This is a genomic window from Pseudomonas sp. E1MeOHC2 (assembly GCF_058745025.1).
In genome coordinates this window covers 2,520,001-2,577,671 of the sequence record NZ_CP196675.1, presented here as the reverse complement: position 1 = coordinate 2,577,671, position 57,671 = coordinate 2,520,001, and the positions used below count along the sequence as shown (strand labels likewise).

Annotated in this window: 16 protein-coding genes, 2 tRNA genes and 6 rRNA genes (2 of these 24 only partly in view); 8 read left to right on the top strand and 16 right to left on the bottom strand. The window is 59.0% G+C overall.

Going from position 1 to position 57,671, the window contains the following annotated elements; genetic code table 11:
- A protein-coding gene (locus ACSSU5_RS11435) for a WCX domain-containing protein (RefSeq protein WP_264310811.1) crosses the window boundary here: on the top strand, window positions 1–218 show its 3' end. The gene continues 343 nt to the left of window position 1, outside the view; the window shows 218 of its 561 coding nt (coding positions 344–561); its start codon lies off the left edge, out of view; the stop codon is at window positions 216–218.
- 117 nt (window positions 219–335) lie between these two features.
- On the opposite strand, the gene ACSSU5_RS11430 is transcribed toward ACSSU5_RS11435, so the two are convergent.
- The 6 genes from ACSSU5_RS11430 to ACSSU5_RS11405 all read right to left on the bottom strand — a co-directional run bounded on the left by ACSSU5_RS11430 (window position 336) and on the right by ACSSU5_RS11405 (window position 35,743).
- On the bottom strand, window positions 336–1,199 hold the full coding sequence (locus ACSSU5_RS11430) for an ABC transporter permease (protein WP_027595109.1): 864 nt from the start codon (window positions 1,197–1,199) through the stop codon (window positions 336–338).
- 14 nt (window positions 1,200–1,213) lie between these two features.
- Entirely contained in the window at window positions 1,214–2,074 is an 861-nt protein-coding gene (locus ACSSU5_RS11425) for an ABC transporter ATP-binding protein (protein ID WP_492561170.1), read from the bottom strand.
- Between the two features lie 6 nt (window positions 2,075–2,080).
- On the bottom strand, window positions 2,081–3,100 hold the full coding sequence (locus tag ACSSU5_RS11420) for an ABC transporter substrate-binding protein (protein ID WP_492561169.1): 1,020 nt from the start codon (window positions 3,098–3,100) through the stop codon (window positions 2,081–2,083).
- Between the two features lie 18 nt (window positions 3,101–3,118).
- Window positions 3,119–4,018 carry a TauD/TfdA dioxygenase family protein gene (locus ACSSU5_RS11415; protein ID WP_264310814.1) on the bottom strand — a complete coding sequence of 300 codons (900 nt, stop codon included), beginning with the start codon at window positions 4,016–4,018 and terminating at the stop codon, window positions 3,119–3,121.
- Between the two features lie 200 nt (window positions 4,019–4,218).
- Window positions 4,219–4,560, bottom strand: coding sequence for a tryptophan synthase subunit beta (locus ACSSU5_RS11410; RefSeq protein ID WP_264313991.1), 342 nt, complete (start codon window positions 4,558–4,560; stop codon window positions 4,219–4,221).
- A 163-nt stretch (window positions 4,561–4,723) separates the two neighbouring features.
- A complete protein-coding gene (locus ACSSU5_RS11405) occupies window positions 4,724–35,743 on the bottom strand; it encodes an immunoglobulin-like domain-containing protein (protein ID WP_492561168.1) in 31,020 nt (10,339 codons plus the stop codon).
- 347 nt (window positions 35,744–36,090) lie between these two features.
- Between ACSSU5_RS11405 and ACSSU5_RS11400 the strand changes: the two genes are divergently transcribed.
- The 3 genes from ACSSU5_RS11400 to ACSSU5_RS11390 are packed head-to-tail and all read left to right on the top strand — an operon-like array spanning window position 36,091 to window position 40,995.
- Entirely contained in the window at window positions 36,091–37,428 is a 1,338-nt protein-coding gene (locus tag ACSSU5_RS11400) for a TolC family outer membrane protein (RefSeq protein WP_264310816.1), read from the top strand.
- Window positions 37,429–37,472: 44 nt separating this feature from the next.
- Entirely contained in the window at window positions 37,473–39,629 is a 2,157-nt protein-coding gene (locus tag ACSSU5_RS11395) for a type I secretion system permease/ATPase (RefSeq protein WP_264310817.1), read from the top strand.
- 7 nt (window positions 39,630–39,636) lie between these two features.
- Window positions 39,637–40,995 carry an HlyD family type I secretion periplasmic adaptor subunit gene (locus ACSSU5_RS11390; RefSeq protein ID WP_264310818.1) on the top strand — a complete coding sequence of 453 codons (1,359 nt, stop codon included), beginning with the start codon at window positions 39,637–39,639 and terminating at the stop codon, window positions 40,993–40,995.
- A gap of 73 nt (window positions 40,996–41,068) precedes the next feature.
- Here ACSSU5_RS11390 and lapD read toward each other — a convergent pair whose 3' ends face one another.
- Both lapD and lapG read right to left on the bottom strand, forming a co-directional pair.
- Complete coding sequence (gene lapD, locus ACSSU5_RS11385) at window positions 41,069–43,015, bottom strand: cyclic di-GMP receptor LapD (RefSeq protein ID WP_264310819.1); 1,947 nt, start codon at window positions 43,013–43,015, stop codon at window positions 41,069–41,071.
- 10 nt (window positions 43,016–43,025) lie between these two features.
- Complete coding sequence (gene lapG / locus ACSSU5_RS11380; protein WP_492561167.1) at window positions 43,026–43,787, bottom strand: cysteine protease LapG; 762 nt, start codon at window positions 43,785–43,787, stop codon at window positions 43,026–43,028.
- A gap of 202 nt (window positions 43,788–43,989) precedes the next feature.
- Here lapG and ACSSU5_RS11375 point away from each other — a divergent pair, with 202 nt between their 5' ends.
- The 4 genes from ACSSU5_RS11375 to ACSSU5_RS11360 all read left to right on the top strand — a co-directional run bounded on the left by ACSSU5_RS11375 (window position 43,990) and on the right by ACSSU5_RS11360 (window position 48,856).
- A complete protein-coding gene (locus ACSSU5_RS11375) occupies window positions 43,990–44,679 on the top strand; it encodes a GntR family transcriptional regulator (RefSeq protein WP_264310821.1) in 690 nt (229 codons plus the stop codon).
- Between the two features lie 125 nt (window positions 44,680–44,804).
- Window positions 44,805–45,308, top strand: coding sequence for a sigma-70 family RNA polymerase sigma factor (locus ACSSU5_RS11370; protein WP_264310822.1), 504 nt, complete (start codon window positions 44,805–44,807; stop codon window positions 45,306–45,308).
- Window positions 45,305–46,273 carry a FecR domain-containing protein gene (locus ACSSU5_RS11365; protein WP_492561166.1) on the top strand — a complete coding sequence of 323 codons (969 nt, stop codon included), beginning with the start codon at window positions 45,305–45,307 and terminating at the stop codon, window positions 46,271–46,273. Before ACSSU5_RS11370 ends, ACSSU5_RS11365 begins: the two co-directional genes overlap by 4 nt.
- Before the next feature lie 168 nt (window positions 46,274–46,441).
- Entirely contained in the window at window positions 46,442–48,856 is a 2,415-nt protein-coding gene (locus tag ACSSU5_RS11360) for a TonB-dependent siderophore receptor (RefSeq protein ID WP_492561313.1), read from the top strand.
- 53 nt (window positions 48,857–48,909) lie between these two features.
- Here the strand turns inward: ACSSU5_RS11360 and rrf (ACSSU5_RS11355) are convergent.
- The 8 genes from rrf (ACSSU5_RS11355) to ACSSU5_RS11320 all read right to left on the bottom strand — a co-directional run.
- Window positions 48,910–49,025 (bottom strand): 5S ribosomal RNA (gene rrf / locus ACSSU5_RS11355).
- 109 nt (window positions 49,026–49,134) lie between these two features.
- Window positions 49,135–49,250: ribosomal RNA gene (rrf, locus tag ACSSU5_RS11350) — 5S ribosomal RNA — on the bottom strand.
- Between the two features lie 135 nt (window positions 49,251–49,385).
- Window positions 49,386–52,278: ribosomal RNA gene (locus tag ACSSU5_RS11345) — 23S ribosomal RNA — on the bottom strand.
- Window positions 52,279–52,515: 237 nt separating this feature from the next.
- Window positions 52,516–52,591: transfer RNA gene (locus ACSSU5_RS11340), tRNA-Ala, on the bottom strand.
- Between the two features lie 24 nt (window positions 52,592–52,615).
- A tRNA-Ile gene (locus tag ACSSU5_RS11335) sits at window positions 52,616–52,692 on the bottom strand.
- Between the two features lie 87 nt (window positions 52,693–52,779).
- Window positions 52,780–54,316: ribosomal RNA gene (locus tag ACSSU5_RS11330) — 16S ribosomal RNA — on the bottom strand.
- A gap of 450 nt (window positions 54,317–54,766) precedes the next feature.
- Window positions 54,767–54,882 (bottom strand): 5S ribosomal RNA (gene rrf / locus ACSSU5_RS11325).
- A gap of 135 nt (window positions 54,883–55,017) precedes the next feature.
- Window positions 55,018–57,671 (bottom strand): 23S ribosomal RNA (locus ACSSU5_RS11320); it runs 239 nt beyond the window's last position.
- The 16S, 23S and 5S rRNA genes sit together here with 2 tRNA genes alongside, the layout of an rRNA operon.

Below are 57,671 nucleotides of genomic sequence, written 5' to 3'. Positions count from 1 at the left end.
TGGCGCGGCAGTTGCGCCAGACGCCATTGAGCACCGACATGCAGCTGACAGCGCTGAAACATGGGCATCGGCTGCGTGCCACGGTGAGCGATGGCTGGCCGTTGCGCTGGTGGCTGTTGAGCCAGGGGGATGGGGTGGTGGTGGAGCAACCGGAAGGGTTGCGCGAAGAAATTGGCAAGATGTTGAGCAATGCGGCGGCTCAATACCAGAATCCATGACCTGTACCGGCCTCTTCGCGGGCAAGCCCGCTCCCACAAGGTCATCACCAACCTTGAAAGTGGTGCGAAACCTGTGGGAGCGGGCTTGCCCGCGAAGAGGCCGGGGCAGGCTACCGGTTAGCGCTGCATCCCCCACCGCCGCACGGTCAGCCGCTCCAGGGTATTGAACACCAACCCCTCGACCAGTAAACCAATCAAAATCACTACCGCCAACCCGGCAAACACCTTGTCGGTGTACAACTCGTTGCGGTTCTGGAAGATGTACCAACCCAGCCCGCCCTTGCCGCTGCTGGCGCCAAACACCAGTTCGGCGGCGATCAAGGTGCGCCAGGCAAACGCCCAGCCGATCTTCAACCCCGACAGAATCGACGGCAAAGCCGCTGGTACCAGGATGTGCAGCACCAGGCGCAAGCCCTTCAGGCCATAGTTGCGGCCGGCCATGCGCAGGGTCTCGGACACACCAAGAAAGCCCGCATAGGTGTTCAGCGCCAGCGCCCACAGCACCGAGTGCACCAGCACGAAGATCAGGCTGTTGTCGCCCAGCCCGAACCACAGCAGCGCCAGCGGCAACAAGGCGATCGCCGGTAGCGGGTTGAACATCGAGGTCAAGGTGCCCAGCAGGTCACGACCGAGCTGGGTAGAGACCGCCAGGCTGGTCAAACCAAAGGCCAGCACAATGCCCAGCACGTAGCCCTTGAGCAAGATCACCAGCGACACGCCGACCTTGGCGGGCAGCTCGCCACTGAGCAGGCCGTCCCACAGCGCAGCGGAGGTTTGCAGAAAGCTCGGCAGCAGCAGGTCATTGCCCTGATAGCGGGCCACGGCCTCCCACAGCGCGGCGATCACCACCAGGATGACAGCCTTGCGCAGCCAGCCTTGTTGCCACAAACGCTGGGCGAGTGGCAGTTGGCGTTCCAGAGGCACACTGAGCAGTGGCTCCAGCTGCACCTCGTATTCCTGACGTACAGGGGTAGTGGTCATGGCGCAAGCTCCTGTCAGTAGGCGATACGGATATCGTTGAAGCCAAGGTCGTCGGCCTGCTCGGGCTCTGCCTCATCGAACAGCAAACGATGAATGCGCCGGGCACTGGCCTGGAAATCGGCGGCGCCCAGGCTGCCCAGATCGTACTGATGGCTGTGCACCTCGGCCCGCACTCGCCCTGGGTGGGGCGACAGCAGGAGGATGCGGTTACCGACCACCAGTGCCTCTTCGATGGAGTGGGTCACAAACAGCAAGGTGAAGCGCACCTCTTCCCACAGCAGCAGGAGTTCTTCCTGCATCTTGCGCCGGGTCAGCGCGTCCAGCGCGGCGAATGGCTCGTCCATCAGCAGGATCTTCGGCTGGGTAGCCAAGGCCCGGGCAATCGCCACGCGCGCCTTCATGCCACCCGACAGGGTGTGCGGATAGGCATCGGCAAACGCTGCTAGGCCGACCTTGTCCAAGTAGTGCAGCGCCCGTTCTTCGGCCTCGGCACGCTTGAGCTGGCCAGAAACCAGCAGCGGGAACATGACGTTCTGCTTCACCGTCTTCCACGGTGGTAACTGGTCGAACTCCTGGAACACCACGATGCGGTCAGGGCCTGGGCCTTTGACGGGCTGGCCCTGCAGCAGGATCTGCCCTTCCTGGGGGGTGATGAACCCGGCCACGGCCTTGAGCAAGGTGGACTTGCCGCAGCCCGAAGGCCCCAGCAAGACGAAACGGTCGGCGCGATCGACTTCGAAGCTGACCTGGTGGGTGGCCCGCACCACGCGTTGTGCGGTGCGGTATTCGAGGCTGAGGTTGTCCACCTTGAGTAACGGTGGCGTGGCGACACGGCTCAGGTTGCTGGCCGCGTGGCCTGGCAATGGGGCGGTCATGATCGATCAGCTCCCCTGCAGCGGGCGTTCATCCTGGAAGAAATAATCCTTCCACGACGCCGGCTTGTGCTTGATGGCGCCAACCCGATACAGGAAATCCGCCAGCTTGTAGGTGTTTTTCGGCGTTACGGTGAACTCGTACTGCGGGTTGTCGATCAGCTTGATCAGCGTGTCGCGGTCGATCTTGGCCTTGGTCACGCGGATGTAGGTATCGGCGGCGGCAGCCTTGTCCTTCTGCGCGAAATCCGCAGCCTCGGCCAGGGCGTCGACAAAGGCCTTGTAGGTCTTGGGGTTGTCCTTGCGGAATTTTTCGGTGGCAAACAGCAGGGTCGGCGAGTTAGGGCCCAGCAGGTCGTAGCTGTTGAGCACTACATGCACGTCTTTGTTGGCCAACGCCTGGTCCTGGAACGGCGGGTTGGAGAAGTGCCCGTTGAGCTCGGTGCCGCCGGCTATCAGCGCAGCCGTAGCATCGGGGTGCGGTACGGCCAGGGTGTACTTGTCGAGGCGGTTGTATTCCTTGTCGCCCCACTGCTGGGCAGCGGCGTACTGCAGGAACCGCGACTGCACAGAGACGCCGACTGCCGGTACGGCGATGCGGTCCTTCTCGGAAATATCAGCGATGGTCTTCACGTTGGGGTTGCTGCTGACCAGGTAGTACGGGAAGTTGCCAAGCGAGGCGACAGCCTTGACGTTCTGCCGGCCCTTGGTGCGGTCCCAGACGGTCAACAGTGGGCCAACGCCAGCACCGGCGATGTCCACCGAGCCAGACAGCAGCGCGTCATTGATGGCCGCACCGCCAGAAAGCTGAGCCCAATCGACTTTGATGTCGATGCCCTGCTCCTTGCCGTGTTTCTCGATCAGGTGCTGGTCACGTACCACGTTCAGCAACAGATAAACGATGCCGAACTGCTCGGCGATACGGATCTCGCCTTCGGCCTGGGCCACTGCAGGGGCTGCCAGGCTGCCGACGACCAGGCTCGCGCCCAGGCCGATGCTTGCCGCCAGGCGGCTGATGGATTTGCGCATGATGTGTTTCCTCAGTCGTCAGAACGGGGCATCGCCCTGGATGGTGGTGCGATAGAGCTTGCGCCGCAGGTGCGCGGGGCAGCCGGTGGCCAGGTGGATCAGCGAACGGTTGTCCCAGAACACCAGGTCGTGGGGCTGCCACTGATGGCGGTAGATGTTCTGCTCAAGCACGCTCAGGGCATACAGCTGTTGCAGCACATCGCGGCTTTCATCGTCCGGCAGGCCGACGATACGGGTGGTGAAACCTTCACTGACGAACAGCGCCTTGCGGCCGTTTTCCGGGTGGGTGCGTACCACCGGGTGGATGACTTCCTGCACCTGGGCCAACTGCTCGGCGCTGAGGGTCGGGCGCCAGTTGCCTTCGAACTTGGTTTCGGCGTAACGGGCCGTGTAGGAGTGAGCCGCGTCCCGGCCCTCAACCACCTTGCGCAGGGCTTCGGGTACGGCGTCCCAGGCTTTGTGCATGTCGGCAAACAGGGTGTCGCCGCCCTCGCTGGGCAGCTCCTGGGCATGGAGCATCGAACCCAGGCTGGGGAGTGCTTTGTACGACAGGTCCGAATGCCAGAACTTGCCCGCATCCCCAAGGCCGACGTTGCGGCCGTCTTCGACGATGTTGGATACGATCAAAATCTCGGGGTGCCCGGTCAGCAGAAACTGTTTGAGCACATGGATCTGCAGCTCGCCAAATCGGCGGCTGAAGCTGATCTGTTGATCTGGGGTGATGCGCTGGTCGCGGAACACCAGTACATGGTGATCGAGGTGGGCGCGGTGAATACGGGTGAAATCCTCGGCGTTGACCGGCTTGGTCAGGTCCAGGCCGATGATCTCGGCGCCGACGGCACCAGAGAATGGGCGGATTTCAAAGCTTTGCGGCTGGGCGCTGTCGATGGACGACAAGGCGTTCGAGGCGGCGGACATGGTTCACTCCCACGCAGTGCGCGACGTCAAAGGCGCGCAACGATCAGAAACGCACGGGGATTTCCCGTGTGGGTTCAAGTCGTGCGGCGCATCGATTGGTCGACGGGTACGCAGTGGGAATGACTATAAAGTCATAAGCAGGATATTTTAAATACCTTTAAAGAATAACCATATCACCGTGGAACGGGGCTGATCCGCCGTCAGATCAACCCACCCTGCTCTTCTTCATCAATCAGGTTGTTCAGGCTGCCCAGCGCCCTGCGCGCCTTGGAACGGTTAAGCAGCTTGGCCTGTGCCCCGGCAGGCAGGTCGGTGATGCTGAAGACGCCCTTGGCGGTCAGCACATCGATCAAGTCCTCAAGCACACGGATCATGTCCAGATCGCTTTGCTTGAGCTGCTTGAGGCTGTTTTCCACCTCGTCATCGCCAAACCATTCCTGGATTTCGGCGTTGTCGGCGGGGAGTATTTCGCTGAACCCCTCATATGAAGCTGCTTCTACCCGCAGCAACTGGCCGGTGGCGTCGCGTTGCACGTAGAACATGGCGGTGTCCCTCGTCACGTTGGTTCCTTGTTGGTAGACAGCAGCATAGGCAAAGATTTCCGGGCACGCAGGCCCGGCGCAGGAGTATGCGCTGTCACGGGAAGGCAGGAAAGAGCCGGCCCCCACCCGTACGGTCATTTCGACCGCACGGGTGGGGTGGGCATCAGCTGTCTTTGTTATCGATACGGATGGTCGGGTCGCCACCGCTGATCAACGAGTTGATCGAGGTATTGGACCAGTTGACCCCTTCCAGCTTGATCGTCACATCGGCGTTGGCCAGGCCACCTGTGGCGTTGAGCTTGCCCTCGCTGCTGACCTGCAGCGTCGAGGAGCCGTCCACCGTGGTGATCTTCAGGTAGTTGTCGATGGTGCTGCCCTTCTCGAACTGAAGCAGATCCTTCAGGTCGATACGGTCACCTTCGGCCACCTTGAAGTCCTTGATCACGTCGTTGCCGACATCGCCCGACTTCCACACGAAGGTGTCGGCACCGCTACCGCCGATCAGGATGTCGTCGCCCTGGCCACCGATAAGGATGTCCTTGCCGCTACCGCCCAGCAGGATGTCGTTACCTTTGCCACCATCGAGGGTGTCATCGCCACCTTGGCCGAAGAGGATGTCGTTGCCATTGCCGCCCGACAAGAAGTCCTTGCCGTCGTTGGCACCGGAGATATCGAACTCGGTGTAGTGCTCGGTGATGTACTGGTGGACATTGCTGGTGGTGACCGCACTGGCCTCGACGCCGCTCTTCTGCGCAACGTACGCCTGCAGGGCCTGGTAGCCCTCGCTGACGACACCGTTGAGGGAGATCAGGTCACCGAAGATGATGTCGTTGCCATTGCCGCCATCGACCTTGTCGGCGCCTGGCAGGGTCGCCTCGGAGTGCCCGAGGATCGCGCTGGCCAGGTTGGATGGGTCGATATTGGCCTGCGGTTTGCCGGCACTGTCGTATGGCTTCAGGTCAGTCAGGCTGACATCGCTATTCAAACCAATTGCCTGGACCTTGCTTACGCCATTAGGCCCGCCCAACAGGGCGAAGCTGGCAGACGTGTTGTTCGCCGAATCCGCGTAGTTCCAGGAATCGGCATAACCGGTACCGCCCAGGCCGGAGAACTCGTAGGTGCCATCCCCTTGCGCATGAATCGTCCCGATAGTGCGGGTGGAATCAAGCACCAGGTTGCCCCAACGGTTTTCTGAGTAGGTCAGCACTTTGAGGGTGCCTTCGCTATTGATTTCAACTTTGTGCGTTGCGTCGGCCCAGACACTGAAGGTGTCACCCACCTTGTAGTTGTTGACGTTGACCACGTCATCCAGGTACTTGCCGCCGCTCCACAGGCGGTAGTTGGTCGTCTCATTGGCCTGGTAATAGGTCGGCTTACCGTCGGTGATGAAGTAGGTCAGGTTGTCCGCGCCGCTGTTACCGGTAGCCATGGTGCTCTTGAAGAAGTTGGCCGTGGTCTTGAACACATCCTCATAGTTGGTACCACCGCCGTAGCTTGAGCCACCCACCATCGAGTCCAGCACCGCCTGAAGCTTGGTCAGTGCGTCGGAATCGGCAAGATTGACCGCCACGTTCTTTTTTACCTGGGTGTCGAAGTCGGCGATGAAGATATTCACCGTCCCCGAGGTATCGGAACCCAGGCTGGCTTTCAGCGTCTGGAACACCGAAGCCAACTGGGCCTTGGCCGCCGCGACGGACTGGGTGCTCATACTGCCCGAGCTGTCGACCATGAAGGCAATGTTGTAGTTCTTGCCCGCAACCACGTTCAGGCCAGCCACGTCGGCGACGATGATGTCGTTGCCTTCGCTGCCATTGATGGTGTCATCGCCCGAGGTACCCACTGTTGCCTTGTAGTTGGCGGCGTAGACAGTGACCGGAATCTTGCCGGTGATGCTGTCCGAGCCGCCGAGGCTTTCGGTGGCGGTCGAGGTAACGGTGATGTCGAACGAGCCTTTGTAGTAGGCAGGCGGCGTCAGTGTCAGGCCGCTGAGTTTCCAGCCTGTCACATCAACCGGCGTACCGCCGACAGTCACGGTGTGGCCCGCACCATCGCTCAGCACAGTCCCTTTCGGAATGCCGCTGAGGGTCACGTTCAAGGTTTCGGAACCATCGGTGTCGGTCAGGCCGGTGCTGATACCGACCAGCTTGACCGAACCACCTTCTGGCCCTTCGTTGAGCTTGTAGCCGTCGTAGTAACTCTGGCCGTTGACGGTGTGCAGATCGGACACGCCCAGGCCAGCGTTGGCCATCTCGGTCACGTTCTGGTACATCGGGATGTTGCTGCTGCTCAGGTCGGTGGCCGCACCGGAGCCCACCTGGATGTTCAGGTCATAGCTACCTGGGCCAGACTGGTTGGCGTGGTAGACCTCGATCGGGTAGTAGCCGCTGGACGTTGGGGTGAAGGTGCCGGAAATCTGGCCACCTGCGCCCCAGGTCGCCGTGACCACGGTCTTGCCACCAATGGTGACCACCATGCTGTCATCGGCGATGCCGCTGAAGGTGTAGGTTTTGCCGGCTTCCAGGAAGAGCAGGCCCGAGGTTTTCGAACCGCTGCCAGCGGTAACGCTGCCATCGGACTGCACGTTGGTAGTGGTGGCGCTGGAGGTGGCATTGCCGGAGTTGGCAAAGACAGTCTTCAGCTCTTCGCCAGTAATGCCATTACCACCGGTACCCAGGTTTTTCAGGGTGCTCCAGACTTCCTTGGTCAGGCCTTTGGACTCGACGTCGGTGCTGCCGATCGTCAGGGTCGGTTTGTCGGCCACTGGGCTGATGTCGACCTTCATGGTCACTTCGCTGCCCAGGTTGGTGCCATCGTTCGGCTTGTACTTGAACTGCGCGTAGTCAGCCTGCTTGTTGCCGACACCGGAACCGCCATAGCCATCGGTACCCGACTCGTTCGCCTTCGGTACGAACTTGAGGTAGTTGCTGGTGATGTCGGCCTGGCTGACGACCTGCCCCGCGTTCACATCGACCCACGCGGTGCCGTTGTAGAACTTCAGGCTACCGTCGACCGGCAGGGACGTGATGGTCACGAACAAGCCGGTGTTGCCATCGGCATCGGTGACCTTGAAGTCATTCCAGGTGAACAGGTAGTCGGTGTCTTCCACGCCTTTGACCGCACCGCCCGTCGAGACCGGCAGGTGGTCGTTGTCGAGGATGTTGGTAGTAACGCTCGACTTGCTGCTATCGACCTGCAGGTTCTCGAAGTTACCACCGGTGGCGGTGCCGATCGTCACGGTGAAGTTTTCGGTATCTTCAACCAGCTTGTCGTCGATGGTCTTGATATCGAAGGTGAAACTGCTGCTGTTGGCCGGGATCTTCACGGTGGTGACTGCGGTGTAATCCTGGCCGTTGGCGGTGCCGCTGTAGGTCAGAGTTACGGTGACTTCCGCCTTCGACGGGTTGCTCAGGGTCAGGGTGTATTTCCCGGTTTCACCTTCGGTCAACGAGGTGGTGCCGGTGATACCGATTGTGGTGACATCGCCCTGGTTGCCAGTGCCTGGGGTGCCGACACCCGGCTCGTCGTTGACCGTGGTGGTGGCCGGGGTCTTGTCGAGGGTCAGGTTCTCGAACTTGCTGGCACCTGCACCGCCTACCGATTGCAGGGTCTGGCTGACCGAAGTCTGGCCGATGTAGACGTTATCCGGCGCAGCGACGGTGGCCGTACCGACGGTGCCGTTGGCCGGCACGTTGATGACGGTCTTGCCATCGCTCAGCGTGAAGGTCAGCGCGCCGTGGTTGTTGACCGGCAGGCCATCTTTGCTGGTCAGGGTCACGGTGTAGACAATCGAGCCGCCTTCGGTAACCGACTCGGTTGCCGTCAGCTTGGCGATGACTTCGTTCGAGGTGTCCTTGATGTCCACCGAGGCCGAAGGCTTGGTGACCACCAGGTTTTCGAACTGACGGCCATCCGGCACGCTGGTGCCGGTGATGCTGACCGTCAGCGAACCGGCATCGACGTACACGTCTTCGCCTTGGGCGTCGTGGGTGAAGATGGCCGAGGTTTCGCCCTTCTTGATCACTACCGACTTGCCTTCGCTCAGCTGCACGGTCAGGTCCTGGTCCAGGGCCTGTTTGATGCTGACGGTGAAGGTCGGTTTCTCGTTCTCGAAGACCGAAGTCTGGTTGGCAACGATGCTCAGTTCGACCTTGTCGCCCTGGTTGTTGGTGCCTGGGGTCCCTACGCCTGGCTCGTCGGTCACAGCAGTGCTGACCGGGGTCTTGTCCAGGACCAGGTTTTCGAACTTGCCGACATCGGTGCCGTCGACGGTGGCGATCGACTTGATCACTGGATCGTTGGTGCCGGTGTAGACGTTGTCCGGAGCCGTCACGGTGGTGAAACCGGTAGTGCTATTGGCCGGCACAGTGATGACAGTGGTGCCGTCGCTCAGCGTGAAGGTCAGTGCCGAGTGTTTATCAATCGGCAGACCGTCTTTGTTGGTCAGGGTGATGGTGTAAGTGATCACACCACCTTCGGTGACCGAAGGGGTGGCGGTCAGCTTGGCCACCACGTCGTCGGTGGTGTCGGTGACTTTGACCGACGCCGCATCGCCCAACTGCAGGTTCTCGAAGGCACGGCCGTCAACATCGACGGCGGACTTGATGCCCAGCTCGATTTCACCGGCGTCTTTGTAGACGTCGTCGCCCTGCGCGTCGTGGGTGTACGGCGCGCTGCTGGTTTCGCCAGCTTTGATCGTCACAACCGCGTTGTTGCTCAGGGTCACAACCAGATCGTGAGCCAGAGCGGTGTTGATGTGAACGGTGAAGGTCGGTTTGACGTTCTCGGCCACCGAGACCTGATCAGCGGTGATGGTGACCTTGACCAGATCGCCTTCGTTGCCAGTCCCTGGAGTGCCCGAGCCAGGCTCGTCGGTCACTGCGGTGCTGACCGGGGTCTTGTCCAGAACCAGGTTTTCGAACTTGCCGACATCGGGGCCGTCGACGGTGGCGATCGATTTGATCACTGGGTCGTTGGTGCCGGTGTAGACGTTGTCCGGGGCAGTCACCGTAGTGAAACCGGTGGTGCTGTTGGCCGGCACGGTGATGACAGTGGTGCCATCACTCAAGGTGAAGGTCAGCGCCGAATGCTTGTCGATCGGCAAGCCATCTTTGTTGGTCAGGGTGATGGTGTAAGTGATCACACCGCCTTCGGTGACCGAAGGGGTGGCGGTCAGCTTGGCCACCACGTCGTCGGTGGTGTCGGTGACTTTGACCGACGCCGCATCGCCCAACTGCAGGTTCTCGAAGGCACGGCCGTCAACATCGACGGCGGACTTGATGCCCAGCTCGATTTCACCGGCGTCTTTGTAGACGTCGTCGCCCTGCGCGTCGTGGGTGTACGGCGCGCTGCTGGTTTCGCCAGCTTTGATCGTCACAACCGCGTTGTTGCTCAGGGTCACAACCAGATCGTGAGCCAGAGCGGTGTTGATGTGAACGGTGAAGGTCGGTTTGACGTTCTCGGCCACCGAGACCTGATCAGCGGTGATGGTGACCTTGACCAGATCGCCTTCGTTGCCAGTCCCTGGAGTGCCCGAGCCAGGCTCGTCGGTCACTGCGGTGCTGACCGGGGTCTTGTCCAGAACCAGGTTTTCGAACTTGCCGACATCGGGGCCGTCGACGGTGGCGATCGATTTGATCACTGGGTCGTTGGTGCCGGTGTAGACGTTGTCCGGGGCAGTCACCGTAGTGAAACCGGTGGTGCTGTTGGCCGGCACGGTGATGACAGTGGTGCCATCACTCAAGGTGAAGGTCAGCGCCGAATGCTTGTCGATCGGCAAGCCATCTTTGTTGGTCAGGGTGATGGTGTAAGTGATCACACCGCCTTCGGTGACCGAAGGGGTGGCGGTCAGCTTGGCCACCACGTCGTCGGTGGTGTCGGTGACTTTGACCGACGCCGCGTCGCCCAGCTGCAGGTTCTCGAAGGCACGGCCGTCAACATCGACGGCGGACTTGATACCCAGCTCGATTTCGCCAGCGTCTTTGTAGACGTCGTCGCCCTGCGCGTCGTGGGTATACGGTGCGCTAGTTTCACCGGCCTTGATGGTGACGGTGGCGTTGTTGCTCAGGGTCACGACCAGGTCGTGGGCCAGAGCAGTGTTGATGTGGACGGTGAAGGTCGGTTTGACGTTTTCAGCCACCGACACCTGGTCAGCCGTGATGGTGACCTTGACCAGATCACCTTCGTTGCCCGTGCCCGGAGTACCCGAACCAGGCTCATCGGTCACAGCAGTGCTGACCGGCGTCTTGTCCAGGACCAGGTTTTCGAACTTGCCAACATCGGCGCCGTCAACGGTGGCGATCGATTTGATCACCGGGTCGTTGGTGCCGGTGTAGACGTTGTCCGGGGCAGTCACCGTAGTGAAACCGCTGGTGCTGTTGGCCGGGACGGTGATGACGGTGGTGCCGTCGCTCAAAGTGAAGGTCAGCGCCGAATGCTTGTCGATCGGCAGACCATCTTTGTTGGTCAGGGTGATGGTGTAAGTGATCACACCGCCTTCAGTGACCGAAGGTGTAGCGGTCAGCTTGGCCACCACATCATCGGTGGTATCGGTGACTTTGACCGACGCCGCGTCGCCCAGCTGCAGGTTCTCGAAGGCACGGCCATCCACATCGACGGCGGACTTGATACCCAGCTCGATTTCGCCAGCGTCTTTGTAGACGTCGTCGCCCTGCGCGTCGTGGGTATACGGTGCGCTAGTTTCACCGGCCTTGATGGTGACGGTGGCGTTGTTGCTCAGGGTCACGACCAGGTCGTGGGCCAGAGCGGTGTTGATGTGGACGGTGAACGTTGGTTTGACGTTCTCAGCCACCGACACTTGGTCAGCGGTGATGGTGACCTTGACCAGATCGCCTTCGTTGCCAGTCCCTGGAGTGCCCGAGCCAGGCTCGTCGGTCACAGCAGTGCTGACCGGGGTCTTGTCCAGAACCAGGTTTTCGAACTTGCCAACATCGGCGCCGTCAACGGTGGCGATCGATTTGATCACCGGGTCGTTGGTGCCGGTGTAGACGTTGTCCGGAGCCGTCACGGTGGTGAAACCGGTAGTGCTGTTAGCCGGCACGGTAATGACGGTGGTGCCGTCGCTCAGGGTGAAGGTCAGCGCCGAGTGTTTATCAATCGGCAGACCGTCTTTGTTGGTCAGGGTGATGGTGTAAGTGATCACACCGCCTTCAGTGACCGAAGGTGTAGCGGTCAGCTTGGCCACCACATCATCGGTGGTATCGGTGACTTTGACCGACGCCGCGTCGCCCAGCTGCAGGTTCTCGAAGGCACGGCCATCCACATCGACGGCGGACTTGATACCCAGCTCGATTTCACCGGCATCTTTGTAGACGTCATCGCCCTGCGCGTCATGGGTGTATGGCGCGCTGGTTTCGCCAGCTTTGATGGTGACGGTAGCGTTGTTGCTCAGGGTCACGACCAAGTCGTGGGCCAGAGCAGTGTTGATGTGGACGGTGAACGTCGGTTTGACGTTCTCAGCCACCGACACTTGGTCAGCCGTGATGGTGACCTTGACCAGATCGCCTTCGTTGCCAGTCCCTGGAGTGCCCGAGCCAGGCTCGTCGGTCACTGCGGTGCTGACCGGGGTCTTGTCCAGAACCAGGTTCTCGAACTTGCCAACATCGGCGCCGTCGACGGTGGCGATCGACTTGATCACTGGATCGTTGGTGCCGGTGTAGACGTTGTCCGGAGCCGTCACGGTGGTGAAACCGGTAGTGCTGTTAGCCGGCACGGTGATGACGGTGGTGCCGTCGCTCAGGGTGAAGGTCAGCGCCGAGTGTTTATCAATCGGCAGACCGTCTTTGTTGGTCAGGGTGATGGTGTAAGTGATCACACCGCCTTCAGTGACCGAAGGTGTAGCGGTCAGCTTGGCCACCACATCATCGGTGGTATCGGTGACTTTGACCGACGCCGCGTCACCCAGCTGCAAGTTCTCGAAGGCACGGCCGTCGATGTCTGCTGCCGACTTAATGCCCAGCTCGATTTCGCCAGCGTCTTTGTAGACGTCGTCGCCCTGCGCGTCATGGGTGTATGGCGCGCTGGTTTCACCGGCCTTGATGGTGACAGTGGCGTTGTTGCTCAGGGTCACCACCAGGTCGTGGGCCAGAGCAGTGTTGATGTGGACGGTGAAGGTCGGTTTGACGTTTTCAGCCACCGACACTTGGTCAGCGGTGATGGTGACCTTGACCAGATCACCTTCGTTGCCCGTGCCCGGAGTACCCGAACCAGGCTCGTCGGTCACTGCGGTGCTGACCGGGGTCTTGTCCAGAACCAGGTTCTCGAACTTGCCAACATCGGCGCCGTCGACGGTGGCGATCGATTTGATCACTGGGTCGTTGGTGCCGGTGTAGACGTTGTCCGGGGCAGTCACCGTAGTGAAACCGGTGGTGCTGTTGGCCGGCACGGTGATGACAGTGGTGCCGTCGCTCAGCGTGAAGGTCAGTGCCGAGTGCTTGTCGATCGGCAGACCATCTTTGTTGGTCAGGGTGATGGTGTAAGTGATCACACCACCTTCGGTAACCGAAGGCGTCGCGGTCAGCTTGGCCACCACGTCGTCGGTGGTGTCGGTGACTTTGACCGACGCCGCATCGCCCAACTGCAGGTTCTCGAAGGCACGGCCATCCACATCGACGGCGGACTTGATACCCAGCTCGATTTCGCCAGCGTCTTTGTAGACGTCATCGCCCTGCGCGTCGTGGGTGTATGGCGCGCTGGTTTCACCGGCCTTGATGGTCACAACCGCGTTGTTGCTCAGGGTCACGACCAAGTCGTGGGCCAGAGCAGTGTTGATGTGGACGGTGAACGTCGGTTTGACGTTCTCAGCCACCGACACTTGGTCAGCCGTGATGGTGACCTTGACCAGATCGCCTTCGTTGCCAGTCCCTGGAGTGCCCGAGCCAGGCTCGTCGGTCACTGCGGTGCTGACCGGGGTCTTGTCCAGAACCAGGTTCTCGAACTTGCCAACATCGGCGCCGTCGACGGTGGCGATCGACTTGATCACTGGATCGTTGGTGCCGGTGTAGACGTTGTCCGGAGCCGTCACGGTGGTGAAACCGGTAGTGCTGTTAGCCGGCACGGTGATGACGGTGGTGCCGTCGCTCAGGGTGAAGGTCAGCGCCGAGTGTTTATCAATCGGCAGACCGTCTTTGTTGGTCAGGGTGATGGTGTAAGTGATCACACCGCCTTCAGTGACCGAAGGTGTAGCGGTCAGCTTGGCCACCACATCATCGGTGGTATCGGTGACTTTGACCGACGCCGCGTCACCCAGCTGCAAGTTCTCGAAGGCACGGCCGTCGATGTCTGCTGCCGACTTAATGCCCAGCTCGATTTCGCCAGCGTCTTTGTAGACGTCGTCGCCCTGCGCGTCATGGGTGTATGGCGCGCTGGTTTCACCGGCCTTGATGGTGACAGTGGCGTTGTTGCTCAGGGTCACCACCAGGTCGTGGGCCAGAGCAGTGTTGATGTGGACGGTGAAGGTCGGTTTGACGTTTTCAGCCACCGACACTTGGTCAGCGGTGATGGTGACCTTGACCAGATCACCTTCGTTGCCCGTGCCCGGAGTACCCGAACCAGGCTCGTCGGTCACTGCGGTGCTGACCGGGGTCTTGTCCAGAACCAGGTTCTCGAACTTGCCAACATCGGCGCCGTCGACGGTGGCGATCGATTTGATCACTGGGTCGTTGGTGCCGGTGTAGACGTTGTCCGGGGCAGTCACCGTAGTGAAACCGGTGGTGCTGTTGGCCGGCACGGTGATGACAGTGGTGCCGTCGCTCAGCGTGAAGGTCAGTGCCGAGTGCTTGTCGATCGGCAGACCATCTTTGTTGGTCAGGGTGATGGTGTAAGTGATCACACCACCTTCGGTAACCGAAGGCGTCGCGGTCAGCTTGGCCACCACGTCGTCGGTGGTGTCGGTGACTTTGACCGACGCCGCATCGCCCAACTGCAGGTTCTCGAAGGCACGGCCATCCACATCGACGGCGGACTTGATACCCAGCTCGATTTCGCCAGCGTCTTTGTAGACGTCGTCGCCCTGCGCGTCGTGGGTATACGGTGCGCTAGTTTCACCGGCCTTGATGGTGACGGTGGCGTTGTTGCTCAGGGTCACGACCAGGTCGTGAGCCAGAGCGGTGTTGATGTGGACGGTGAACGTTGGTTTGACGTTCTCAGCCACCGACACTTGGTCAGCGGTGATGGTGACCTTGACCAGATCGCCTTCGTTGCCAGTCCCTGGAGTGCCCGAGCCAGGCTCGTCGGTCACAGCGGTGCTGACCGGGGTCTTGTCCAGAACCAGGTTCTCGAACTTACCGACATCAGCGCCATCAACGGTGGCGATCGACTTGATCACCGGGTCGTTGGTGCCGGTGTAGACGTTGTCCGGGGCCGTCACGGTGATGAAACCGCTGGTGCTGTTGGCCGGGACGGTGATGACGGTGGTGCCGTCGCTCAAAGTGAAGGTCAGCGCCGAATGCTTGTCGATCGGCAGACCATCTTTGTTGGTCAGGGTGATGGTGTAGGTGATCACACCCCCTTCGGTAACCGAAGGCGTAGCGGTCAGCTTGGCCACCACGTCATCGGTGGTATCGGTGACTTTGACCGACGCCGCATCGCCGAGCTGCAGGTTTTCGAAGGCACGGCCATCCACATCGACGGCGGACTTGATACCCAGCTCGATTTCACCGGCGTCTTTGTAAACGTCATCGCCCTGTGCGTCATGGGTGTACGGCGCGCTAGTTTCGCCAGCTTTGATCGTCACAACCGCGTTGTTGCTCAAGGTCACGACCAGGTCGTGAGCCAGGGCAGTGTTGATGTGAACGGTGAAGGTCGGTTTGACGTTTTCCGCGACCGACACTTGGTCAGCCGTGATGGTGACCTTAACCAGATCGCCTTCGTTGCCCGGAGTACCCGGTTCGTCGGTCACAGCGGTGCTGACCGGGGTCTTATCCAGAACCAGGTTTTCGAACTTCCACGCGTCAGCGCCGCTGACATCGGCGATCGACTTGACCACAGGGTCGTTGGCACCGACGTAGACGTTGTCCGGGGCAGTCACCGTGGTGAAACCGGTAGTGCTGTTGGCCGGGACAGTGATGACGGTGGTGCCGTCACTCAGGGTGAAATACAACGGCGCGTGGTTGTCGATCGGCAGACCATCTTTGTTGGTCAGCGTAATGGTGTAGGTGATCTCACCGCCTTCGGTGACCGAAGGGGTCGCGGTCAGCTTGGCGATCACGTCGTCGGTGGTGTCGGTGACTTTGACCGACGCCGCATCGCCCAGCTGCAGGTTCTCGAAGGCACGACCGTCAACATCGACGGCGGACTTGATACCCAGCTCGATTTCACCGGCGTCTTTGTAGACGTCGTCACCTTGCGCGTCGTGGATGTACGGTGCGCTGCTGGTTTCGCCAGCTTTGATCGTCACAACCGCGTTGTTGCTCAGGGTTACGACCAAGTCGTGAGCCAAGGCAGTATTGATGTGAACGGTGAAGGTCGGTTTGACGTTTTCCGCGACCGACACTTGGTCAGCCGTGATGGTGACTTTGACCAGATCGCCTTCGTTGCCTGGAGTACCTGGCTCGTCGGTCACAGCGGTGCTGACCGGGGTCTTGTCCAGGACCAGGTTTTCGAACTTCCACGCGTCAGCGCCGCTGACATCGGCGATCGACTTGACCACAGGGTCGTTGGCACCGACGTAAACGTTGTCCGGAGCCGTCACGGTGGTGAAACCAGTGGTGCTATTGGCCGGCACCGTGATGACGGTGGTGCCGTCACTCAGGGTGAAATACAACGGCGCGTGGTTGTCGATCGGCAAGCCGTCTTTGTTGGTCAAGGTGATGGTGTAAGTGATCTCACCGCCTTCGGTGACCGAAGGTGTAGCAGTCAGCTTGGCCACCACGTCGTCGGTGGTGTCAGTGACTTTGACCGAGGCTTCATGACCCAACTGCAGGTTTTCGAAGGCACGGCCGTCGATGTCTGCTGCCGACTTGATGCCCAGGGTGATTTCACCGGCATCTTGGTAAACGTCGTCGCCTTGTGCGTCGTGAGTGTACGGTTCGCTGCTGGTTTCACCGGCTTTGATGGTCACAACCGCGTTGTTGCTCAGGGTCACGACCAGGTCGTGGGCCAGCGCGGTGTTGATGTGGACGGTGAAGGTCGGTTTGACGTTCTCGGCAACCGAAACCTGGTCAGCGGTAATGGTGACTTTGACCACGTCGCCTTCGTTGCCCGGAGTGCCTGGCTCGTCGGTCACAGCGGTGCTGACCGGGGTCTTGTCCAGGACCAGGTTTTCGAACTTCCACGCGTCAGCGCCGCTGACATCGGCGATCGACTTGACCACAGGGTCGTTGGCACCGACGTAAACGTTGTCCGGGGCAGTCACGGTGGTGAAACCAGTGGTGCTATTGGCCGGCACCGTGATGACGGTGGTGCCGTCACTCAGGGTGAAATACAACGGCGCGTGGTTGTCGATCGGCAAGCCGTCTTTGTTGGTCAGGGTGATGGTGTAGGTGATCTCGCCGCCTTCGGTGACCGAAGGTGTCGCGGTCAGCTTGGCGATCACGTCGTCGGTGGTATCGGTGACTTTGACCGACGCCGCGTCGCCTAACTGCAGGTTCTCGAAGGCACGGCCGTCAACATCGACGGCGGACTTGATGCCCAGCTCGATTTCACCGGCGTCTTTGTAGACGTCATCGCCCTGCGCGTCATGGGTGTACGGCGCGCTGCTGGTTTCGCCAGCTTTGATCGTCACAACCGCGTTGTTGCTCAGGGTCACAACCAGGTCGTGAGCCAAGGCAGTATTGATGTGAACGGTGAAGGTCGGTTTGACGTTCTCGGCGACCGAAACCTGGTCGGCCGTGATGGTGACCTTGACCAGATCGCCTTCGTTGCCCGGAGTACCCGGTTCGTCGGTCACAGCAGTGCTGACCGGCGTTTTGTCCAGAACCAGGTTCTCGAACTTGCCGACATCGGCCCCGTCGACGGTGGCGATCGATTTGATCACCGGGTCGTTGGTGCCGGTGTAGACGTTGTCCGGCGCAGTCACGGTAGTGAAACCAGTGGTGCTGTTAGCCGGGACGGTGATGACGGTGGTGCCGTCGCTCAGCGTGAACGTCAGTGCCGAGTGCTTATCGATCGGCAGACCGTCTTTGTTGGTCAAGGTGATGGTGTACGTGATCGCACCACCTTCGGTGACCGAAGGGGTGGCGGTCAGCTTGGCCACCACGTCGTCGGTAGTGTCGGTGACTTTGACCGACGCCGCATCGCCCAACTGCAGGTTCTCGAAGGCACGGCCGTCAACATCGACGGCGGACTTGATACCCAGCTCGATTTCGCCAGCGTCTTTGTAGACGTCGTCGCCCTGCGCGTCGTGGGTGTACGGTGCGCTGGTTTCACCGGCCTTGATGGTGACGGTGGCGTTGTTGCTCAGGGTCACGACCAAGTCGTGGGCCAGAGCAGTGTTGATGTGGACGGTGAACGTCGGTTTGACGTTCTCAGCCACCGACACTTGGTCAGCCGTGATGGTGACCTTGACCAGATCGCCTTCGTTGCCAGTCCCTGGAGTGCCCGAACCAGGCTCATCGGTCACAGCAGTGCTGACCGGCGTCTTGTCCAGAACCAGGTTCTCGAACTTGCCGACATCGGCGCCATCGACGGTGGCGATCGACTTGATCACTGGGTCGTTGGTGCCGGTGTAGACGTTGTCCGGGGCAGTCACGGTGGTGAAACCGGTAGTGCTGTTAGCCGGGACAGTGATGACGGTGGTGCCGTCGCTCAAGGTGAAGGTCAGCGCCGAATGCTTGTCGATCGGCAGACCGTCTTTGTTAGTCAGGGTGATGGTGTAAGTGATCACACCACCTTCGGTGACCGAAGGGGTGGCGGTCAGCTTGGCCACCACGTCGTCGGTAGTGTCGGTGACTTTGACCGAGGCGGCATCGCCGAGCTGCAGGTTTTCGAAGGCACGACCGTCAACATCGACGGCGGACTTGATACCCAGCTCGATTTCGCCAGCGTCTTTGTAGACGTCGTCGCCCTGCGCGTCGTGGGTGTACGGTGCGCTGGTTTCACCAGCTTTGATGGTGACGGTGGCGTTGTTGCTCAGGGTCACGACCAGGTCGTGGGCCAGAGCGGTATTGATGTGAACGGTGAAGGTCGGTTTGACGTTCTCAGCGACCGACACTTGGTCAGCGGTGATGGTGACTTTGACCAGATCACCTTCGTTGCCCGGAGTGCCTGGCTCGTCGGTTACAGCAGTGCTGACCGGGGTCTTGTCCAGAACCAGATTCTCGAACTTGCCGACATCGGCGCCGTCAACGGTGGCGATCGACTTGATCACTGGGTCGTTGGTGCCGGCGTAGACGTTGTCCGGGGCAGCCACGGTGATGAAGCCAGTGGTGCTATTGGCCGGGACGGTGATGACGGTGGTGCCGTCGCTCAGGGTGAAGGTCAGCGCCGAATGCTTGTCGATCGGCAAGCCATCTTTGTTGGTCAGGGTGATGGTGTAAGTGATCACCCCGCCTTCGGTGACCGAAGGTGTAGCGGTCAGCTTGGCCACCACGTCGTCAGTGGTATCGGTGACTTTGACCGACGCGGCATCGCCCAACTGCAGGTTTTCGAAGGCGCGGCCATCCACATCGACGGCGGACTTGATACCCAGCTCGATTTCGCCAGCATCTTTGTAGACGTCGTCGCCCTGCGCGTCGTGGGTGTACGGTGCGCTGGTTTCACCGGCCTTGATGGTGACGGTGGCGTTGTTGCTCAGGGTCACCACAAGGTCGTGGGCCAGAGCGGTATTGATGTGAACGGTGAAGGTCGGTTTGACGTTTTCCGCGACCGACACTTGGTCAGCCGTGATGGTGACTTTGACCAGATCGCCTTCGTTGCCTGGAGAACCTGGCTCGTCGGTCACAGCGGTGCTGACCGGGGTCTTGTCCAGGACCAGGTTTTCGAACTTCCACGCGTCAGCGCCGCTGACATCGGCGATCGATTTGACCACAGGGTCGTTGGCACCGACGTAAACGTTGTCCGGAGCCGTCACGGTGGTGAAACCGGTGGTGCTATTGGCCGGCACGGTGATGACCGTTTTGCCATCACTCAGGGTGAAGTACAACGGCGCGTGGTTGTCGATCGGCAAGCCGTCTTTGTTGGTCAAGGTGATGGTGTAGGTGATCTCGCCGCCTTCGGTGACCGAAGGTGTAGCAGTCAGCTTGGCCACCACGTCGTCGGTGGTGTCGGTGACTTTGACCGAGGCTTCATGACCCAACTGCAGGTTTTCGAAGGCACGGCCGTCGATGTCTGCTGCCGACTTGATGCCCAGGGTGATTTCACCGGCATCTTGGTAAACGTCGTCGCCTTGTGCGTCGTGAGTGTACGGTTCGCTGCTGGTTTCACCGGCTTTGATGGTCACAACCGCGTTGTTGCTCAGGGTCACGACCAGGTCGTGGGCCAGAGCAGTGTTGATGTGGACGGTGAACGTCGGTTTGACGTTCTCGGCGACCGACACTTGGTCAGCCGTGATGGTGACTTTGACCACGTCGCCTTCGTTGCCCGGAGTGCCTGGTTCGTCGGTCACAGCAGTGCTGACCGGGGTCTTGTCCAGGACCAGGTTTTCGAACTTCCACGCGTCAGCGCCGCTGACATCGGCGATCGATTTGACCACAGGGTCGTTGGCACCGACGTAAACGTTGTCCGGAGCCGTCACGGTGGTGAAACCGGTGGTGCTATTGGCCGGCACGGTGATGACCGTTTTGCCATCACTCAGGGTGAAGTACAACGGCGCGTGGTTGTCGATCGGCAAGCCGTCTTTGTTGGTCAAGGTGATGGTGTAGGTGATCTCGCCGCCTTCGGTGACCGAAGGTGTAGCAGTCAGCTTGGCCACCACGTCGTCGGTGGTGTCGGTGACTTTGACCGAGGCTTCATGACCCAACTGCAGGTTTTCGAAGGCACGGCCGTCGATGTCTGCTGCCGACTTGATGCCCAGGGTGATTTCACCGGCATCTTGGTAAACGTCGTCGCCTTGTGCGTCGTGAGTGTACGGTTCGCTGCTGGTTTCACCGGCTTTGATGGTCACAACCGCGTTGTTGCTCAGGGTCACGACCAGGTCGTGGGCCAGAGCAGTGTTGATGTGGACGGTGAACGTCGGTTTGACGTTCTCGGCGACCGACACTTGGTCAGCCGTGATGGTGACTTTGACCACGTCGCCTTCGTTGCCCGGAGTGCCTGGTTCGTCGGTCACAGCAGTGCTGACCGGGGTCTTGTCCAGGACCAGGTTTTCGAACTTCCACGCGTCAGCGCCGCTGACATCGGCGATCGATTTGACCACAGGGTCGTTGGCACCGACGTAAACGTTGTCCGGAGCCGTCACGGTGGTGAAACCGGTGGTGCTATTGGCCGGCACGGTGATGACCGTTTTGCCGTCACTCAGGGTGAAGTACAACGGCGCGTGGTTGTCGATCGGCAAGCCGTCTTTGTTGGTCAGCGTAATGGTGTAAGTGATCTCACCGCCTTCGGTGACCGAAGGGGTGGCGGTCAGCTTGGCGATCACGTCATCGGTGGTATCGGTGACTTTTACCGAAGCGGCGTCGCCCAACTGCAGGTTTTCGAAGGCACGACCGTCAACATCGACGGCGGACTTGATACCCAGCTCGATTTCACCGGCGTCTTTGTAGACGTCGTCACCTTGCGCGTCGTGGGTGTATGGCGCGCTGGTTTCACCCGCCTTGATCGTCACAACCGCGTTGTTGCTCAAGGTCACAACCAGATCGTGAGCCAGGGCAGTGTTGATGTGGACGGTGAACGTTGGTTTGACGTTTTCCGCCACCGAAACCTGGTCAGCGGTGATGGTGACTTTGACCAAGTCGCCTTCGTTGCCCGGAGTACCCGGTTCGTCGGTCACAGCGGTGCTGACCGGCGTCTTGTCCAGAACCAGATTTTCAAACTTGCCAACATCAGCGCCGTCGACGGTGGCGATCGACTTGATCACCGGGTCGTTGGTGCCGGTGTAGACGTTGTCTGGTGCAGTCACGGTGGTGAAACCGGTGGTGCTGTTAGCCGGGACGGTGATGACGGTAGTGCCATCGCTCAGGGTGAAGGTCAGCGCCGAGTGTTTATCAATCGGCAGACCGTCTTTGTTGGTCAAGGTGATGGTGTAAGTGATCACCCCGCCTTCGGTAACCGAAGTCGTAGCGGTCAGCTTGGCCACCACGTCGTCGGTGGTGTCGGTGACTTTGACCGATGCCGCATCGCCCAACTGCAGGTTCTCGAAGGCACGGCCGTCAACATCGACGGCGGACTTGATGCCCAGCTCGATTTCACCGGCATCTTTGTAGACGTCATCGCCCTGCGCGTCATGGGTGTATGGCGCGCTGGTTTCACCGGCCTTGATGGTCACAACCGCGTTGTTGCTCAGGGTCACGACCAGGTCGTGGGCCAGGGCGGTGTTGATGTGAACGGTGAAGGTCGGTTTGACGTTCTCGGCGACCGACACTTGGTCAGCGGTGATGGTGACTTTGACCAGATCACCTTCGTTGCCCGGAGTACCAGGCTCGTCGGTCACAGCAGTGCTGACCGGGGTCTTGTCCAGAACCAGGTTCTCGAACTTGCCAACATCGGCGCCGTCGACGGTTGCGATCGATTTGATCACTGGGTCGTTGGTGCCGGTATAGACGTTGTCCGGGGCAGTCACGGTGATGAAACCAGTGGTGCTGTTAGCCGGGACGGTGATGACGGTAGTGCCGTCGCTCAGCGTGAAGGTCAGCGCCGAATGCTTGTCGATCGGCAGACCGTCTTTGTTGGTCAGGGTAATGGTGTACGTGATCACACCACCTTCGGTGACCGAAGGTGTAGCAGTCAGCTTGGCCACCACGTCGTCGGTGGTATCGGTGACTTTGACCGACGCAGCGTCACCCAGCTGCAAGTTCTCGAAGGCACGGCCGTCGATGTCTGCTGCCGACTTGATGCCCAGCTCGATTTCGCCAGCGTCTTTGTAGACGTCGTCGCCCTGCGCGTCGTGGGTGTACGGTGCGCTGGTTTCACCGGCCTTGATGGTCACAACCGCGTTGTTGCTCAGGGTCACGACCAGGTCGTGGGCCAGAGCAGTGTTGATGTGGACGGTGAAGGTCGGTTTGACGTTTTCCGCGACCGACACTTGGTCAGCCGTGATGGTGACTTTGACCAGATCGCCTTCGTTGCCCGGAGTACCTGGCTCGTCGGTCACAGCGGTGCTGACCGGCGTCTTATCCAGAACCAGATTTTCGAACTTGCCGACATCGGCGCCATCCACCGAAGCGATCGATTTGATCACTGGGTCATTGGTGCCGGTGTAAACGTTGTCCGGAGCGGTGACAGTCACAAAGCCCGAGGTGCCATTCGCCGGCACGGTGATGACGGTGGTGCCATCGCTCAGGGTGAAGGTCAGCGCCGAATGCTTGTCGATCGGCAGACCGTCTTTGTTGGTCAAGGTGATGGTGTAAGTGATCACCCCGCCTTCGGTAACCGAAGGGGTGGCGGTCAGCTTGGCCACCACGTCGTCGGTGGTGTCAGTGACTTTGACCGAAGCGGCGTCGCCCAACTGCAGGTTTTCGAAGGCACGGCCATCCACATCGACGGCGGACTTGATACCCAGCTCGATTTCGCCAGCATCCTTGTAGACGTCGTCGCCCTGCGCGTCGTGGGTGTACGGCGCGCTGGTTTCGCCAGCCTTGATGGTGACGGTGGCGTTGTTGCTCAAGGTCACGACCAAGTCGTGAGCCAGGGCGGTGTTGATGTGGACGGTGAAGGTCGGTTTGACGTTTTCCGCCACCGAGACCTGATCAGCGGTGATGGTGACTTTGACCAAGTCGCCTTCGTTGCCCGGAGTACCTGGCTCGTCGGTCACAGCGGTGCTGACCGGCGTCTTATCCAGAACCAGATTTTCAAACTTGCCAACATCAGCGCCGTCGACGGTGGCGATCGACTTGATCACCGGGTCGTTGGTGCCGGTGTAGACGTTGTCTGGTGCAGTCACGGTGGTGAAACCGGTGGTGCTGTTAGCCGGGACGGTGATGACGGTAGTGCCATCGCTCAGGGTGAAGGTCAGCGCCGAGTGTTTATCAATCGGCAGACCGTCTTTGTTGGTCAAGGTGATGGTGTAAGTGATCACCCCGCCTTCGGTAACCGAAGTCGTAGCGGTCAGCTTGGCCACCACGTCGTCGGTGGTGTCGGTGACTTTGACCGATGCCGCATCGCCCAACTGCAGGTTCTCGAAGGCACGGCCGTCAACATCGACGGCGGACTTGATGCCCAGCTCGATTTCACCGGCATCTTTGTAGACGTCATCGCCCTGCGCGTCATGGGTGTATGGCGCGCTGGTTTCACCGGCCTTGATGGTCACAACCGCGTTGTTGCTCAGGGTCACGACCAGGTCGTGGGCCAGGGCGGTGTTGATGTGAACGGTGAAGGTCGGTTTGACGTTCTCGGCGACCGACACTTGGTCAGCGGTGATGGTGACTTTGACCAGATCACCTTCGTTGCCCGGAGTACCAGGCTCGTCGGTCACAGCAGTGCTGACCGGGGTCTTGTCCAGAACCAGGTTCTCGAACTTGCCAACATCGGCGCCGTCGACGGTGGCGATCGATTTGATCACTGGGTCGTTGGTGCCGGTATAGACGTTGTCCGGGGCAGTCACGGTGATGAAACCAGTGGTGCTGTTAGCCGGGACGGTGATGACGGTAGTGCCGTCGCTCAGCGTGAAGGTCAGCGCCGAATGCTTGTCGATCGGCAGACCGTCTTTGTTGGTCAGGGTAATGGTGTACGTGATCACACCACCTTCGGTGACCGAAGGTGTAGCAGTCAGCTTGGCCACCACGTCGTCGGTGGTATCGGTGACTTTGACCGACGCAGCGTCACCCAGCTGCAAGTTCTCGAAGGCACGGCCGTCGATGTCTGCTGCCGACTTGATGCCCAGCTCGATTTCGCCAGCGTCTTTGTAGACGTCGTCGCCCTGCGCGTCGTGGGTGTACGGTGCGCTGGTTTCACCGGCCTTGATGGTCACAACCGCGTTGTTGCTCAGGGTCACGACCAGGTCGTGGGCCAGAGCAGTGTTGATGTGGACGGTGAAGGTCGGTTTGACGTTTTCCGCGACCGACACCTGGTCAGCCGTGATGGTGACTTTGACCAGATCCCCTTCGTTGCCCGGAGTGCCTGGCTCGTCGGTCACAGCGGTGCTGACCGGCGTCTTATCCAGAACCAGATTTTCGAACTTGCCGACATCGGCGCCATCCACCGAAGCGATCGATTTGATCACTGGGTCATTGGTGCCGGTGTAAACGTTGTCCGGAGCGGTGACAGTCACAAAGCCCGAGGTGCCATTCGCCGGCACGGTGATGACGGTGGTGCCATCGCTCAGGGTGAAGGTCAGCGCCGAATGCTTGTCGATCGGCAGACCGTCTTTGTTGGTCAAGGTGATGGTGTAAGTGATCACCCCGCCTTCGGTAACCGAAGGGGTGGCGGTCAGCTTGGCCACCACGTCGTCGGTGGTGTCAGTGACTTTGACCGAAGCGGCGTCGCCCAACTGCAGGTTTTCGAAGGCACGGCCATCCACATCGACGGCGGACTTGATACCCAGCTCGATTTCGCCAGCATCCTTGTAGACGTCGTCGCCCTGCGCGTCGTGGGTGTAAGGCGCGCTGGTTTCACCGGCCTTGATGGTGACGGTGGCGTTGTTGCTCAGGGTCACGACCAGGTCGTGGGCCAGAGCGGTGTTGATGTGAACGGTGAAGGTCGGTTTGACGTTCTCAGCGACCGAAACCTGGTCGGCAGTGATGGTGACTTTGACCAGATCGCCTTCGTTGCCTGGAGTACCTGGCTCGTCGGTCACAGCGGTGCTGACCGGGGTCTTGTCCAAGACCAGGTTCTCGAACTTGCCGACATCGGCGCCATCCACCGAAGCGATCGACTTGATCACTGGGTCGTTGGTGCCGGTGTAGACGTTGTCCGGGGCAGTCACGGTGATGAAACCAGTGGTGCTGTTAGCCGGGACGGTGATGACGGTAGTGCCATCGCTCAGCGTGAAGGTCAGCGCCGAATGCTTGTCGATCGGCAGACCGTCTTTGTTGGTCAGGGTGATGGTGTAAGTGATCACCCCGCCTTCGGTGACCGAAGGTGTAGCAGTCAGCTTGGCCACCACGTCATCGGTGGTATCGGTGACTTTGACCGAGGCGGCATCGCCGAGCTGCAGGTTTTCGAAGGCACGACCGTCAACATCGACGGCGGACTTGATACCCAGCTCGATTTCGCCAGCGTCTTTGTAGACGTCGTCGCCCTGCGCGTCGTGGGTGTACGGTGCGCTGGTTTCACCAGCTTTGATGGTGACGGTGGCGTTGTTGCTCAGGGTCACGACCAGGTCGTGGGCCAGAGCGGTATTGATGTGAACGGTGAAGGTCGGTTTGACGTTCTCAGCGACCGACACTTGGTCAGCGGTGATGGTGACTTTGACCAGATCACCTTCGTTGCCCGGAGTGCCTGGCTCGTCGGTTACAGCAGTGCTGACCGGGGTCTTGTCCAGAACCAGATTCTCGAACTTGCCGACATCGGCGCCATCCACCGAAGCGATCGACTTGATCACTGGGTCGTTGGTGCCGGTGTAGACGTTGTCCGGGGCAGTCACGGTGATGAAACCAGTGGTGCTGTTAGCCGGGACGGTGATGACGGTAGTGCCATCGCTCAGCGTGAAGGTCAGCGCCGAATGCTTGTCGATCGGCAGACCGTCTTTGTTGGTCAGGGTAATGGTGTACGTGATCACACCACCTTCGGTTACCGAAGGGGTGGCGGTCAGCTTGGCCACCACGTCGTCGGTGGTGTCAGTGACTTTGACCGAAGCGGCGTCGCCCAACTGCAGGTTTTCGAAGGCACGGCCATCCACATCGACGGCGGACTTGATGCCCAGCTCGATTTCGCCAGCATCCTTGTAGACGTCGTCGCCCTGCGCGTCGTGGGTGTAAGGCGCGCTGGTTTCACCGGCCTTGATGGTGACGGTGGCGTTGTTGCTCAGGGTCACGACCAGGTCGTGGGCCAGAGCGGTGTTGATGTGAACGGTGAAGGTCGGTTTGACGTTCTCAGCGACCGAAACCTGGTCGGCAGTGATGGTGACTTTGACCAGATCGCCTTCGTTGCCTGGAGTACCTGGCTCGTCGGTCACAGCGGTGCTGACCGGGGTCTTGTCCAAGACCAGGTTCTCGAACTTGCCGACATCGGCGCCATCCACCGAAGCGATCGACTTGATCACTGGGTCGTTGGTGCCGGTGTAGACGTTGTCCGGGGCAGTCACGGTGATGAAACCAGTGGTGCTGTTAGCCGGGACGGTGATGACGGTAGTGCCATCGCTCAGCGTGAAGGTCAGCGCCGAATGCTTGTCGATCGGCAGACCGTCTTTGTTGGTCAGGGTAATGGTGTACGTGATCACACCACCTTCGGTTACCGAAGGTGTAGCAGTCAGCTTGGCCACCACGTCGTCGGTGGTGTCAGTGACTTTGACCGAAGCGGCGTCGCCCAACTGCAGGTTTTCGAAGGCACGGCCATCCACATCGACGGCGGACTTGATGCCCAGCTCGATTTCGCCAGCATCCTTGTAGACGTCGTCGCCCTGCGCGTCGTGGGTGTACGGCGCGCTGGTTTCGCCAGCCTTGATGGTGACGGTGGCGTTGTTGCTCAGGGTCACCACAAGGTCGTGGGCCAGAGCGGTATTGATGTGAACGGTGAAGGTCGGTTTGACGTTCTCAGCGACCGAAACCTGGTCGGCAGTGATGGTGACTTTGACCAAGTCGCCTTCGTTGCCAGTGCCTGGAGTACCCGAGCCCGGCTCGTCCGTCACGGAAGTGCTGACGGTATCACTACCCAGAGTCAGCTTCTCGAAGTTGTCTGCACCCGATACCGATTCAAGCTTGTTGGCGATAGCGGTCTGACCACCGACATACACGTCATCATTAACCGTGACGGTTGCAGTACCAGATGCACTATTGGCCGGAATCGTAACTTTTGTGCCGTCGGTGAGGGTGAAAGTCAGCGCGCCATGCTGAGTGACAGACAGCCCCTGTGCGTTGGTTAGGGTGACGGTGTAGGTCACTTGACCACCTTCCGCCACGGTCGACTTGTCGACAGTCAGGGTTGCAATGACTTCACTGATAGTGTCCGAAATCTCTACGGTAGCCGGGCCACCGAGGGCGAGATTTTCGAAGGTCGCACCAGAGACAGTAGCGTCGGTGACACTCAGCGTCACCGAGCCCGCGTCCTTGATGACGTCGTCACCCTGGGCCGGGGTCTTGTATTCGACCTCGGTCTTGCCGGCCTCGATGGTGACGGTTTCGCCGTTCGACAGAGTGATCGTCAACGGACGGTCCAGTGCCTGGCTCACTTTTACCGTGAAGGATGGCTGCTGATCTTCAGTCACGTTGCCATTGCTGACGATGCTTACCGTGACGGTATCAATACTGTCATTGATCGTGGTCTGCGCCGGAGTCGGGTTCGGTGTCAGCTGCTCGAAGTTGCCGCCGGTAGCGTCAGTGATGGTGGTGCTAACGGTCGAGCCGTTGTTGTAGACGTCGTTGTCCGGGGTCTGGAAGTCGACACTGCCCTGGGTCTTACCGGCTTCAACGGTGATGGTCTGGCCGTTGGACAGGGTCACAGTTACCGGAGTCTGAGCAGGGTTGCTCAGGGTCACGGTGTAAGTGATCACGCCGCCTTCGGTTACCGAAGGATTGGCGGTCAGGGTCGCGGTGGTGACATCGACCGAATCATTGATTGTGGTCTGCGCCGGAGTCGGGTTCGGCGTCAGTTGCTCGAAGTTACCGCCAGTCGCGCCAGTGATGGTGGTGCTAACGGTCGAACCGTTGTTGTAGACGTCGTTGTCCGGGGTTTGGAAATCAACGCTGCCCTGGGTCTTGCCCGCTTCAACAGTGATGGTCTGGCCGTTCGACAGGGTCACGGTTACCGGAGTCTGAGCAAGGTTGCTCAGGGTCACGGTGTAGGTGATCACGCCGCCTTCGGTTACCGAAGGATTGGCGGTCAGGGTTGCAGTGGTGACATCGACCGAGTCATTGATCGAGGTCTGCGCCGGGGTTGGGTTCGGCGTCAGTTGCTCGAAGTTACCGCCGGTAGCGTCCTGGATCGTGACACTTACGGTCGAGCCGTTGTTGTAAACGTCGTTGTCCGGCGTCTGGAAGTCAACGCTGCCCTGGGTCCTGCCCGCTTCAACGGTGATGGTCTGGCCGTTGGACAGGGTCACGGTTACCGGAGTCTGGGCAGGGTTGCTCAGGGTCACGGTGTAAGTGATTACGCCGCCTTCGGTCACGCTTGGCGAAGCGGTCAGGGTCGCAGTGGTGACATCGACCGAATCATTGATCGTGGTCTGCGCTGGAGTCGGGTTCGGTGTCAGTTGCTCGAAGTTACCGCCGGTAGCGTCCTGGATCGTGACACTTACGGTCGAGCCGTTGTTGTAAACGTCGTTGTCCGGGGTTTGGAAATCAACGCTGCCCTGGGTCTTGCCCGCTTCAACGATGATGGTCTGGCCGTTCGACAGGGTCACGGTTACCGGAGTCTGAGCTGGGTTGCTCAGGGTCACGGTGTAAGTGATCACGCCGCCTTCGGTTACCGAAGGATTGGCGGTCAGGGTCGCAGTGGTCACATCCACCGAGTCGTTGATCGTGGTCTGCGCCGGAGTCGGGTTCGGTGTCAGCTGCTCGAAGTTGCCGCCGGTAGCGTCCTGGATCGTGACACTTACGGTCGAACCGTTGTTATAGACGTCGTTGTCCGGGGTCTGGAAGTCAACGCTGCCCTGGGTCTTGCCCGCTTCAACGGTGATGGTCTGGCCGTTCGACAGGGTCACGGTTACCGGAGTCTGGGCAGGGTTGCTCAGGGTCACGGTGTAGGTGATCACGCCGCCTTCGGTCACGCTTGGCGAAGCAGTCAGGGTCGCGGTGGTGACATCGACCGAGTCGTTGATCGTGGTCTGCGCCGGAGTCGGGTTCGGTGTCAGCTGCTCGAAGTTGCCGCCGGTAGCGTCAGTGATGGTGGTGCTAACGGTCGAGCCGTTGTTGTAGACGTCGTTGTCCGGGGTCTGGAAATCAACACTGCCCTGGGTCTTACCGGCTTCAACGGTGATGGTCTGGCCGTTCGACAGGGTCACGGTTACCGGAGTCTGGGCAGGGTTGCTCAGGGTCACGGTGTAGGTGATCACGCCGCCTTCGGTTACCGAAGGATTGGCGGTCAGGGTCGCAGTGGTCACATCGACCGAGTCATTGATCGAGGTCTGCGCCGGGGTTGGGTTCGGCGTCAGCTGCTCGAAGTTACCGCCAGTCGCGCCAGTGATGGTGGTGCTAACGGTCGAGCCGTTGTTGTAAACGTCGTTGTCCGGGGTCTGGAAGTCAACGCTGCCCTGGGTCTTGCCCGCTTCAACGGTGATGGTCTGACCGTTGGACAGGGTCACGGTCACCGGAGTTTGAGCTGGATTGCTCAGGGTCACGGTGTAAGTGATTACGCCGCCTTCGGTTACCGAAGGACTGGCGGTCAGGGTCGCAGTGGTCACATCGACCGAATCATTGATCGAGGTCTGCGCTGGGGTCGGGTTCGGCGTCAGTTGCTCGAAGTTACCGCCGGTAGCGTCCTGGATCGTGACACTTACGGTCGAACCGTTGTTGTAGACGTCGTTGTCCGGCGTCTGGAAGTCGACGCTGCCTTGAGTCTTACCCGCTTCAACAGTGATGGTCTGGCCGTTGGACAGGGTCACAGTTACCGGAGTTTGAGCAGGGTTGCTCAGAGTCACGGTGTAGGTGATCACGCCGCCTTCGGTCACGCTTGGCGAAGCAGTCAGGGTCGCGGTGGTGACATCGACCGAATCATTGATCGAGGTCTGCGCCGGGGTTGGGTTCGGCGTCAGTTGCTCGAAGTTACCGCCGGTAGCGTCCTGGATCGTGACACTTACAGTCGAGCCGTTGTTGTAGACGTCGTTGTCCGGGGTCTGGAAATCAACACTGCCCTGGGTCTTGCCAGCCTCAACGGTAATGGTCTGGCCGTTGGACAGGGTCACGGTTACCGGAGTCTGGGCAGGGTTGCTCAGGGTCACGGTGTAAGTGATCACGCCGCCTTCGGTCACGCTTGGCGAAGCAGTCAGGGTCGCGGTGGTGACATCGACCGAATCATTGATCGTGGTCTGCGCTGGAGTCGGGTTCGGTGTCAGTTGCTCGAAGTTACCGCCGGTAGCGTCCTGGATCGTGACACTTACAGTCGAGCCGTTGTTGTAGACGTCGTTGTCCGGGGTCTGGAAATCAACGCTGCCCTGGGTCTTGCCCGCTTCAACGGTGATGGTCTGGCCGTTCGACAGGGTCACGGTTACCGGAGTCTGGGCAGGATTGCTCAGGGTCACGGTGTAGGTGATCACGCCGCCTTCGGTCACGCTTGGCGAAGCAGTCAGGGTCGCGGTGGTGACATCGACCGAGTCGTTGATCGAGGTCTGCGCCGGGGTCGGGTTCGGCGTCAGTTGCTCGAAGTTACCGCCGGTAGCGTCCTGGATCGTGACACTTACGGTCGAGCCGTTGTTGTAGACGTCGTTGTCCGGGGTCTGGAAGTCAACGCTGCCCTGGGTCTTGCCCGCTTCAACGGTGATGGTCTGACCGTTGGACAGGGTCACGGTCACCGGAGTTTGAGCTGGATTGCTCAGGGTCACGGTGTAAGTGATCACGCCGCCTTCAGTCACGCTTGGCGAAGCAGTCAGGGTTGCAGTGGTGACATCGACCGAGTCATTGATCGAGGTCTGCGCCGGAGTCGGGTTCGGCGTCAGTTGCTCGAAGTTGCCGCCGGTAGCGTCCTGGATCGTGACACTTACGGTCGAACCGTTGTTATAGACGTCGTTGTCCGGGGTCTGGAAATCAACGCTGCCCTGGGTCTTGCCCGCTTCAACGGTGATGGTCTGGCCGTTGGACAGGGTCACGGTCACCGGAGTTTGAGCTGGATTGCTCAGGGTCACGGTGTAAGTGATCACGCCGCCTTCGGTCACGCTTGGCGAAGCAGTCAGGGTCGCGGTGGTGACATCGACCGAATCATTGATTGTGGTCTGTGCCGGAGTCGGGTTCGGCGTCAGTTGTTCGAAGTTACCGCCAGTCGCGCCAGTGATGGTGGTGCTAACGGTCGAGCCGTTGTTGTAAACGTCGTTGTCCGGCGTCTGGAAGTCGACGCTGCCTTGAGTCTTACCCGCTTCAACAGTGATGGTCTGGCCGTTGGACAGGGTCACAGTTACCGGAGTTTGAGCAGGGTTGCTCAGGGTCACGGTGTAAGTGATCACGCCGCCTTCGGTCACGCTTGGCGAAGCAGTCAGGGTCGCGGTGGTGACATCGACCGAATCATTGATTGTGGTCTGTGCCGGAGTCGGGTTCGGCGTCAACTGCTCGAAGTTACCGCCAGTCGCGCCAGTAATGGTGGTGCTAACGGTCGAGCCGTTGTTGTAAACGTCGTTGTCCGGGGTCTGGAAATCAACGCTGCCCTGGGTCTTGCCCGCTTCAACGGTGATGGTCTGGCCGTTGGACAGGGTCACAGTTACCGGAGTCTGAGCTGGGTTGCTCAGGGTCACGGTGTAAGTGATCACGCCGCCTTCGGTTACCGAAGGATTGGCGGTCAGGGTCGCAGTGGTCACATCCACCGAGTCGTTGATCGTGGTCTCGGCCGGTGCAGGATTCGGCGTCAACTGCTCGAAGTTACCGCCGGTAGCACCCGTGATGGTGGTGCTAACGGTCGAGCCATTGTTGTAAACGTCATTGGCCGGGGTCTGGAAATCAACGCTGCCTTGAGTTTTACCAGGTTCAATCGTGATGGTCTGGCCATTGGACAGGGTCACGGTCACCGGAGTTTGAGCAGGGTTGCTCAGGGTCACGGTGTAAGTGATCACGCCGCCTTCAGTCACGCTTGGCGAAGCAGTTAGGGTTGCAGTGGTGACATCGACCGAGTCATTGATCGAGGTCTGCGCCGGAGTCGGGTTCGGTGTCAGCTGCTCGAAGTTGCCGCCGGTAGCGTCAGTGATGGTGGTGCTAACGGTCGAGCCGTTGTTGTAGACGTCGTTGTCCGGGGTCTGGAAATCAACACTGCCCTGGGTCTTACCGGCTTCAACGGTGATGGTCTGGCCGTTGGACAGGGTCACGGTCACCGGAGTTTGAGCTGGATTGCTCAGGGTCACGGTGTAAGTGATTACGCCGCCTTCGGTCACGCTTGGCGAAGCAGTCAGGGTCGCAGTGGTGACATCGACCGAGTCATTGATCGTGGTCTGTGCCGGAGTCGGGTTCGGCGTCAGTTGCTCGAAGTTACCGCCAGTCGCGCCAGTGATGGTGGTGCTAACGGTCGAGCCGTTGTTGTAGACGTCGTTGTCCGGGGTCTGGAAGTCAACGCTGCCCTGGGTCTTGCCAGCCTCAACAGTGATGGTCTGGCCGTTCGACAGGGTCACGGTTACCGGAGTTTGAGCAGGGTTGCTCAGAGTCACGGTGTAGGTGATCACGCCGCCTTCGGTCACGCTTGGCGAAGCAGTCAGGGTCGCGGTGGTGACATCGACCGAATCATTGATCGTGGTCTGCGCTGGAGTCGGGTTCGGTGTCAGTTGCTCGAAGTTACCGCCGGTAGCGTCCTGGATCGTGACACTTACAGTCGAGCCGTTGTTGTAGACGTCGTTGTCCGGGGTCTGGAAATCAACGCTGCCCTGGGTCTTGCCCGCTTCAACAGTGATGGTCTGGCCGTTGGACAGGGTCACGGTTACCGGAGTCTGAGCAAGGTTGCTCAGGGTCACGGTGTAGGTGATCACGCCGCCTTCGGTTACCGAAGGATTGGCGGTCAGGGTTGCAGTGGTGACATCGACCGAGTCATTGATCGAGGTCTGCGCCGGGGTTGGGTTCGGCGTCAGTTGCTCGAAGTTACCGCCGGTAGCGTCCTGGATCGTGACACTTACGGTCGAGCCGTTGTTGTAAACGTCGTTGTCCGGCGTCTGGAAGTCAACGCTGCCCTGGGTCCTGCCCGCTTCAACGGTGATGGTCTGGCCGTTGGACAGGGTCACGGTTACCGGAGTCTGGGCAGGGTTGCTCAGGGTCACGGTGTAAGTGATTACGCCGCCTTCGGTCACGCTTGGCGAAGCGGTCAGGGTCGCAGTGGTGACATCGACCGAATCATTGATCGTGGTCTGCGCTGGAGTCGGGTTCGGTGTCAGTTGCTCGAAGTTACCGCCGGTAGCGTCCTGGATCGTGACACTTACGGTCGAGCCGTTGTTGTAAACGTCGTTGTCCGGGGTTTGGAAATCAACGCTGCCCTGGGTCTTGCCCGCTTCAACGATGATGGTCTGGCCGTTCGACAGGGTCACGGTTACCGGAGTCTGAGCTGGGTTGCTCAGGGTCACGGTGTAAGTGATCACGCCGCCTTCGGTTACCGAAGGATTGGCGGTCAGGGTCGCAGTGGTCACATCCACCGAGTCGTTGATCGTGGTCTGCGCCGGAGTCGGGTTCGGTGTCAGCTGCTCGAAGTTGCCGCCGGTAGCGTCCTGGATCGTGACACTTACGGTCGAACCGTTGTTATAGACGTCGTTGTCCGGGGTCTGGAAGTCAACGCTGCCCTGGGTCTTGCCCGCTTCAACGGTGATGGTCTGGCCGTTCGACAGGGTCACGGTTACCGGAGTCTGGGCAGGGTTGCTCAGGGTCACGGTGTAAGTGATCACGCCGCCTTCGGTCACGCTTGGCGAAGCAGTCAGGGTCGCGGTGGTGACATCGACCGAATCATTGATTGTGGTCTGTGCCGGAGTCGGGTTCGGCGTCAGTTGTTCGAAGTTACCGCCAGTCGCGCCAGTGATGGTGGTGCTAACGGTCGAGCCATTGTTGTAGACGTCGTTGTCCGGGGTTTGGAAATCAACGCTGCCCTGGGTCTTGCCAGCCTCAACGGTGATGGTCTGGCCGTTGGACAGAGTCACGGTTACCGGAGTCTGGGCAGGATTGCTCAGGGTCACGGTGTAAGTGATCACGCCGCCTTCGGTTACCGAAGGATTGGCGGTCAGGGTCGCAGTGGTCACATCCACCGAGTCGTTGATCGTGGTCTCGGCCGGTGCAGGATTCGGCGTCAACTGCTCGAAGTTACCGCCGGTAGCACCCGTGATGGTGGTGCTAACGGTCGAGCCATTGTTGTAAACGTCATTGGCCGGGGTCTGGAAATCAACGCTGCCTTGAGTTTTACCAGGTTCAATCGTGATGGTCTGGCCATTGGACAGGGTCACGGTCACCGGAGTTTGAGCAGGGTTGCTCAGGGTCACGGTGTAGGTGATCACGCCGCCTTCGGTCACCGAAGGGTTGGCCGTCAAGGTCGCCGTAGTGGTGTCGATGGTGTCGGTAATCTGCGTAACCGCCGGCGTTTGCGGCAGGGTCACGATCAGGCCGTTACCACCGGTCGTGCCCGTGACGGTCGTCGAAATCTGCCCACCGTCGATGTACGGCGTGTCATTGGCCGGGATGGTGACATTGACGCTACCGCTGGTCTGCCCTGCCGGAATGACGATCACTGCGCCGTTGGCCAGGGTGACGATCAGATTCGACGTCGGCGCCTGGCCAACTGTCGCCGTATAAACGATTACGCCACCCGCTTCGGTGATGGAAGGGGTGGCGTTGAGGACAAGGGCGGTAGTGACATTGGTCTCGGTTGTGGGCGGAATGACCTGGTTGTTGTTACTGGTATCCACCGCGCCGACATCTTCATTGTCCTGCACTGCGGCAAAGCCCAGTGGGTCGGTCGGGAAGCCGATACTCGGGTCAACACGGCCCGCGGTCTCCTCAAGCATGACGAAGCTGTGGCCCCCACCCAGCGCACCACCACCGCTCGCCGCTGCCGGGCCTGCTGCGGTAGCTTCGAGTTCGGTAGTCGGGTCGACACCCGCAGCGATCGCCTGCTGCAACTCTTCAACCGACGGCGCTGCCTGCGCAGTGGCCTGGCCCAGGTCGGTGCTGCTGTAGGGCGCATCCGCGCTCCACTGGCTGTCGCGACCCAGGTCGAGCAGACGGCCGTCGGCCAGCTCGAGGGTTATAGCGCCGCCTGGGCCGGTGAGCACTTCCTCACCCGCCAACAGGCGATCACCTTCGATGAGTACACGCCGGATGCCCTCTGGGGATACCGCAATAACCTGGCCGACAATGCTTTTGACGATGGCTACAACGCTGCTCATTGGACTCTCCGTGTGACCCGATTCGGGTACTTCCCTGCCAGAGCGGCGCTCTTAAGCCACTTCCGGCGGATCTGTGTCGATTGATATGTTGACGATTTGACGTCAAAATTACGTCTATAACTGTTTGGAATTAACCATCTGCCAAACTATTGACCTTATACTCGCCATCCTAAACAATCGGCAATGTAATGTCACATTGATATTTGTACCTTTGCCACCCCTTCCTTTAGTACTAATCCAGTGCCCGCAGGAAGTCCGCTCATCGGTCAGATCAGTTGCCATTTTCCAGGCCCTGAACAGCAAAAACCGTGATTCAGGACAATAGCGCCCTCGGGAACCCGCCAAAAATGCGTGCGTCACTGTTTACCGTTCTTCCCATCACCCTAGCCGCCACGTTCGTACAAGCACAATCCTTGCCCGAAGCCATGCAGACAGCCCTTGAGAGACACCCGGAAATCCAGGCCGGTGTGAATGCTCGAGTGGCCGCTGATTATCAGCTGCGTGCGGCCAAGGGCGGCTATCTGCCGCGGGTGGATGTGACGGCAGGGTATGGTCGCGAGGGTACCGATAGCCCGAGCACCGGTAATCGCTGGGACACGCTGAACCGAGGCGAGTCAGCAATCCGTCTTCGCCAAATGGTTTTTGACGGTTTTGCCACGTCCAATGAAGTCGGCCGTCAACAAGCCACCGCCAACGCACGCGCCTACTCCCTGATGGGCACCTCCGAGCGCACCGCGCTCGACGTCGCCCAGGTGTACCTGGATGTGCTGTCGCGACGCGAGATGGTGCGCCTGGCCGAAGACAACCTGAGCAACCACGAACGCATTCTGGATCAGATCAAATTGCGCACCAGCCGCGGCGTCGGCCGCCTGGCTGACCTGGACCAAGCTGAGGCACGCCTGGCCCAGGCGCAAAACAATCTGATTACCGAAAAGACCAACCTGGCCGATGCCAGCACCAACTACCTCAGCGTGGTGGGTCAGTTGCCCGATGAGCTGAGCGCACCCGCGCCGTTCATCGACCTGCTACCAGCCACACTGGAAGAAGCCCGCACGCAGCTGGTGGAAAGCAGCCCAGTGCTGCGCTCGGCCGAGTCGGACATTGCCGCAGCAGAAAAACAGTACGAGGCGGCAAAGTCGTCGTTCTACCCCCGCTTCGATGCAGAACTCGGACGCACGGCCGATAACAATATCGACGGCACCGCAGGCCATAACAACGAATGGCAGGCTATGCTGCGAATGAACTTCAATTTGTATGCTGGCGGCAGCAACAAGGCAGACCTGGAGTCCAAGTCGTACCTGTCCAACCAGGCGCTGGATATCCGCAACAATGCCTTGCGTCAGCTCAATGAAGAGTTGGGACTGGCATGGAATGCTCAGGATAACGCCAACGCCCAGTTGCCGATCGCCCAGCAGTATGTCGATCACAGCAACCGTGTGCGCAGCGCCTACCAACAGCAATTCAGCCTGGGCGAGCGAACCCTGCTCGACTTGCTCGACAGCGAGAATGAAACCTTCACTGCCCAGCGTCGCCTGGTGGAAGTGAAGAACATACAATTGTTTACTCAGTATCGAATCAAGGCGACCATTGGCCAGCTGCTCAAGAGTCAGGGTGTCGTAGCCCCGCTGGCCACCGTTGTGCAGAACGATCTGAAACCGAGGGTGAGCCTGCCAGGCCTGAACTGAGGCACACCCTGCCCCACCCACCGCAAGGATGAAGAGAGCGCCGCGTGGAATCCGAAGTCAGTCGAGTCCAACTCAGCCACGATCCACGCAGTCAGCATGACGATCCCTTGCTGGATAGCCTGCTGAGCCTGTGTGTCCTGCACCAGAAACCTGCCAGCCGGGTCATGCTGACCACCGGCCTGCCGCTGCCCGCCCAGCGCCTGAGCCCCGAACTGCTGCCCCGTGCGGCAGCCAGGGCCGGCCTGCAAGGGCGGCTGCTGCAGCGCAAGCTGGAGCAGATCCCCAGTATCGCCATGCCGGCCATGCTGTTGCTCAAGGAAGGCCGCAGCGCCGTCCTGCTGGGCTGGGAGAACGAAGACACCGCACGCCTGCTGCTCAGCGAGAGCGATGGTGGCGAGGTGCACGTCAGCCGCGAAGCGCTGCTCAGTGACTACAGCGGGCGCGTGTTCTTCGCTCAGCCGCAGCACAAGTTCGACGTCAACCACGGCAACCTCATCCCGCGTGCCAAATCCTGGTTCCGCGACACCTTGCTGCGCAGCAAATGGCTGTATATCGATGCCATCGCCGCCAGCCTGGTGATCAACCTGATCGCCCTGGCCGCGCCACTGTTCGTCATGAACGTGTATGACCGGGTGGTGCCCAACCAGGCGACCTCCACCCTGTGGGTGCTGGCCGTCGGCATCGCCGGCGCCTACCTCTTCGACCTGATCCTCAAAGGCCTGCGCGGCCTCTGTCTGGACCTGGCCGGCAAGAAGACCGACCTGATCATCTCGGCGACGTTGTTCGAGCGTATCGTCGGCATGTCGATGAAGTACCGCCCGGCGCGGGTCGGCAGCTTTGCCCAGAACATCCATGAGTTCCAGGGTTTACGCGACTTCCTGGCGTCCTTGACCCTGACCAGCCTGATCGACCTGCCGTTCACGCTATTGATCCTGATCGTCATCGCCATCATTGGCGGGCACCTGGTGTGGATCCCGATCATTGCCTTCCCGCTGGCCCTGGGCATCGGTTACGCCCTGCAACGGCCGCTGATGGCGACCATGGAGCGGACCATGGCCCTGGCCTCGGAGCGTCAGTCGAGCCTGATCGAGACCCTGGCGGGCCTGGATGCGGTCAAGGTCAACAACGCCGAAAGCGAGCGCCAGTACATGTGGGAGCAGACGCTGGGCACCCTCAGCCGTCTGGAATTGCGCGTCAAAGTGCTGTCGAGCCTGGCGATGAACATCACCCTGCTGATCCAGCAACTGGCTGGCGTGGCGATGATCTGCGTCGGTGTCTACATGATCATCGACGGCAACCTGAGCATGGGCGGCCTGGTCGCCTGTTACATGCTCAGCGGCCGCGCCCTCGGCCCGCTGGGCCAGCTCAACGGTTTGCTGGCCCGTTATCAGCAGGCCAAGGTGACCATGGTCTCCACCGACCACATGATGGAACTGCCGCAGGAGCGCAACTTCGAGGAACGCCCACTGAGCCGCCGTGTGCTGCAGGGCAGCATCGAGTTCCGCGGGGTCGATTTCACCTACCCGAACCAGCAGAACCTGGCGCTGAAGAACATCAACCTGACCATTCGCCCCGGCGAAAAGGTTGGCATCATTGGCCGAAGCGGCTCGGGCAAGAGCTCTCTGGCCAAGCTCATCGTTGGCCTGTATGAGTCCGACGGTGGGTCTCTGCTGGTCGATGGCGTGGATATCCGTCAAATCGACGTCAGCGAGCTGCGCCACAACATCGGCTATGTGCCTCAGGACATCCAGCTGATGGCCGGCACCCTGCGCGATAACCTGGTCAGCGGCGCGCGCTACATCGAAGACGAAATGATCCTCCAGGCTGCGGAACTTGCTGGTGTTCATGAGTTTGCCCGGCTGCACCCCGACGGCTATGAGCTGCAAGTGGGTGAGCGTGGCCAGAACCTCTCCGGCGGCCAGCGGCAGAACGTTGCCCTGGGTCGTGCATTGCTGCTCAACCCACAGATCCTGCTGCTCGACGAGCCGACCAGCGCCATGGACAACACCGGTGAAGAGCGCCTCAAACAGCGTCTGCAGGCGGTAATCGAAAACAAGACGGTGCTGCTGGTGACACACCGCGCCTCGTTGCTGTCGCTGGTGGACCGGCTGATCGTCATCGATCGCGGGCAGATTGTCGCCGACGGCCCGAAAGCCGCGGTCATGGATGCGCTGAAGAAGGGGCAGATCAGTGTTGCATAAGCTCGATATGGGGCAGTTCAAGGATGGCCTGCGGCGCTACTTCAAAGGCTCCGATTCGCTTGGTGGGCAGCCGCTGCCCGAGGTCAACAAGGCACTGATCGAGGACGCGCCGCGGGTGGTGCGCCTGACCATCTGGGGTGTGATCGCGTTTTTCGTGTTCCTGATCGTCTGGGCCAGCGTTGCGCCGATCGATGAGGTCACGCGCGGTGAAGGCAAGGCCATTCCATCCTCAAAGGTGCAGAAGATCCAGAACCTTGAGGGCGGCATCGTCGCCGAAATTTACGCCAAGGAAGGGCAAATCGTCGAAGTCGGCCAGCCCTTGCTGCGCCTGGACGAAACCCGCTTCGCCTCCAACGTCGGCGAGACCGAGGCCGACCGCCTGGCCATGGCCCTGCGCGTCGAACGCCTGAGTGCCGAGGTCGAAGACCGCCCGCTGAAAATCGATGAAGAACTGCGCAAGGCAGCGCCTAGCCAGGCAGCCAACGAAGAGTCGCTGTACCTGAGCCGGCGCCAGCAACTGCAGGACGAGATCGGGGGCCTGCAGCAGCAGTTGGTACAGCGCCAGCAAGAGCTGCGCGAGTACACCTCCAAGCGCGCGCAGTACGCCAACAGCCTGCAACTGCTGCGTCAGGAAATCTCGATGTCCGAGCCGCTGGTAGCCCAGGGCGCGATCTCCCAGGTCGAGGTGCTGCGCCTGCGCCGTGCCGAAGTGGAAAACCGCGGCCAGATGGACTCCACCGCGCTCGCCATCCCGCGTGCCGAGGCCGCCATCCGGGAAGTACAGAGCAAGGTCGAGGAAACCCGTGGCAAGTTCCGCAGCGAAGCGCTGACCCAGCTCAACGAGGCCCGCACCGAGCTCAGCAAAGCCACCGCCACCAGCAAAGCACTGGATGACCGGGTTCACCGCACCATGGTCACCTCGCCTGTGCGCGGTATCGTCAAACAGCTGCTGGTCAACACCATCGGCGGGGTGATCCAGCCGGGTAGCGACATCGTCGAGGTCGTGCCACTGGACGACACGCTGGTCATCGAGGCCAAGATCCTGCCCAAGGACATCGCGTTCCTGCACCCGGGCCAGGAGGCAACCGTCAAGTTCACTGCCTATGACTACACCATCTACGGTGGCCTCAAGGCCAAGCTGGAACAGATCGGTGCCGACACCATCACCGATGAAGACAAGAAGACCACGTATTACCTGATCAAGCTGCGCACCGATCGCAGCCACCTGGGCACTGACGAGAAGCCCCTGCTGATCATTCCCGGGATGGTGGCGACGGTGGATATCATGACCGGCAAGAAGACCATCATGAGCTACCTGCTCAAGCCGATCATGAAGGCGCGCTCGGAGGCCTTGCGCGAGCGTTAAGGGCTGACACTAAACGTGCGCTGCCTGTGTAGGAGCGGCCCTTTCGCGACGCAGGGCCGCTCCTACACGGGGTTCAGCGCCAGGGCGCGGGCTCACCCACCAACTGCCCCTGAATACCGCCCACGCCCATCTCCCGTAGCACCAACCTTTCCCCTTCCGTCTCGACCCGTTCAGCAATCAACGGCAGGTCGATACTGTGTGCCGCACGCTGGATTGCCTCGATGAACAGGCGCTTGTGCTGCTCATGGTCGATGTTGCGGATGTAGCTGCCATCGATTTTCAGGTAAGCAAGGCCCAGGTGCGCCAGGTTGCCAATCATGCTGAAGCGGCCACCAAAGCGCTGCAGCGCCAGCCCGAAGCCAAGTGCGTGCAGGCGTCGGGTCAGTTGTTCCAGTGCAGACTGCTCGGGCAACTGCTCTTCGCCGATCTCGAACGTCAAGCGTGGGCCCAGCGCCGCATTCTGGCTTAGCAACTCGTACACGCGTTGCAGCGCCTTGGGGTCGGCCAAGGTTGCAGCAGACAGGTTCAGCGCCAGCATCTGATCATGGCTGCGCAAGTGAGCGAGCACCTTTTCCAGCACCAGCACATCCAGACGCGGCATCCAGCCAAAGCGCTCCAGCCAGGGCAGGAAGCGGCCGGCCGGCAGCGCCTCGCCCGGCTCATCCTGCAAGCGCGAGATGACTTTGTGGTGCAACACCCGTTGCGCTGTGCCGCAGTCCACCACCGGCTGGAAGAACAGCTCGAAATGACCGTTGAGGAATGCCTGATCGAGCCGCTCATGCCAGGCATGATGGCTATCGCCAGCCACCGCGGCCGCACCCTGTTCAAGGCACACCCAGCCCGGCGTCGGTTGGTTTTCGGCGCGGGCCAGGGCTTCGTCGGCGAGTTTCAGCAATGCCTGTGGCGCATCGCCGGGGCTGAAGGGCGCAAGGCCGATGCACGCCACCGGGTCGACATCACTGGCGCCCGTCTCGTGCAGGCTCTGTAGCGTTGCCTCCAGGGCCTGGGCGAGCTGCACCGCCTCCTCATGCACCATGCCCGGCGCCAGCACGGCGAACTCGCCGCCACGGCTACGCGAAATCAGGTCTTTGGTTTCTGGGTAGCTGGCACAGGTGCGGCGCAACTGCTCGCCCACGGCCTGCAACAGCTGATCGGTACGCTGCCCGCCCAAGCGTGCGTTGAGGCCTGCCAGCCCCTGCACCCGCAGCAACAGCAAGTAACCGGCACGCGCCTCCTCCATGTTGCTGACGCGCGTATTGAGCTGCATCTCGAAGTAACGGCGGTTAGACAAGCCGGTGAGGCTGTCCTGGTAGGACTCTGCACGCAACCGCTCACTGCGTTCGGCCTGCTCGGTGAACAGGGCCTTGAGCTTCTCGACCATCTGGTTCATCGCCTGTACCACACGGCGCAGTTCAGGTGTACGCGGCAGGTCTGGCAGGCTGAGGAATTCGCGTCGGGCGATGGCATGGGATTGCTCGACCATGTAATCCAGCGGCCGCAATTGGCGGCGCAGCAGCAAGGCACCGAGCACCGCGCTGGCAGCGCCGCACAGCAACAACCAGCCCAGGCTGCCCAACGCGCTCTGCCAGAGCTTGGCGATGGCGAACATCGGATGGCTGATCACCTCGACCCGGGCGGCCTGCTGCCATCCACGGCTGACGATGGCGTCGCCACCGGCAGCTTCAAGGCCGATAAGGTGCACGAACCAGGCTGGCACACCTCCCCGATCAGGCTCGGCATGGCGCTCCACCAGCACGGCATTGGAGCCCAGGTCGACGACCTTGATGCTCGCATAGTAGCCACTGTCGAAGATCGAACTGACCATCAGTTCGACCATCGCCGGGTCATCTATGTTTGGCGTCAACGACAGCGCCAGGGCGGTGGCTGCATCCTGGGCGTGCGAACGCAGCTGGTTGACGTACTGGCTGCGCGAGCTCTCCAGGCTGACCATGAAGCTGCCGCTGAACGCGACCACCAGGAACAGGCAAATGGCCAACAGCAATTGTTTGAACAGTGACATCTGTGCTCCTTCAGTAAACCGGCTCGGCCGGGAACCCTTCGGCCTGCATTTTTTTCAGCAAATCCTGCCAGCGTGACAGCCGCTTGGTATCGCCGACCTTCTTGTTGCCGGCAGCACCTGTCAGCCACAGCCCCTCACCATTGAAGGCGTATACCGGCAACAGGTCGGAGCGCTGGCTCGCTGGCTTGATGGCATCCATCAGGCTGTCGAGCACCAACGGTTGGGCCTGTGGGCTTGCATAATAGGTCAGCACCATGTGCGCTCGGTTCTGCCGCAACGCCTTGACGTAGGTGATACGCAGCTTTTCGCTGGGGATGCCCATGCGCCGTAGGCTGAAATACTTGGCAATAGCGTAGTCCTCGCAATCACCAGCCCCCTTGATCAAGGCCTGGACCGGCGTGGCCCAATAATCGACCTCGCGCCACAGGTCGATATCTTCGACGTAGCGCAGTTGCTGGTTGAAGAAGCGATTGACCACCTGCAGCTGCTCCAACTCACTGGCCTGCTTCTGCGTGGTCATCAGGTTCTGCCAGGCGTCGATACGCCCCTGCCCTGCGCCCAGCGGGCCATACAGGGCTTGCGACTTGCGACTGATCTGGGAAAAATCCCAATCCGCGTGCAAACCGCCCAGTAGCAAGCTACCCAGCAGCGCGGCAAGGCCGACACGTCGCACAGCGGTTTTGAACATCCAGGATATCGCCACTGCGAAGACCTGTTCAGACCAGTCGAAAGCAGCGATGGTGCGGCCTGCCAGTGCAAAAGACAATGGCACCCTGCAATCACGCCAATGGTCGGGCCATAATAACTTTATGGCTATCCCGTTCTATGTGCCGCTTCCTTTGGCAGGCGACTTCATACACCATAGCCGCGGCCTTGGGTCACCCGCTCCAGTGCGGTTGACGGTTTGACAAGCCCCCTTGCCTATTACTAGTGTCATTGGATCCAACTTTCGTTATTGTCGAGGCAGACTCCGCGTGGCCGAGAAAATCAAATTGAGCAACGTGCTGGCTAGCGAACAGCTATCCCCGCACCTGGCACGTGCCGTGATCGAAGAGCGCCTGCGCAGCGCCATTCTTGATGGTCGTCTGCCGCCAGGTACTGCTGTGCGTCAACAAGAGCTCGCTACCTTGTTCGGGGTCAGCCGCATGCCTGTGCGCGAGGCCCTGCGCCAACTCGAAGCGCAATCGCTGCTGAAAGTGGAGATGCACAAAGGGGCGGTGGTTGCGCCATTGATTGGCGAGGACGCAGTGGACACTTATGCTCTGCGTGTACTGCTCGAAAGCGAGGCGCTGCGCCAATCGGTGCCGCTGCTTGATAGCGACGACATCGCCCGAGCCCGCGGCTACATCCAGCAACTCGAAAACGAGACCCTCCACGCCGAAATCGGTCGCCTCAACCGTCTGCTCCACATGACGCTGTACAGCAAGGCGTCGAACAAGAAGTTGTTACGCCTGATCGAGAACGAGCTGAACGAGGAAGAGCGTTTTCTGCGCTTTCATCTTTCGTCCATGGGGCTGGGGAAACTCACCCAGGACGATCACAACGCCTTGGTGGACGCGGCCAGCGACAAGCTGGTGGATGAAGCCATCGCGGTGCTGGAGCGGCACTTGAACTCAGGGGCGCGTGTTATCAGGAACTACCTGGATACACAGTTGGGGCGCTAACGGTTCTGCCTGGCCTGGCCACGGGTTGCATAGCAGCCCGACATCAGACTGTTGCAAATTAGCCTTGCACCGCAAACAATGAGACTAATTATCATTCATGTCCATTGAAGCCAGCGCCCTCCTCCATGCCTTCCAATGACTCCGTGCAAACGCTCTACAGTGACCACCACGGCTGGCTGCATGCCTGGCTGCGCAGCAAGCTGGGCAATGCCGCCGATGCCGCAGACTTGGCCCAGGACACCTTCGTCCGGCTGTTGCAGCGCCGCGAGCAGGTGCAGCTCAACACGCCAAGGGCCTTCCTGTGCACCGTCGCACGTGGGCTGGTGATCGATCACTGGCGTCGTGAAGAACTGCATCGGGCTTACCTCGAAGCACTGGCTCATCTGCCTGAGGCCCTGGCGCCTTCGGCCGAAACCCGCGAAGTGTTGCTGGAACTGCTGGAGCGTATCGCGCGCATGCTCGATGGCCTCAAGCCTAAAGTGCGCCGCGCATTTTTGCTGGCCCAATGCGAGGGGCTGAAGCATCAGGCCATTGCCGAGCAGATGGGTATCTCCGTACGCACCGTGGAGCGCTATATCGCGGATGCGCTCTACCATTGCTACCTGCTGCGCTTCGAAGACGAGCGATGACAGCCGCCGCCCCTTCGGCCAAAACAGTCAAGCAGGCCATTCAGTGGATGCTCAGGCTGCGCGAGAGCGGCAATAGCCCCGCACTGCAGCATCAATGCGAGCAGTGGCGTAGCGCGCGACACGAACACGAGCTGGCGTGGCAGCGGGTGGTTCATCTGCATCACGACCTTGACCTGCGCGCTATCCCCGGCGCGGGGGTTGCCCTGCAGACCCTGGAAACCAGCCAACGACGCCTGCACCGCCGCCAGGCGCTCAAATTGCTTGGCGGTGCTGCCCTGGCGGGCACTGCTGCATGGCTGGCCAAAGACCTCGATAGTGTCAGCGTGTGGGCCTCGGACTACGCTACTGCCACTGGTGAACGGCGCAGCTTCCGCCTGCCCGATGGCTCGCTGATGCAACTGAATACGCGCAGTGCCGTGGACCTGGCCTTTGACGATCAGCAGCGTTTGATCCGCCTCAAGCAAGGGGAGTTGATGCTCACCTGCAGCGAGGCGCCGAATCCGCCACGCCCCCTGTTGGTACAGACGCAACACGCCCTGCTCGAAGGTCTCAATGGGCGCTTTGTGGTACGGCAGGATATCGACTGCACACGGGTCAGCGTCAGCCAGGGCAATGTGGCGATCCACCGGCCGGGGAATGGCCAGGTGCAGTGGATCACCAGCGGTCAAGACTGGCGCCTGGACGTAAACAGTGCACAACGCCTGGACCGCGTGGCCATGGACCCGGCGGCCTGGAGCGAAGGGCTGATCGTGACCCGCGACATGCGCTTGCGCGATTTTCTTCAGCAGGTGAGCCGTTATCGCAACGGCTACTTGGGCTGCAACGATGATATTGCCGATCTGCGCCTGTCAGGTGTATTCCGTCTCCAGGACCCTGAACAACTGCTGCAACTGCTGCCCCAAACGCTGCCTGTGAGGCTTCGCCAACGCACGCGCTGGTGGATTCGCGTTGAGCACATTGCCTGACTTCACCCACGTGCTGATTTTTTGGCGGGATTTGGGCGCCGATCCGGCTAGGACAGTAAGCAACGCCTTCTGCCCTCCCCTTTAATGGACTCATTCATGCCCATCGCCTCAACACCCGCACGCCCATCCAACGCGAATGATTTTCGACCTGTCTTGAATTCAGCCAGCCTGCGCAAAGCCGTACGGGCAGCCCTGTTCGGCACCGCCCTGGGCATGACCGCCCTGCCGCTTCAAGCCCTGGCCGCCGAGGCCTCTCAGGCAAGCCAGCAGTATGCGATCCCGGCCGGCCAATTGAACGATGTGCTCAACCAGTTTGCCCGCCAGACGGGGATCACCTTATCGAGCACACCGCAATTGACCAGCGGGCTGCAATCCAGTGGCCTGCAAGGGCATTACTCGCCCGAACAGGCTCTGCGCCAACTGCTCAATGGCAGCGGCCTGGAAGCCGTCAGCCAAGGTGGGCGCAGCTATGTGTTGCGGGCACTGCCTGAGGGTGCCGCGCTGTCGCTGCCAGACACCGACATCCGCAGCTTCAGCCTTGGCAATGCCCTGGGCAGCATGGACGGCTATAACGCTACGCACAGCCAGGTTGCGACCAAGACCAGCATGCCACTGGTGGAAACCTCGCAATCAGTCTCGGTGGTGACCCGCCAGCAAATGGATGATCAGGGCTCGCAGACCGTCGCCCAGGCCATGCGTTATACCCCAGGGGTACTGACCAACCCCTATGGCGCTACGCACCGCTACGACTATGTGGCCATGCGTGGTTTCAATGATGGTTCGGTGGACAACATCTACGTCGATGGCCTGAAGTCCATGGGTGACAACGGCACCTACAGCACCATGCAGGTGGACCCTTACTTCCTTGAACGCATCGACATCCTCAAAGGGCCCTCTTCGGTCCTTTATGGCCGCAGCTCCCCTGGGGGGCTGGTGGCATTGACCACCAAGAAGCCCCTGTTTACCCCTTTCCATCAGATCCAGGCCACTGTGGGCACCCAGGGCCAGCGTGGCATGGGTTTCGACTTCAGCGGCCCGGTATATGACGACAAACGTATCGCCTATCGTCTGACAGGCCTGGCGGATAGCTCAGACACCCAGTTCGACCACAGCAAGGAAGAACGCTACGCCATCGCTCCGGCTATCAGCATCGACTTCACCGAAGACACCTCACTGACGCTGCAGGCGTATCTGCAGCACGACCCCAATGGCGGCTACCACGGCGGTAACCCGGCGGACGGCATGCTGCACAAGCGCAACGGGCTGCGCCTGTCAGACCACTTCTTTGAGGGCGAACCCGGGGTCGACAACTACGAACGCACACAGCAGTCGTTCAGCTACCAGTTCGAGCACCGCTTCAACGACGTGTTCACCGCCCGGCAGAACTTCCGCTACCAGGACTCTGACGTCTCGATGGACCAGGTGTATTCGGCCGGCTGGGCGGATGCCGACAGCAACATCCTCAACCGCGCCTATACCGGCGGTGACGAGCGCCTGCATTCGTACATCATCGATAACATGCTGCAGGCAGAGTTCTTCACCGGCGCGGCCAAGCATACCTTGCTGCTTGGCACCGACTATCAGCGCCGCAAGGCGGACGTTGAATGGCGTTACGGCACAGTCGATTCGCTGGATGCGGGCAACCCTCAATACGGCAATGGCAACCTGCAGGTGCTCGGTGAAAACCGCTATCAGCGCCGTCTGCAGCAAACAGGTGTGTACTTGCAGGACCTGGTCGAGCTGGACCAATGGCGCTTCTCGTTGGGGCTGCGCCAGGACTGGGTGAAAGTCTCTGAGGAGAACCGTGACAGCAACACCAAGGTCAACGACCAGCGTACCAAGTTCACCACTCGGGCGGGTGTGCTGTATCTGTTCGAGAACGGTATGGCGCCTTATGTCAGCTACTCGGAGTCGTTCAACCCCAATACCGTTTCTGACCAGGATGGCCGCCCGCTGGCTCCGACCGAGGGCACTCAGTGGGAGGCGGGTATCAAGTATCAACCACCAGGCAGTGACAACCTGTTCACCGCATCGGTATTCCGGATCGAGCAAGAGAACCTGGCATCCAAGCAGCCGAACGAGGAGTTCTATCGCCCCGTGGGTGAAGTTCGCTCACAAGGGCTGGAATTGGAGGCCCATGTTCAGGTGACCGATAACCTCAAGCTGCTGGGCGGCTACACCTTTACCGACATCGAGTATTCCAAGACGATGCCGAGCCTGGTGGCCCCCAGCCTGGACAACAAGGGTCATTCACCTACCCAGGCACCCAAGCAGATGTTTTCACTGTGGGCTGATTACAACTTCCGTCAGGGAGCGCTGGACGGCCTGCGACTGGGCGGCGGGGTGCGGTATGTGGGGTACAGCTGGGTGGATGCGGAAAACAGCATGAAGGTGCCTTCCTACACGCTATTTGACGCTTCCATCGGCTATGACCTGGGCAAGGTCGGCCTGACGGGGGTGGATGTGCGCCTGAACGCCAACAACCTCACCAACGAAAGCTACATCACCTCATGTGCCAGCCTGAACTACTGCTACATGGGTGAAGAGCGAAACGTAAGCGCTACGGTCAGCTATCAGTTCTGACCGGAAAAGACAAAGCCCCTGTCTGCATCGCAGACAGGGGCTTTGGGTTTGAATCTTGACGATGACCTACTCTCACATGGGGAAACCCCACACTACCATCGGCGATGCATCGTTTCACTGCTGAGTTCGGGATGGGATCAGGTGGTTCCAATGCTCTATGGTCGTCAAGAAATTCTGTATGCCGACCCGTCTTCAAGACGTGCCCGCGAATTTCTATGGCTTCTACTTAAAGACAAAACCCCTACCTGCTCACGCAGATAGGGGTTTTGCGAAATGAATCTTGACGATGACCTACTCTCACATGGGGAAACCCCACACTACCATCGGCGATGCATCGTTTCACTACTGAGTTCGGGATGGGATCAGGTGGTTCCAATGCTCTATGGTCGTCAAGAAATTCTGTAGCCAGAGTGTCCAGATGGACAGCCCAGCGAATTCGGATATGCGATATTTGTGGTTACGAATTTTCGGTTATTTCGTCTTCACCACCACAATTCGGCGTCTTACGCTCAAATTGCTTGGGTGTTATATGGTCAAGCCTCACGGGCAATTAGTATTGGTTAGCTCAACGCCTCACAGCGCTTACACACCCAACCTATCAACGTCGTAGTCTTCGACGGCCCTTTAGGGGATTCAAGATCCCAGTGAGATCTCATCTTGAGGCAAGTTTCCCGCTTAGATGCTTTCAGCGGTTATCTCTTCCGAACATAGCTACCCGGCAATGCCACTGGCGTGACAACCGGAACACCAGAGGTTCGTCCACTCCGGTCCTCTCGTACTAGGAGCAGCCCCTCTCAAATCTCAAACGTCCACGGCAGATAGGGACCGAACTGTCTCACGACGTTCTAAACCCAGCTCGCGTACCACTTTAAATGGCGAACAGCCATACCCTTGGGACCGGCTTCAGCCCCAGGATGTGATGAGCCGACATCGAGGTGCCAAACACCGCCGTCGATATGAACTCTTGGGCGGTATCAGCCTGTTATCCCCGGAGTACCTTTTATCCGTTGAGCGATGGCCCTTCCATACAGAACCACCGGATCACTAAGACCTACTTTCGTACCTGCTCGACGTGTTTGTCTCGCAGTCAAGCGCGCTTTTGCCTTTATACTCTACGACCGATTTCCGACCGGTCTGAGCGCACCTTCGTACTCCTCCGTTACTCTTTGGGAGGAGACCGCCCCAGTCAAACTACCCACCATACACTGTCCTCGATCCGGATAACGGACCTGAGTTAGAACCTCAAAGTTGCCAGGGTGGTATTTCAAGGATGGCTCCATGAGAACTGGCGTCCCCACTTCAAAGCCTCCCACCTATCCTACACAAGCAAATTCAAAGTCCAGTGCAAAGCTATAGTAAAGGTTCACGGGGTCTTTCCGTCTAGCCGCGGATACACTGCATCTTCACAGCGATTTCAATTTCACTGAGTCTCGGGTGGAGACAGCGCCGCCATCGTTACGCCATTCGTGCAGGTCGGAACTTACCCGACAAGGAATTTCGCTACCTTAGGACCGTTATAGTTACGGCCGCCGTTTACCGGGGCTTCGATCAAGAGCTTCGCTTGCGCTAACCCCATCAATTAACCTTCCGGCACCGGGCAGGCGTCACACCCTATACGTCCACTTTCGTGTTTGCAGAGTGCTGTGTTTTTAATAAACAGTCGCAGCGGCCTGGTATCTTCGACCGGCATGGGCTTACGGAGCAAGTCCTTAACCCTCGCCGGCGCACCTTCTCCCGAAGTTACGGTGCCATTTTGCCTAGTTCCTTCACCCGAGTTCTCTCAAGCGCCTTGGTATTCTCTACCTAACCACCTGTGTCGGTTTGGGGTACGGTTCCCAGTTATCTGAAGCTTAGGAGCTTTTCTTGGAAGCATGGCATCAACCACTTCGTCGCCTAAAGGCAACTCGTCATCAGCTCTCGGCCTTAAGATCCCGGATTTGCCTAAGATCTCAGCCTACCACCTTAAACTTGGACAACCAACGCCAAGCTGGCCTAGCCTTCTCCGTCCCTCCATCGCAATAACTGGAAGTACAGGAATATTAACCTGTTTTCCATCGACTACGCTTTTCAGCCTCGCCTTAGGGACCGACTAACCCTGCGTCGATTAACGTTGCGCAGGAAACCTTGGTCTTTCGGCGTGGGAGTTTTTCACTCCCATTGTCGTTACTCATGTCAGCATTCGCACTTCTGATACCTCCAGCAAGCTTCTCAACTCACCTTCACAGGCTTACAGAACGCTCCTCTACCGCATCACCAAAAGGTGATACCCGTAGCTTCGGTGCATGGTTTGAGCCCCGTTACATCTTCCGCGCAGGCCGACTCGACTAGTGAGCTATTACGCTTTCTTTAAAGGGTGGCTGCTTCTAAGCCAACCTCCTAGCTGTCTAAGCCTTCCCACATCGTTTCCCACTTAACCATGACTTTGGGACCTTAGCTGACGGTCTGGGTTGTTTCCCTTTTCACGACGGACGTTAGCACCCGCCGTGTGTCTCCCATGCTCGGCACTTGTAGGTATTCGGAGTTTGCATCGGTTTGGTAAGTCGGGATGACCCCCTAGCCGAAACAGTGCTCTACCCCCTACAGTGATACATGAGGCGCTACCTAAATAGCTTTCGAGGAGAACCAGCTATCTCCGAGCTTGATTAGCCTTTCACTCCGATCCACAGGTCATCCGCTAACTTTTCAACGGTAGTCGGTTCGGTCCTCCAGTCAGTGTTACCTAACCTTCAACCTGCCCATGGATAGATCGCCCGGTTTCGGGTCTATACCCAGCGACTAAACGCCCTATTAAGACTCGCTTTCGCTACGCCTCCCCTATTCGGTTAAGCTCGCCACTGAATATAAGTCGCTGACCCATTATACAAAAGGTACGCAGTCACCTAACAAAGTAGGCTCCCACTGCTTGTACGCATACGGTTTCAGGATCTATTTCACTCCCCTCTCCGGGGTTCTTTTCGCCTTTCCCTCACGGTACTAGTTCACTATCGGTCAGTCAGTAGTATTTAGCCTTGGAGGATGGTCCCCCCATATTCAGACAAAGTTTCTCGTGCTCCGTCCTACTCGATTTCATTGATAAGAGATTTTCGTGTACGGGGCTATCACCCACTATGGCCGCACTTTCCAGAGCGTTCCACTAATCTCAAACCAACTTAAGGGCTGGTCCCCGTTCGCTCGCCACTACTAAGGGAATCTCGGTTGATTTCTTTTCCTCAGGGTACTTAGATGTTTCAGTTCCCCTGGTTCGCCTCTTGCACCTATGTATTCAGTACAAGATACTCAGCTTATGCTGAGTGGGTTCCCCCATTCAGAGATCTCTGGATCACAGTCTGTTTGCCGACTCCCCAAAGCTTATCGCAGGCTACCACGTCTTTCATCGCCTCTGACTGCCAAGGCATCCACCGTATGCGCTTCTTCACTTGACCATATAACCCCAAGCAATCTGGTTATACTGTGAAGACGACATTCGCCGAAAATTCGTTTTGCTCTTTCGAGCCCACAAATTTTACCTTAGCCTGATCCACTACCAGTGAAAGTAGTGTTCAGTCTATTTCTATCACATATCCGAATTTTTAAAGAACGATCTGACAAAAGTCAGAAATCAACATTCATTAACGAATGTTCATTTCTAAGTTCTGACAAGCTACTGCTTACGGCGAAAGTGGTGGAGCCAAGCGGGATCGAACCGCTGACCTCCTGCGTGCAAGGCAGGCGCTCTCCCAGCTGAGCTATGGCCCCGTATTCTACGGCTGAACCATGTAATGGTAGGTCTGGGCAGATTTGAACTGCCGACCTCACCCTTATCAGGGGTGCGCTCTAACCAACTGAGCTACAGACCTATAACAGGGTCGCGTTACAGCATCGTCTTTATACAAGTGAATCAAGCAATTCGTGTGGGAGCTCATCAGCAGGCTGATGTCGTCGATTAAGGAGGTGATCCAGCCGCAGGTTCCCCTACGGCTACCTTGTTACGACTTCACCCCAGTCATGAATCACACCGTGGTAACCGTCCTCCCGAAGGTTAGACTAGCTACTTCTGGTGCAACCCACTCCCATGGTGTGACGGGCGGTGTGTACAAGGCCCGGGAACGTATTCACCGCGACATTCTGATTCGCGATTACTAGCGATTCCGACTTCACGCAGTCGAGTTGCAGACTGCGATCCGGACTACGATCGGTTTTGTGAGATTAGCTCCACCTCGCGGCTTGGCAACCCTCTGTACCGACCATTGTAGCACGTGTGTAGCCCAGGCCGTAAGGGCCATGATGACTTGACGTCATCCCCACCTTCCTCCGGTTTGTCACCGGCAGTCTCCTTAGAGTGCCCACCATAACGTGCTGGTAACTAAGGACAAGGGTTGCGCTCGTTACGGGACTTAACCCAACATCTCACGACACGAGCTGACGACAGCCATGCAGCACCTGTGTCAGAGTTCCCGAAGGCACCAATCTATCTCTAGAAAGTTCTCTGCATGTCAAGGCCTGGTAAGGTTCTTCGCGTTGCTTCGAATTAAACCACATGCTCCACCGCTTGTGCGGGCCCCCGTCAATTCATTTGAGTTTTAACCTTGCGGCCGTACTCCCCAGGCGGTCAACTTAATGCGTTAGCTGCGCCACTAAAATCTCAAGGATTCCAACGGCTAGTTGACATCGTTTACGGCGTGGACTACCAGGGTATCTAATCCTGTTTGCTCCCCACGCTTTCGCACCTCAGTGTCAGTATCAGTCCAGGTGGTCGCCTTCGCCACTGGTGTTCCTTCCTATATCTACGCATTTCACCGCTACACAGGAAATTCCACCACCCTCTACCGTACTCTAGCTTGCCAGTTTTGGATGCAGTTCCCAGGTTGAGCCCGGGGCTTTCACATTCAACTTAACAAACCACCTACGCGCGCTTTACGCCCAGTAATTCCGATTAACGCTTGCACCCTCTGTATTACCGCGGCTGCTGGCACAGAGTTAGCCGGTGCTTATTCTGTCGGTAACGTCAAAACAGCAAGGTATTCGCTTACTGCCCTTCCTCCCAACTTAAAGTGCTTTACAATCCGAAGACCTTCTTCACACACGCGGCATGGCTGGATCAGGCTTTCGCCCATTGTCCAATATTCCCCACTGCTGCCTCCCGTAGGAGTCTGGACCGTGTCTCAGTTCCAGTGTGACTGATCATCCTCTCAGACCAGTTACGGATCGTCGCCTTGGTGAGCCATTACCCCACCAACTAGCTAATCCGACCTAGGCTCATCTGATAGCGCAAGGCCCGAAGGTCCCCTGCTTTCTCCCGTAGGACGTATGCGGTATTAGCGTTCCTTTCGAAACGTTGTCCCCCACTACCAGGCAGATTCCTAGGCATTACTCACCCGTCCGCCGCTGAATCGAAGAGCAAGCTCTTCTCATCCGCTCGACTTGCATGTGTTAGGCCTGCCGCCAGCGTTCAATCTGAGCCATGATCAAACTCTTCAGTTCAATACTGCTTGGGTTTTTAAGAAACCCTAAACTTGGCTCAGCAATCTCAAATGACTATGTGATTTCTCGCATGGTCACTTGTGATGCTGATAATCTTTGTGACTATCAGTCCATACTCACAAGCACCCACACGAATTGCTTGATTCAATTTGTTAAAGAGCGTTTGGTTAAGAGCTTTTCGTCTCAACCGAGGCGCGCATTCTACGCTTTCCTCAGAGCCTGTCAAGTGTTTATTTTGAAGTTTCTTTCGAGAATCTCGTTTAGCTTCAAACACTTAACTCGCTGCGATCTCTCGTAGCGGGAGGCGAATAATACAGCATTCAAAAACGCTGTCAACCACCTTTTTGCCGCTGCTGAGCGGTCATTCAACCTGGTCAGCAAGAAGCTTGAGCTTCTACTTAAAGACAAAACCCCTACCTGCTCACGCAGATAGGGGTTTTGCGAAATGAATCTTGACGATGACCTACTCTCACATGGGGAAACCCCACACTACCATCGGCGATGCATCGTTTCACTACTGAGTTCGGGATGGGATCAGGTGGTTCCAATGCTCTATGGTCGTCAAGAAATTCTGTAGCCAGAGTGTCCAGATGGACAGCCCAGCGAATTCGGATATGCGATATTTGTGGTTACGAATTTTCGGTTATTTCGTCTTCACCACCACAATTCGGCGTCTTACGCTCAAATTGCTTGGGTGTTATATGGTCAAGCCTCACGGGCAATTAGTATTGGTTAGCTCAACGCCTCACAGCGCTTACACACCCAACCTATCAACGTCGTAGTCTTCGACGGCCCTTTAGGGGATTCAAGATCCCAGTGAGATCTCATCTTGAGGCAAGTTTCCCGCTTAGATGCTTTCAGCGGTTATCTCTTCCGAACATAGCTACCCGGCAATGCCACTGGCGTGACAACCGGAACACCAGAGGTTCGTCCACTCCGGTCCTCTCGTACTAGGAGCAGCCCCTCTCAAATCTCAAACGTCCACGGCAGATAGGGACCGAACTGTCTCACGACGTTCTAAACCCAGCTCGCGTACCACTTTAAATGGCGAACAGCCATACCCTTGGGACCGGCTTCAGCCCCAGGATGTGATGAGCCGACATCGAGGTGCCAAACACCGCCGTCGATATGAACTCTTGGGCGGTATCAGCCTGTTATCCCCGGAGTACCTTTTATCCGTTGAGCGATGGCCCTTCCATACAGAACCACCGGATCACTAAGACCTACTTTCGTACCTGCTCGACGTGTTTGTCTCGCAGTCAAGCGCGCTTTTGCCTTTATACTCTACGACCGATTTCCGACCGGTCTGAGCGCACCTTCGTACTCCTCCGTTACTCTTTGGGAGGAGACCGCCCCAGTCAAACTACCCACCATACACTGTCCTCGATCCGGATAACGGACCTGAGTTAGAACCTCAAAGTTGCCAGGGTGGTATTTCAAGGATGGCTCCATGAGAACTGGCGTCCCCACTTCAAAGCCTCCCACCTATCCTACACAAGCAAATTCAAAGTCCAGTGCAAAGCTATAGTAAAGGTTCACGGGGTCTTTCCGTCTAGCCGCGGATACACTGCATCTTCACAGCGATTTCAATTTCACTGAGTCTCGGGTGGAGACAGCGCCGCCATCGTTACGCCATTCGTGCAGGTCGGAACTTACCCGACAAGGAATTTCGCTACCTTAGGACCGTTATAGTTACGGCCGCCGTTTACCGGGGCTTCGATCAAGAGCTTCGCTTGCGCTAACCCCATCAATTAACCTTCCGGCACCGGGCAGGCGTCACACCCTATACGTCCACTTTCGTGTTTGCAGAGTGCTGTGTTTTTAATAAACAGTCGCAGCGGCCTGGTATCTTCGACCGGCATGGGCTTACGGAGCAAGTCCTTAACCCTCGCCGGCGCACCTTCTCCCGAAGTTACGGTGCCATTTTGCCTAGTTCCTTCACCCGAGTTCTCTCAAGCGCCTTGGTATTCTCTACCTAACCACCTGTGTCGGTTTGGGGTACGGTTCCCAGTTATCTGAAGCTTAGGAGCTTTTCTTGGAAGCATGGCATCAACCACTTCGTCGCCTAAAGGCAACTCGTCATCAGCTCTCGGCCTTAAGATCCCGGATTTGCCTAAGATCTCAGCCTACCACCTTAAACTTGGACAACCAACGCCAAGCTGGCCTAGCCTTCTCCGTCCCTCCATCGCAATAACTGGAAGTACAGGAATATTAACCTGTTTTCCATCGACTACGCTTTTCAGCCTCGCCTTAGGGACCGACTAACCCTGCGTCGATTAACGTTGCGCAGGAAACCTTGGTCTTTCGGCGTGGGAGTTTTTCACTCCCATTGTCGTTACTCATGTCAGCATTCGCACTTCTGATACCTCCAGCAAGCTTCTCAACTCACCTTCACAGGCTTACAGAACGCTCCTCTACCGCATCACCAAAAGGTGATACCCGTAGCTTCGGTGCATGGTTTGAGCCCCGTTACATCTTCCGCGCAGGCCGACTCGACTAGTGAGCTATTACGCTTTCTTTAAAGGGTGGCTGCTTCTAAGCCAACCTCCTAGCTGTCTAAGCCTTCCCACATCGTTTCCCACTTAACCATGACTTTGGGACCTTAGCTGACGGTCTGGGTTGTTTCCCTTTTCACGACGGACGTTAGCACCCGCCGTGTGTCTCCCATGCTCGGCACTTGTAGGTATTCGGAGTTTGCATCGGTTTGGTAAGTCGGGATGACCCCCTAGCCGAAACAGTGCTCTACCCCCTACAGTGATACATGAGGCGCTACCTAAATAGCTTTCGAGGAGAACCAGCTATCTCCGAGCTTGATTAGCCTTTCACTCCGATCCACAGGTCATCCGCTAACTTTTCAACGGTAGTCGGTTCGGTCCTCCAGTCAGTGTTACCTAACCTTCAACCTGCCCATGGATAGATCGCCCGGTTTCGGGTCTATACCCAGCGACTAAACGCCCTATTAAGACTCGCTTTCGCTACGCCTCCCCTATTCGGTTAAGCTCGCCACTGAATATAAGTCGCTGACCCATTATACAAAAGGTACGCAGTCACCTAACAAAGTAGGCTCCCACTGCTTGTACGCATACGGTTTCAGGATCTATTTCACTCCCCTCTCCGGGGTTCTTTTCGCCTTTCCCTCACGGTACTAGTTCACTATCGGTCAGTCAGTAGTATTTAGCCTTGGAGGATGGTCCCCCCATATTCAGACAAAGTTTCTCGTGCTCCGTCCTACTCGATTTCATTGATAAGAGATTTTCGTGTACGGGGCTATCACCCACTATGGCCGCACTTTCCAGAGCGTTCCACTAATCTCAAACCAACTTAAGGGCTGGTCCCCGTTCGCTCGCCACTACTA

What these genes read in the sequence shown, in the direction of transcription:
- ACSSU5_RS11430 (WP_027595109.1), bottom strand. Translation starts at nt 1,199, where the DNA reads ATGACCACTACCCCTGTACGTCAGGAATACGAGGTGCAGCTGGAGCCA.
- ACSSU5_RS11425 (WP_492561170.1), bottom strand. Translation starts at nt 2,074, where the DNA reads ATGACCGCCCCATTGCCAGGCCACGCGGCCAGCAACCTGAGCCGTGTC.
- ACSSU5_RS11420 (WP_492561169.1), bottom strand. Translation starts at nt 3,100, where the DNA reads ATGCGCAAATCCATCAGCCGCCTGGCGGCAAGCATCGGCCTGGGCGCG.
- ACSSU5_RS11415 (WP_264310814.1), bottom strand. Translation starts at nt 4,018, where the DNA reads ATGTCCGCCGCCTCGAACGCCTTGTCGTCCATCGACAGCGCCCAGCCG.
- ACSSU5_RS11410 (WP_264313991.1), bottom strand. Translation starts at nt 4,560, where the DNA reads ATGTTCTACGTGCAACGCGACGCCACCGGCCAGTTGCTGCGGGTAGAA.
- ACSSU5_RS11405 (WP_492561168.1), bottom strand. Translation starts at nt 35,743, where the DNA reads ATGAGCAGCGTTGTAGCCATCGTCAAAAGCATTGTCGGCCAGGTTATT.
- ACSSU5_RS11400 (WP_264310816.1), top strand. Translation starts at nt 36,091, where the DNA reads ATGCGTGCGTCACTGTTTACCGTTCTTCCCATCACCCTAGCCGCCACG.
- ACSSU5_RS11390 (WP_264310818.1), top strand. Translation starts at nt 39,637, where the DNA reads ATGGGGCAGTTCAAGGATGGCCTGCGGCGCTACTTCAAAGGCTCCGAT.
- lapD (WP_264310819.1), bottom strand. Translation starts at nt 43,015, where the DNA reads ATGTCACTGTTCAAACAATTGCTGTTGGCCATTTGCCTGTTCCTGGTG.
- ACSSU5_RS11370 (WP_264310822.1), top strand. Translation starts at nt 44,805, where the DNA reads ATGCCTTCCAATGACTCCGTGCAAACGCTCTACAGTGACCACCACGGC.
- ACSSU5_RS11365 (WP_492561166.1), top strand. Translation starts at nt 45,305, where the DNA reads ATGACAGCCGCCGCCCCTTCGGCCAAAACAGTCAAGCAGGCCATTCAG.